At 50.4% G+C, this 57,671-nt stretch carries 41 protein-coding genes and 1 tRNA gene (2 of these 42 cut by a window edge); 31 read left to right on the forward strand and 11 right to left on the reverse strand.

Translation table 11 applies throughout. The features are described 5' to 3' along the window. The 5 genes from H8L32_RS21755 to H8L32_RS21775 form a co-directional block, all read left to right on the forward strand. Window positions 1–340 carry the 3' end of a Crp/Fnr family transcriptional regulator gene (locus H8L32_RS21755; protein ID WP_186949367.1) on the forward strand. It extends 380 nt beyond the left edge of the window, so 340 of the gene's 720 nt are visible here — the last part of the coding sequence; its start codon lies beyond the left edge, outside the window; it ends in the stop codon at window positions 338–340. Between the two features lie 224 nt (window positions 341–564). Next, complete coding sequence (locus H8L32_RS21760) at window positions 565–1,359, forward strand: Crp/Fnr family transcriptional regulator (RefSeq protein WP_186949368.1); 795 nt, start codon at window positions 565–567, stop codon at window positions 1,357–1,359. Between the two features lie 380 nt (window positions 1,360–1,739). After that, a complete protein-coding gene (locus tag H8L32_RS21765) occupies window positions 1,740–2,543 on the forward strand; it encodes a Crp/Fnr family transcriptional regulator (protein ID WP_186949369.1) in 804 nt (267 codons plus the stop codon). A gap of 128 nt (window positions 2,544–2,671) precedes the next feature. Further along, window positions 2,672–3,493 (forward strand): response regulator, encoded by an 822-nt coding sequence (locus tag H8L32_RS21770; RefSeq protein WP_186949370.1) that lies wholly within the window; start codon window positions 2,672–2,674, stop codon window positions 3,491–3,493. A 121-nt stretch (window positions 3,494–3,614) separates the two neighbouring features. After that, window positions 3,615–4,901, forward strand: coding sequence for an NRAMP family divalent metal transporter (locus tag H8L32_RS21775; RefSeq protein WP_186949371.1), 1,287 nt, complete (start codon window positions 3,615–3,617; stop codon window positions 4,899–4,901). A gap of 57 nt (window positions 4,902–4,958) precedes the next feature. On the opposite strand, the gene H8L32_RS21780 is transcribed toward H8L32_RS21775, so the two are convergent. After that, window positions 4,959–5,723 carry a tetratricopeptide repeat protein gene (locus tag H8L32_RS21780; protein ID WP_186949372.1) on the reverse strand — a complete coding sequence of 255 codons (765 nt, stop codon included), beginning with the start codon at window positions 5,721–5,723 and terminating at the stop codon, window positions 4,959–4,961. A 112-nt stretch (window positions 5,724–5,835) separates the two neighbouring features. Beyond that, window positions 5,836–7,917 carry a bifunctional 2',3'-cyclic-nucleotide 2'-phosphodiesterase/3'-nucleotidase gene (locus H8L32_RS21785; RefSeq protein ID WP_186949373.1) on the reverse strand — a complete coding sequence of 694 codons (2,082 nt, stop codon included), beginning with the start codon at window positions 7,915–7,917 and terminating at the stop codon, window positions 5,836–5,838. A 405-nt stretch (window positions 7,918–8,322) separates the two neighbouring features. Here H8L32_RS21785 and H8L32_RS21790 point away from each other — a divergent pair, with 405 nt between their 5' ends. Next, a complete protein-coding gene (locus tag H8L32_RS21790; RefSeq protein WP_408058958.1) occupies window positions 8,323–9,306 on the forward strand; it encodes a patatin-like phospholipase family protein in 984 nt (327 codons plus the stop codon). Window positions 9,307–9,460: 154 nt separating this feature from the next. On the opposite strand, the gene H8L32_RS21795 is transcribed toward H8L32_RS21790, so the two are convergent. Next, window positions 9,461–9,958, reverse strand: a complete 498-nt coding sequence (locus tag H8L32_RS21795; protein WP_408058959.1) for a C40 family peptidase — start codon at window positions 9,956–9,958, stop codon at window positions 9,461–9,463. 280 nt (window positions 9,959–10,238) lie between these two features. Between H8L32_RS21795 and H8L32_RS21800 the strand changes: the two genes are divergently transcribed. From H8L32_RS21800 to greA, 4 genes are all read left to right on the forward strand, one after another. Further along, window positions 10,239–10,646, forward strand: coding sequence for a GlcG/HbpS family heme-binding protein (locus tag H8L32_RS21800; RefSeq protein ID WP_186949375.1), 408 nt, complete (start codon window positions 10,239–10,241; stop codon window positions 10,644–10,646). Between the two features lie 314 nt (window positions 10,647–10,960). After that, the gene (gene carA, locus H8L32_RS21805) at window positions 10,961–12,115 is read left to right on the forward strand and encodes a glutamine-hydrolyzing carbamoyl-phosphate synthase small subunit (protein ID WP_186949424.1); all 1,155 of its coding nucleotides are present in this window, start codon (window positions 10,961–10,963) and stop codon (window positions 12,113–12,115) included. Between the two features lie 4 nt (window positions 12,116–12,119). Then, window positions 12,120–15,338 (forward strand): carbamoyl-phosphate synthase large subunit, encoded by a 3,219-nt coding sequence (carB, locus tag H8L32_RS21810; RefSeq protein ID WP_186949376.1) that lies wholly within the window; start codon window positions 12,120–12,122, stop codon window positions 15,336–15,338. 127 nt (window positions 15,339–15,465) lie between these two features. Beyond that, complete coding sequence (gene greA / locus H8L32_RS21815; protein ID WP_186949377.1) at window positions 15,466–15,942, forward strand: transcription elongation factor GreA; 477 nt, start codon at window positions 15,466–15,468, stop codon at window positions 15,940–15,942. A 224-nt stretch (window positions 15,943–16,166) separates the two neighbouring features. Here the strand turns inward: greA and H8L32_RS21820 are convergent, their stop codons facing one another. Beyond that, on the reverse strand, window positions 16,167–16,643 hold the full coding sequence (locus tag H8L32_RS21820) for a YhbY family RNA-binding protein (RefSeq protein ID WP_186949378.1): 477 nt from the start codon (window positions 16,641–16,643) through the stop codon (window positions 16,167–16,169). 32 nt (window positions 16,644–16,675) lie between these two features. Here H8L32_RS21820 and H8L32_RS21825 point away from each other — a divergent pair, with 32 nt between their 5' ends. The 6 genes from H8L32_RS21825 (at window position 16,676) to H8L32_RS28050 (ending at window position 24,177) form a co-directional block, all read left to right on the forward strand. Continuing rightward, on the forward strand, window positions 16,676–17,320 hold the full coding sequence (locus tag H8L32_RS21825; protein ID WP_186949379.1) for an RlmE family RNA methyltransferase: 645 nt from the start codon (window positions 16,676–16,678) through the stop codon (window positions 17,318–17,320). Window positions 17,321–17,441: 121 nt separating this feature from the next. Further along, on the forward strand, window positions 17,442–19,331 hold the full coding sequence (ftsH, locus tag H8L32_RS21830) for an ATP-dependent zinc metalloprotease FtsH (RefSeq protein ID WP_186949380.1): 1,890 nt from the start codon (window positions 17,442–17,444) through the stop codon (window positions 19,329–19,331). Between the two features lie 135 nt (window positions 19,332–19,466). Continuing rightward, window positions 19,467–20,306: a dihydropteroate synthase gene (folP, locus tag H8L32_RS21835; RefSeq protein WP_186949381.1), complete on the forward strand. Its 840-nt coding sequence runs from the start codon at window positions 19,467–19,469 to the stop codon at window positions 20,304–20,306. 15 nt (window positions 20,307–20,321) lie between these two features. Beyond that, window positions 20,322–21,668, forward strand: coding sequence for a phosphoglucosamine mutase (gene glmM / locus H8L32_RS21840; protein WP_186949382.1), 1,347 nt, complete (start codon window positions 20,322–20,324; stop codon window positions 21,666–21,668). Window positions 21,669–21,861: 193 nt separating this feature from the next. Next, window positions 21,862–21,938, forward strand: a tRNA-Arg gene (locus H8L32_RS21845). 610 nt (window positions 21,939–22,548) lie between these two features. Next, window positions 22,549–24,177: a methyl-accepting chemotaxis protein gene (locus tag H8L32_RS28050; protein ID WP_186949383.1), complete on the forward strand. Its 1,629-nt coding sequence runs from the start codon at window positions 22,549–22,551 to the stop codon at window positions 24,175–24,177. A gap of 91 nt (window positions 24,178–24,268) precedes the next feature. Here H8L32_RS28050 and H8L32_RS21855 read toward each other — a convergent pair whose 3' ends face one another. The 3 genes from H8L32_RS21855 to wrbA are packed head-to-tail and all read right to left on the reverse strand — an operon-like array spanning window position 24,269 to window position 26,725. Next, entirely contained in the window at window positions 24,269–25,678 is a 1,410-nt protein-coding gene (locus H8L32_RS21855; protein ID WP_186949384.1) for an FAD-binding oxidoreductase, read from the reverse strand. Between the two features lie 49 nt (window positions 25,679–25,727). Beyond that, window positions 25,728–26,117, reverse strand: coding sequence for a DUF2069 domain-containing protein (locus tag H8L32_RS21860; protein ID WP_186949385.1), 390 nt, complete (start codon window positions 26,115–26,117; stop codon window positions 25,728–25,730). Then, window positions 26,114–26,725, reverse strand: coding sequence for an NAD(P)H:quinone oxidoreductase (gene wrbA / locus H8L32_RS21865; protein ID WP_186949386.1), 612 nt, complete (start codon window positions 26,723–26,725; stop codon window positions 26,114–26,116). The genes H8L32_RS21860 and wrbA overlap by 4 nt, the downstream gene beginning before the upstream one ends. Window positions 26,726–26,906: 181 nt before the next feature. Between wrbA and H8L32_RS21870 the strand changes: the two genes are divergently transcribed. Together H8L32_RS21870 and H8L32_RS21875 are read left to right on the forward strand one after the other, a co-directional pair. Continuing rightward, window positions 26,907–28,163 carry a YihY family inner membrane protein gene (locus tag H8L32_RS21870; RefSeq protein WP_186949387.1) on the forward strand — a complete coding sequence of 419 codons (1,257 nt, stop codon included), beginning with the start codon at window positions 26,907–26,909 and terminating at the stop codon, window positions 28,161–28,163. Further along, complete coding sequence (locus H8L32_RS21875; protein ID WP_186949388.1) at window positions 28,160–29,215, forward strand: GNAT family N-acetyltransferase; 1,056 nt, start codon at window positions 28,160–28,162, stop codon at window positions 29,213–29,215. Before H8L32_RS21870 ends, H8L32_RS21875 begins: the two co-directional genes overlap by 4 nt. Before the next feature lie 12 nt (window positions 29,216–29,227). On the opposite strand, the gene H8L32_RS21880 is transcribed toward H8L32_RS21875, so the two are convergent. Both H8L32_RS21880 and H8L32_RS21885 read right to left on the reverse strand, forming a co-directional pair. After that, the gene (locus H8L32_RS21880; RefSeq protein WP_222619451.1) at window positions 29,228–30,598 is read right to left on the reverse strand and encodes an undecaprenyl-phosphate glucose phosphotransferase; all 1,371 of its coding nucleotides are present in this window, start codon (window positions 30,596–30,598) and stop codon (window positions 29,228–29,230) included. 175 nt (window positions 30,599–30,773) lie between these two features. Continuing rightward, window positions 30,774–31,691, reverse strand: a complete 918-nt coding sequence (locus H8L32_RS21885) for a glycosyltransferase (RefSeq protein WP_186949390.1) — start codon at window positions 31,689–31,691, stop codon at window positions 30,774–30,776. Between the two features lie 318 nt (window positions 31,692–32,009). Between H8L32_RS21885 and H8L32_RS21890 the strand changes: the two genes are divergently transcribed. The 5 genes from H8L32_RS21890 to H8L32_RS21910 are packed head-to-tail and all read left to right on the forward strand — an operon-like array spanning window position 32,010 to window position 37,365. Next, entirely contained in the window at window positions 32,010–32,978 is a 969-nt protein-coding gene (locus tag H8L32_RS21890; protein ID WP_186949391.1) for a polysaccharide biosynthesis/export family protein, read from the forward strand. A gap of 8 nt (window positions 32,979–32,986) precedes the next feature. After that, a complete protein-coding gene (locus H8L32_RS21895; RefSeq protein ID WP_186949392.1) occupies window positions 32,987–34,426 on the forward strand; it encodes a Wzz/FepE/Etk N-terminal domain-containing protein in 1,440 nt (479 codons plus the stop codon). Continuing rightward, on the forward strand, window positions 34,419–35,357 hold the full coding sequence (locus H8L32_RS21900) for a polysaccharide biosynthesis tyrosine autokinase (RefSeq protein ID WP_186949393.1): 939 nt from the start codon (window positions 34,419–34,421) through the stop codon (window positions 35,355–35,357). The genes H8L32_RS21895 and H8L32_RS21900 overlap by 8 nt, the downstream gene beginning before the upstream one ends. A gap of 5 nt (window positions 35,358–35,362) precedes the next feature. Further along, complete coding sequence (locus tag H8L32_RS21905) at window positions 35,363–36,319, forward strand: glycosyltransferase family 2 protein (protein WP_186949394.1); 957 nt, start codon at window positions 35,363–35,365, stop codon at window positions 36,317–36,319. Next, window positions 36,316–37,365: an acyltransferase family protein gene (locus tag H8L32_RS21910; protein WP_186949395.1), complete on the forward strand. Its 1,050-nt coding sequence runs from the start codon at window positions 36,316–36,318 to the stop codon at window positions 37,363–37,365. Before H8L32_RS21905 ends, H8L32_RS21910 begins: the two co-directional genes overlap by 4 nt. Here H8L32_RS21910 and H8L32_RS21915 read toward each other — a convergent pair. After that, window positions 37,357–38,667: an O-antigen ligase family protein gene (locus H8L32_RS21915; RefSeq protein ID WP_186949396.1), complete on the reverse strand. Its 1,311-nt coding sequence runs from the start codon at window positions 38,665–38,667 to the stop codon at window positions 37,357–37,359. The genes H8L32_RS21910 and H8L32_RS21915 overlap by 9 nt on opposite strands. Window positions 38,668–38,839: 172 nt before the next feature. On the opposite strand from H8L32_RS21915, the gene H8L32_RS21920 reads away from it, so the two are divergent. The 3 genes from H8L32_RS21920 (at window position 38,840) to H8L32_RS21930 (ending at window position 43,710) form a co-directional block, all read left to right on the forward strand. After that, window positions 38,840–41,284, forward strand: coding sequence for a hypothetical protein (locus H8L32_RS21920; protein ID WP_186949397.1), 2,445 nt, complete (start codon window positions 38,840–38,842; stop codon window positions 41,282–41,284). Between the two features lie 337 nt (window positions 41,285–41,621). Continuing rightward, window positions 41,622–42,920, forward strand: coding sequence for an isocitrate lyase (gene aceA / locus H8L32_RS21925; protein WP_186949398.1), 1,299 nt, complete (start codon window positions 41,622–41,624; stop codon window positions 42,918–42,920). 298 nt (window positions 42,921–43,218) lie between these two features. Then, window positions 43,219–43,710 (forward strand): DUF6232 family protein, encoded by a 492-nt coding sequence (locus tag H8L32_RS21930; RefSeq protein WP_186949399.1) that lies wholly within the window; start codon window positions 43,219–43,221, stop codon window positions 43,708–43,710. Window positions 43,711–43,764: 54 nt separating this feature from the next. Here H8L32_RS21930 and H8L32_RS21935 read toward each other — a convergent pair whose 3' ends face one another. Continuing rightward, the gene (locus tag H8L32_RS21935; RefSeq protein ID WP_186949400.1) at window positions 43,765–44,565 is read right to left on the reverse strand and encodes a WecB/TagA/CpsF family glycosyltransferase; all 801 of its coding nucleotides are present in this window, start codon (window positions 44,563–44,565) and stop codon (window positions 43,765–43,767) included. A gap of 506 nt (window positions 44,566–45,071) precedes the next feature. Here H8L32_RS21935 and H8L32_RS21940 point away from each other — a divergent pair. From H8L32_RS21940 to H8L32_RS21960, 5 genes are all read left to right on the forward strand, one after another. Continuing rightward, window positions 45,072–51,797 (forward strand): carboxypeptidase-like regulatory domain-containing protein, encoded by a 6,726-nt coding sequence (locus tag H8L32_RS21940; protein ID WP_186949401.1) that lies wholly within the window; start codon window positions 45,072–45,074, stop codon window positions 51,795–51,797. A 15-nt stretch (window positions 51,798–51,812) separates the two neighbouring features. Beyond that, window positions 51,813–52,757 (forward strand): choice-of-anchor A family protein, encoded by a 945-nt coding sequence (locus tag H8L32_RS21945; protein WP_186949402.1) that lies wholly within the window; start codon window positions 51,813–51,815, stop codon window positions 52,755–52,757. Window positions 52,758–52,803: 46 nt separating this feature from the next. Then, entirely contained in the window at window positions 52,804–56,100 is a 3,297-nt protein-coding gene (locus H8L32_RS21950; protein WP_186949403.1) for a transglutaminase-like domain-containing protein, read from the forward strand. Between the two features lie 508 nt (window positions 56,101–56,608). Beyond that, window positions 56,609–57,256 carry a hypothetical protein gene (locus H8L32_RS21955; RefSeq protein ID WP_186949404.1) on the forward strand — a complete coding sequence of 216 codons (648 nt, stop codon included), beginning with the start codon at window positions 56,609–56,611 and terminating at the stop codon, window positions 57,254–57,256. Window positions 57,257–57,361: 105 nt separating this feature from the next. Then, a protein-coding gene (locus H8L32_RS21960) for an RHS repeat protein (protein ID WP_186949405.1) crosses the window boundary here: on the forward strand, window positions 57,362–57,671 show its start. 5,783 nt of this gene lie beyond the right edge of the window; only the first 310 of its 6,093 coding nucleotides appear in the window; the start codon lies at window positions 57,362–57,364; its stop codon lies beyond the right edge, outside the window.

A 57,671-nucleotide genomic window follows, 5' to 3' on the forward strand; every position in this document is an offset into this window, starting at 1 on the left:
TTATACCCAGGCACTGATTACACAAATGACGCAGACTGCCATCTGTAACCTGCACCATACGGTGGAGCAACAGTTGTGTCGCTGGCTTTTGTTAAGTCTCGACCATTTGTCATCTGACAGCGTTCTTATTACCCAGCAACGCATCGCCAATTCCCTCGGGGTGAGGCGTGAAAGGGTGGCAGAAGCTGCCGGGCGCCTGCAACGCGCAGGTTTGATCAGCTACAGTCGCGGTGCGATCGTGGTGCTGAACCGGCCTGCGCTGGAAGAAGTAGCCTGTGAATGTTATCTGGTGATCAGAAAAGAGTTTGATCGTCTTCTTTCGGATGTTCCCTTCCGGTAATTTTTGCTGACCGCGGTGTTTTGCGCTGGCCTGGCAATGTCGATGCGATGGCAAGCCTTGCATATAAGATGCAGTTTGTGAGCGATGGCGCACATACACAGGCGCTAATCCTGCTACTCTGTTAGAACGCATTTCACCTCTATTGATGAAATGAGTTCCAGAACTTATTCCATCCGTCTAATCCATGTCGTTCCTCACCGGGATGGCAGTTACAAGCCCATTCCATGACCATCCCGCATAACCCTTTGCAAAATCATTTGCTGGCAGCTTTGCCGCTGGCAGAATTCGAACGTATCGCAGTTCATCTTGAATTGGTGGCCTTGCCATTGGGAGAGGCCCTGTATGAAGCCGGTGCCACGCTGAGTTATGTGTATTTCCCGACGACTTCCATCGTTTCACTCTTATATGTGCTTGAAAACGGTGCCTCGGCAGAAATTGCGATTGTCGGCAACGAGGGCATACTCGGTATTTCGCTGTTCATGGGCGGTGAGACTACACCCAGTCGTGCAGTGGTACAGGCTGGCGGCTACGGTTATCGTTTGAAGTCCCAACATCTCAAAGAGGAATTTAATCGTGCCGGGCCCTTCCTGCGTTTGCTGTTGCGCTATACCCAGGCCCTGATTGCGCAGATGACCCAGACTGCCGTCTGCAACCGCCATCACTCTATAGAGCAGCAACTGTGTCGCTGGTTATTGTTGAGTCTGGACCGTTTACCGACAGATTCAGTGTCAATGACGCAAGAACTGATCGCCAATATGCTGGGTGTCAGACGCGAAGGTGTTACTGCTGCTGCCGGTAACATACAAAGAATGGGGCTGATCAACTATAGTCGCGGCAAGATAGATGTGATTGACCGCCCGGGCCTGGAGAAAGTGGTTTGCGAATGTTATGCCGTCGTCAAACATGAGTTTGACCGTTTGCTGTCGGACATTCCGCCGGGTGATCCTTTACGGGTGCTCGGATCATCAGATACAGCTGCTGCGACCCACTCGTCAGCCAATGGCCATGCAGATATTTAATCATGCTGGTAACTGAGTAAGATCAATTTTAGGTGGGTTTAAGGTTGCTTGAAGGTCGATTTAAGGTCGGATTCAAGCGGCTTTGACATTAAATCGGCTTGGTCTGTGCGCTAGCACACAAAGAAATTCTTTCAAAGCTGCGATAGTCTGTTTCTAAGCGAATTAATGACGGCATTGTAACAATGCTGCCAATCCTGTATCGGTCTTTGCATTGCGCTGTTGGCGCAGGGCAGAGTTTTTGTGTTTATTTTTCTATATGTGTGATATCGAACAGACAGCGAAATTGTAATTGTTTTACAGTTAATCAAGCGGAATATTGTGCGCAGAGTGAAAGTGTGCGTGTTCCTCCTCTTATTCATCATGAAAAGCAGGAGCTTGATATGGTCGTCCCCAATGATCCAAACCAGAATTACCTGTTGGCAGCCTTGCTGGATGCTGAATTTAACCGCTTGTCACCTTACCTTGAGCTGATCCCCATGCCCCTGGGGGATGTCTTGTATGAGTCGGGTGGCAAGTTGCAGTATGTGTATTTCCCGACGACGTCCATTGTTTCCCTGCATTATTTGCTGGAAAACGGTGGTTCGTCTGAAATTGCCGGTGTCGGTAATGAAGGATTGGTAGGTATTTCGCTTTTTATGGGCGGGGACTCCACGCCCAGCCGGGCTGTGGTGCAGACCGGGGGATATGGGTATCGCCTCAAGTCGCAGATATTGATGGAAGAATTTAATCGTGCCGGGCCCGTATTGCGCTTGTTGCTGCGCTATACGCAGGCATTGATTACCCAGATGTCGCAGACGGCGGTATGCAATCGCCATCATTCAGTGGAACAGCAATTGTGTCGCTGGCTGTTGCTGACCCTGGACCGGGTGCCCACCAATGAACTGACAATCACGCAGGAATTGATTGCCAATATGCTTGGTGTACGGCGCGAGGGAGTGACTGAAGCTGCCGGCAAGTTGCAGACCTATGGCTATATCCGCTACCGTCGAGGCCATATTACGGTCGTGGACCGGGGTGGGCTGGAAGAAAGTGTTTGTGAATGTTATGACGTGGTGAAGAAAGAATTTGCCCGCCTTTTATGCGATGTCAGGCAGCGCCAGGGCGAGCCATCCGCGCTGAATACGGCAGTGTCTTTGCCGCAGGTACGCAAGTTGGGTGTATTGGTGAGCCGTGTAGGTTTATGAGATGGTGTTTTGATTTTTACCGGAATCAATAATAGCGACGTTGCTGTTTTCTTTCAGAAGAATCATGGGGCGCATCTCATGGCTATGAGTGAGTCAAGTCCTATAAATGAAATTTTTCGAAAGAATGTATGCTGGATGCGGTTGAAATACTGAGTGCAAAGATCCTGATTGTAGATGACCAGGAAGCTAACGTGGTGCTACTGGAGCAGATGCTGCTCAAGGCTGGATATACCGACGTCAGTTCGACCCTGGACCCGCAGGGGGTCGCTGTTTTGCATGCGGCACACCGGTATGATCTGATTTTACTGAATCTGCAAATGCCATCCATGGATGGTTTTGAAGTCATTGATTTGCTAAGAGAGCTAAAACAGGAACCCTATTTGCCGGTATTGGTGGTCACTGCTGACACCAGCCAGCAAATGCAGGCCTTGCTCGCCGGTGTCAGGGATTTTGTCAGCGTGCCTTTTGATTTGATTGTGGTGCAGACGCGCATACGCAATATGCTGGAAGTCAGGCTGTTATATCAAAAACTGGAAGCCAATAATCTGCGTCTGGAAGAACTGGTTCTGGAGCGCACGGCAGAATTGCGTGCCAGCGAAGCCAGGTTCAAAAGTTTTACCCAGTTGTCTACCGACTGTTATTGGGAGCAGGATGCCCAGGGCAATTTCACCAGTGTGTCTGGCCCGGTCTTTGAGATGCTGGGCATTGTAGACGACCAGATGCAGGGTATCTCGCCCGCCGGCTTGCCAGGCTGGAATGTGGAAGAGCATGCCCAACTGGATGCCAACATCAAAAACCGCCGCCCTTTTCTGGATTTCATTTATAGTCGCAAAAGGGAAGATGACAGCATGCAATATCTGCAGGTCAGTGGTGAACCCATATTCGATGCTGCCAGCCGTTTTACCGGCTATCGCGGAATCGGTGTTGATATTACATTGAAACAGCGTTGATATAGATCAGCTTACCCGGTTTGGCATATTGCACTATCAACTGATATGTCAGACCATACTGGGAAACTGCCCGGTCAGCGCTTTGTCGTCGTCATTTCTTGTCGTTATCTTACTTCTGTTCATGACTGATTCAACTTCTATCAAGGCGACACAGGCAGCAGAATCGTCCTGGCTGAAAAAACTGGGACCGGGCCTGATTACCGGTGCTGCAGATGATGACCCAAGCGGTATCGCCACATATTCTCAGGCGGGAGCGCAGTTTGGCTTCAATATGCTGTGGACTGTGCTGTTCACCTATCCATTGATGGTGGGCATACAGGTAGTCAGTGCCCGTATTGGCCGGGTCAGCGGCCATGGGCTGGCAACCAATATCCGTCGTCATTATCCTGCCTGGCTGTTATATGCCATTGTCAGTCTGCTGCTGATTGCCAATACCATCAATATCGCAGCGGATGTTTCTGCCATGGGCGAAGCGCTGAAACTCTTGATCGGTGGCCAGGCGCACTGGTATGCGGTGGGTTTTGGCGTCATCTCTTTGCTGCTACAGGTGTTTGTGCCTTACCGGCGCTATGTGAGATTGTTGAAATGGTTGACCCTGGCTTTGCTGGCCTATGTGGCCACGGTGTTTGTGGTGCAGATACATTGGTCCCAGGTCATACAGAAAGCACTGTTGCCACAACTGTCGTGGAAACCGGAATATGTAACCACCGTGGTGGCCCTGTTTGGTACCACCATCAGTCCCTATCTGTTTTTCTGGCAAGCCTCGCAGGAAGTGGAAGAGATGGAAGGCGATCCCGCTGCGCGGCCATTGCTGGAAGCACCGGAGCAGGCAGCCGCGAATATGAAGCGCATCAAAATCGATACGTATATCGGCATGGCGTTTTCGAATCTGGTGGCTTTCTTTATTATTCTGACGACGGCCGTGACACTGAACATGCACGGCATCAGCGACATACAGACATCTGCCCAGGCCGCCATGGCCCTGCGCCCCATTGCCGGCGAATTTGCCTTCATGCTGTTCAGTGCGGGCATCATAGGTACCGGCTTGCTGGCCATACCGGTGCTGGCAGGGTCATCGGCATATGCCATGGCAGGGGCGTTCAAATGGAAGAATAGTCTCGAACGTTCGCCCATGAATGCGAAGCAGTTTTACGCCATTATCGCGTTATCGACCGTGATTGGCATTGCACTGGGCTTTACCGCCATCGACCCCATCAAAGCCTTGTACTGGAGCGCTGTCATCAATGGCGTCATTTCTGTCCCCATCATGATAGTGATGATGCTGATGGCGGCAAGATCCGACATCATGGGACAGTTCGTCATTACCCACAGATTGAAGATATTGGGCTGGCTGGCCACGTTGATGATGGCGATTGCAGTGATCGCCATGTTTGCCACCATGTTATAAAGCCGGGCATCTATCGTGAATCAATCGTGCACCAATCGTGATAGCGCGAAGGGGCATTCATTGATATCTGTTCCAGCGCATCAGGCGTTCGTCGGATGCTTCCTTGATCAGGTGTCTGGCTTTCAGACTGTCTTTTTCTACATGCTGACTACCGGTTTCCAGTTCCATGGCCAGTGCCTGGATGGCGACCGGGTATTCCAGTTCGGCAGATTCTTCCAGCCATTTTCTGGCCTGCAGCATATCCTGCTGTACGCCTTCACCGGCAGCATAGGCGTTCGACAGTAAAAACATGGCCTGGGCATTGCCTTGCTGGCTGGCGATGGTTAACCACTGGACCGAACCTGCCACATCTTGCCTTACACCTTGCCCGTATTTGGCCATGCGTGCCAGCATGAAGCTGGCTTTGCCATTTTTGTTTTTTGCTGCGGCTTCATACCATTTCCAGGCTTGCGCATAATTCTGTTTCAAACCCAGGCGTTCTTTGTAGTGGGCTTCTGCCAGTTGGAACTGTGCATGGTCATCGCCACCTTGCGCCGCTTTTTCCAGCCACAGCAGGGCGTCGGCGTAATGTGCTGGTGCGATGGAATAGGCCAGGCCCAGTTCACGCTGGGCGACCGGGTTGCCAGCTTGTGCCCATTGCGTCAGGGCTTGCAGCGCCGATGGTGATTGGGCATGCAGGGCCTGTATGCCAGCGGATTCGATTTCTGCATTGGCTGGGATGGTGGCAGTTGGCGTGCAGGCGTTCAAAAGAATCAGAACTGAGGCGGTCAGTGCATATCTTGCGTATCCGGTTTTACTCAGCTTGTACATGGTGGATTGCATTATCGATTGCAAAAAGGTAGTGCCTGATGAAAACAGTACCTCCCGTGAGGGAGGTACACAGAGCTAAATCAGCGTAAAAAATAAAAGTAAAAACTAAAAATAAAAAACTATTTTATTTACTTAAATCTATCGCGTATTTGGCAAAGCCGCTGGCATCCAGACCACCTTCTGCCTTGACACGACTCAGACCCAGGTTTTGAGCAACTGCCAGTTTGCCAGGCGCAGAACGCAAGATCACTGGACCTTTGGTATCGACTTTGACAAAGCTCCAGCTTTGGCCCAGGCCATTACCGGTGCTGGTGACTTTACCCTGTTTTTTCAGGAAATCGCTGACCACAGCCTGATTGGCATCTGGTGATTTGATGATGGTTTTACTGCCATCAATACCAGGGAAATTACCGCCGCCGCCAGCACGATAATCATTCGTCGCGACGATGAAATCGTCAGTATCAGCGACCACCTTGCCTGCATACGTCAGGTTGACGATACGCTTGCCACCTGCTTGCGTCACATCGATCTGATACTTCAATGCATTGTTGTCAGCATAGAAGACATCGTAGTTGAAGATGGTTGAATACGATGGCACCAGGTCTTGCTCGGCTGTCAGTGCGGGGTCGATCTGGGCAAATTGTTTCGCTGCTGTTTCCAGCCAGTTTTTCAAATCCAGGCCCTTGATTTTGACTGCCTGCAAGTTGTTGTTGCCGTACAGGTAAAGGTCACCCGGATTGCGTACTTGCAGGCCAAATGGCGCTGCCGGCGTGGCATTGGGGGCGACATCCGTAAAGTCAGTAGGACCGTTGCGGCCCGCCTTGAACGGCGCGCTACAAGAAATGACCGGGATGGATTTGTAGCTGGCTATCGTGGCATCGGTCGAATTGGCGATAAAGTTTTTCACATAATCGATTTGTGCCTGGTTGACGATCTGGATAGCTGTCACATCACCAACCAGAGAGAAATAGGCAGACATCTGGAAGTCGGTCGTTGTGCCCAGCGGCTGGGTGGCATAGTTGATGGTGGCTTTGTGTTCAGTATCCACCAGTGGTGCAATCGACGCGTCTGCATCAACGATGTTGGTGCCATCCTTGTACTTGAAACCGCGTGCTTCGACATTGGTCAGGTCTTTTTGCACGACCCATTTGCCGCCCTGGTATTTGAGTACCAGTTGTATGATGCCCAGGCGACGGCCCCAGCTTTGTGCCATGACTGCTGGCACGCCGTTGACCAGACCCTTGACGGAATCAACCTGTGCGGTTGGCAATGCAGCCAGCGAAGCGTCAATGGCAGGTGCGCCGACTTCTTTACCTTTGGGGAAAATCAAATGAGAGTGACCCAGCATCAAGGCATCGATGCCTGTGGATGTCAGGTACAGGCTGCCGTTTTCCATTTTTGGGCTGTATGGCGACGCATCCAGGCCGCCATGTGACAGTGCTACGACCAGGTCAGCCCCTTTGCTGCGCATTTCAGGTATGTATTTGTTGGCGGATTCCTGCAAGCCATTCACCATGACCTTGCCTGCCAGGTATTTCTGATCCCAATCCATGATTTGTGGTGGGGCAAAGCCGATGATGCCGACATTGAGCTTGACGCTCATGCTGCTGCCGTCCGGTTTGGTGGCAGTGAATTGCTTGCCGACGATAGAGTAGGGATTGAAGATGGGTTTTTGGTTGACGGCACCGACTACATTGGACAATACCAATGGAAAGCTGGGTGAGCCGCAGGTGCCGGCTTTGCTGACATCGGGCAGGCCGAAATCCGTATTGGTAATCTGGCTCAGGAAATTCAAACCATAGTTAAATTCATGATTGCCCATGCTGGCACCATCATATTTCAATGCATTCATGACCTTGTACACGGCCAGCGTACCGCTACAGGTTACTGGCGCTGCCAATGCCTGGTAGTCGCCCAGCAAGGTACCCTGAATGACATCGCCATCATCCAGCAGCACGTTATTCGGGTTTTCGGCACGTGCGCCATTGATCAGTGTTGCGGTTCTTTCCAGGCCAAGACTAGTATCTGCCTTCAGGCCATAGTAGTCATAGCTGAGTATGTTCTGGTGGATATCGGTGGTTTCCAGCAGGGCGACCTTGAGTATGGTTCCTTCCGGGACGGCATTCGGGTCAACCACAGGATTACTGCTGCTGCAACCGGCCAGCGCTATCGCTGCAACGGGTGGCAGCCAGGCAAATTTTTTCATACATTCTCTCTGAATAAACATCGCATTGAATGAGCAATTAGGGGCGTCGTTGAAGCTGCTGGCTTAATTTGGTAAAAGCAAGGCAGGCAAGCCATACACGACAAGTGCGCGATTATCATGACAAATTATGTCTATGGCATGACATACTATTAACGTAATACTGGGTATCATGAAATAATGATATTCATGGGGGTTAATTCGTTTTTCTTTTGTCTATATGCGCTGAAAGTAAGTAGGAAAATGTATCTGTTCAATAGAGGAATTGGAAGGAAGGTGATTGCTGAATTATTTCCTTACCAATTTCTGTCGAACTTGCATGTGGGCATACGCCTTTTCCAAATATAATCTGGCACCTGTTATGCATTTTCAATTCCGTGTTTCCGGATTTCATTACCAAGCAAACTCATGTCGCTTTCATTTCTGTTTTCTCCCCGTACTTTGATACCTGCTTCCACGGCTGCAAAACCTGCAAGCAAGCCGGTATGGAGACGTTTGTTTTTGTCTGCGCTGCTGATGGCAGGTATTAGTGCCTGTAACACTGCGCCACAACAGCCTGCTCCTGTGGTCGCACCGGCAATTCCAGTCGCCAAGACCCTCAAGCCCATACGCATAGGTCTGGCGCTGGGTGGTGGTGCTGCGCGTGGTTTTGCCCATATCGGCGTGATCAAGGCGCTGGAATCACAGGGCATCTTTGCTGATGTGATCGTCGGCACCAGTGCCGGCAGTGTGGTTGGTGCCATGTATGCGGCAGGCAATAACGGTTTTACCATGCAAAAAATGGCACTGGATATGGATGAGGCGACGATCTCTGACTGGTCTTTGCCACTGTTTTCCAAATCCAGCGGTGTCTTGAAGGGCGATGCCTTGCAGACCTATGTCAATCGTCTGGTTGTACAGGCACCGATAGAAAAACTGCGCAAGCCTTTTGGTGCGGTGGCAACCGATCTGGCGACCGGGCATGCGGTACTTTTCCAGCGCGGTAATACCGGTGCTGCAGTGCGTGCGTCGTCAGCTGTGCCTGGCGTCTTTCAGCCGGTAAAAATCAATGATCGCCTGTACGTGGATGGTGGTCTGGTATCGCCGGTGCCGGTGCGTTTTGCTCGCGAAATGGGGGCCGATATTGTGATTGCCGTGAATATTTCTGCGCAACCAGAAGCGCTGGTATCCAACGGCACGCTGGATGTGCTGCTGCAAACCGTAGCCATTATGGGCCAAAGCATCAATCAGTTTGAATTGAAGCAGGCAGAAATCGTTATCCGGCCAGAGTTACCAGGCATGAAGGGAAATGATTTTGCCGGCAGGAACCTGGCGATACTGGCGGGTGAAAAAGCTGCCATGGCGATGATGCCAGAAATCAAACAGAAAATTAAGGCGATGCAGGAACGTTGATTGCAGGTTGGGGCTTGCGATTTGCTTGATTTTTGTTGATAGGGCGGAGCAATTGCTCTGCCCTTATTGTTTGTGCGCGGGTTTTTTGAGAGGTTTGGCTGCGCCTGATCTGGCGCGACAGATATAACCGGGAATTGTGGGTGATTGCGGTGAGTTACTTCGTTTCGTTTTCGTTGATACGGCGTGCACCATTGAAACGTTTTTTCCAGTAAGCGATGTCCATGCTTTCTACACGAACCTGGCCACCGGCTGAAGGGGAGTGGATGAACTTGTTGTCACCCAGATAAATGCCTACATGTGAAAAGCCGCGTTTGAGTGTGTTATAAAAAACCAGATCGCCCGGCTGTAAATCTTTTTGCTCTATCTGTTCACCAACACGGCTGATTTCTGCTGAGGTGCGGGGTAGATTGGCACCCAGTACATCCTTGAATACATAGCGTACAAAACCACTGCAATCCAGACCATTTTCCGGGGTGTTGCCACCGCGTTTGTAACGTATGCCCATCAAATCCATCGCTTTGACAGTCAGGTCAGAAGCACGTTGCTTGATTTCTTGCAGTTTCAGATAAGCGGTTGAAGATTCAGGGAAGGGATTGTCGGCGCTCCAGGCAGGGGGGACCGCTGCTGTGAGCAGCAATGTCGAGATAAGCACTAATTTGGCTTTCCTTTTTTGACTGGAAACGTTTATTAGCATCTTTGCACCTGGTTGGAAAAACCGGTCAACTGTAAGCGAACTTTAAAAAAATGTAAACCATTCGCGGAAATTTCTGGTCTGCAATTATTACCAAATGTAATTGCTGCTGATTTGCTGTTAATTTATTTGTTGCTTGGTTTGTTTGTTGATTTGATATCTGGAAATTGGTTAAAACTGTTTGTATACCTAAGCGCAATTGCTTGGCGTACAATCCGCTGACTTTATTTGAGAGGCAATTATGCAAACAAAACCTGTGTTGACATTGGATGATGTTAAAAAGATCGCGGCCGCAGCAGAAGCAGAGGCCAAGGCGAATAACTGGGCAGTGGTCATTGCGATTGTGGATGATGGTGGCCACTTGATGTGGTTGCAACGTCTGGATGGCGTGGCACCTATCTCTTCACACATTGCACCAGCGAAGGCGACTACAGCCGCCCTGGGCAAGCGTGAATCTAAAATTTATGAAGATATTATCAATAATGGACGTTTTTCCTTCATGCGCGCGCCAAATCTGGATGGCATGCTGGAAGGCGGCGTGCCGATTTTTGCTGATGGACATTGCATAGGTGCAGTCGGTGTTTCTGGTGTGAAATCGGCGGAAGATGCGCAAATTGCCAAAGCTGGTATTGCTGCACTGGGCCTGTAATTTATATCAACTGACACATTCTTTTTGCGGAATGGCGGCAGGGACGGTTTCAAGAAATTAATTAGCGAACGCTCGTACACTATTGAGTTTGCAGATAATTTAACGGCCCATCAGGCATATCGCATTTGCCTGATGGGCCGTTTCGCGCTATAATTCGAGGGTTTAACTAATCCGAAATCTCGCCGTAGCGCCTACCCAAATTCACATCGCTCCATCATCTTTCCAGGCCGCACGGTAATTCTTGCGCGGTCAGGGAAACGACAGCTTGGTGCGTCGCAGCGGCGGTAACAATACAGGAGTTGCCCTTGCTGCCCATTCCGCAGTCCCTTCTTCGTTCCGGCCAGGACACCGCTATACTTGCTCTCGCCGATGGAAGCATTTTCACTGGATATTCGATTGGCGCTGCCGGTCAGACCATAGGTGAAGTCGTTTTCAATACCTCAATGACCGGTTATCAGGAAATTTTGACTGACCCCAGTTATAGTTCCCAGATCGTTACCCTGACGTATCCGCATATTGGTAATACCGGCGTTAATGCCGAAGACGTAGAGTCTGACAAAATCCATGCAGCCGGTTTGATCATCAAAGACCTGCCTTTGCTGGTATCGAATTTCCGCTCTGAACAAACCCTCTCTGATTACCTCAAATCCCAAAACATCGTTGCTATTGCCGGTATTGATACCCGCAAGCTGACACGTATCTTGCGTGAAAAAGGTGCGCAGGGTGGTGCCATCCTGGTGGGTGCTGATGCTGAAAAAGCCATCGCACTGGCCAAGTCTTTCCCTGGCCTGTCGGGCATGGATCTGGCCAAGGTTGTGTCTGTGAAACAGGCTTATGACTGGACAGAAGCTGAGTGGGTACTGGGCCAGGGTTATGGCCAGTTGCAAAATCCAAAATTCCATGTCGTTGCTTTTGACTTTGGCGTCAAGCGCAATATCCTGCGCATGCTGGCAGAGCGTGGCTGCAAGGTGACGGTATTGCCTGCGCAATCCAGCGCGGCTGATGTACTAGCGCTGAACCCGGATGGCGTGTTTTTGTCGAATGGTCCTGGCGACCCTGAGCCTTGCGATTACGCCATTGCTGCCGCGAAGGAATTGATAGAGAAGGGCGTTCCTACCTTTGGTATCTGCCTCGGCCATCAAATCATGGCGCTGGCATCTGGTGCCAAAACCCTCAAGATGAAATTCGGTCACCACGGTGCCAACCATCCGGTGCAGGATCTGGATACCAAGCAAGTATTGATCACATCCCAAAACCACGGTTTCGCAGTGGATGCGGCAACTTTGCCAGCCAACTGCCGTGTCACCCACGTGTCTTTGTTTGATGGCTCGCTGCAAGGCTTTGCCCGTACTGATAAACCAGCTTTCTGCTTCCAGGGTCACCCTGAAGCCTCACCAGGTCCGCATGATATTGCCTACCTGTTTGATCGCTTCACTGCGATGATGGCCAAGGCAAAGACAGGAGAATAAGAGAATGCCAAAACGTAACGACATAAAAAGTATTTTGATTATCGGCGCTGGCCCCATCATCATCGGCCAGGCTTGCGAATTCGATTATTCCGGCGCACAGGCTTGCAAGGCCTTGCGTGAAGAAGGTTACCGCGTGATTCTGGTCAACAGCAACCCTGCGACCATCATGACTGACCCGGAAATGGCCGATGTGACTTACATCGAGCCTATCACCTGGCAAGTTGTTGAGCGCATCATCGATAAGGAAAAACCGGATGCGATTTTGCCGACCATGGGTGGCCAGACTGCATTGAACTGCGCACTCGATCTGCACCGTCATGGCGTGCTGACCAAATACAATTGCGAACTGATCGGTGCTTCTCCTGAAGCCATCGACAAGGCAGAGGACCGCCTGAAATTCAAGAACGCCATGACCAAGATCGGCCTGGGTTCTGCACGTTCCGGCGTTGCACATTCCATGGATGAAGCCTGGGTAGTGCAAAAGGATGTCGGCTTCCCGGTTATCATCCGTCCATCGTTCACCATGGGTGGTACAGGTGGTGGTATTGCCTACAATCCGGAAGAATTCGAGACGATTTGCAAACGCGGTCTGGAAGCATCGCCTACCAATGAATTGCTGATCGAAGAATCGCTGATAGGCTGGAAAGAATATGAGATGGAAGTCGTGCGCGATAAAGCCGACAACTGCATCATCGTCTGCTCCATCGAAAACCTGGACCCTATGGGTGTGCATACCGGTGACTCCATTACCGTGGCACCGGCACAGACACTGACGGATAAAGAATACCAGATCATGCGTAATGCCTCTTTGGCAGTGCTGCGTGAAATTGGTGTAGATACAGGTGGCTCCAACGTACAGTTTTCCATCAACCCTGCTGATGGCCGCATGATCGTCATCGAGATGAATCCGCGTGTATCACGTTCATCTGCGCTGGCATCCAAGGCAACTGGTTTCCCTATCGCGAAAATCGCTGCCAAGCTGGCGGTTGGTTTTACGCTGGATGAATTGCGTAATGAAATTACAGGTGGTGCTACACCTGCTTCTTTCGAGCCTTCGATTGATTACGTCGTTACCAAGATACCGCGTTTCGCATTCGAAAAATTCCCGCAGGCAGATAATCGCCTGACGACGCAGATGAAATCTGTTGGTGAAGTGATGGCGATAGGCCGTACCTTCCAGGAATCATTCCAGAAAGCCTTGCGTGGCCTTGAAGTTGGCGTCGATGGCATGAATGAAAAAACCCAGGATCGTGAGACCCTGGAAAAAGAACTCGGCGAGCCAGGCCCAGACCGTATCTGGTATGTCGGCGATGCTTTCGCCCAAGGCTTTACGCTGGAAGAAGTGCATCAACTGACACATATCGACCCATGGTTCCTGGTGCAGATCAAGGACATCGTGGATATCGAATTGTGGCTGGATGAACAGTCACTCGACAGCGTTGACAAAGCCCTCATGCTGCAACTGAAGCAAAAAGGTTTCTCTGATCGCCGCCTGGCAAAACTGTTGAAGACTACCGACACAGCCATCCGTGAAAAGCGCAGGGCTCTGAACGTGCGTCCAGTCTATAAACGCGTGGATACTTGCGCCGGTGAATTCGCCACGAATACAGCTTACATGTATTCAACGTACGAAGAAGAATGCGAATCGAACCCGACCGACAAGAAAAAAATCATGGTATTGGGCGGTGGCCCTAACCGTATTGGCCAGGGTATTGAGTTCGATTATTGCTGCGTACACGCGGCATTTGCGATGCGCGAAGATGGCTATGAAACCATCATGGTCAACTGTAATCCTGAAACCGTTTCTACCGACTACGATACATCCGACCGTCTGTATTTTGAGCCGCTGACGCTGGAAGATGTGCTGGAAATCGTCGACAAAGAAAAACCAGTTGGCGTGATCGTGCAATACGGTGGTCAGACGCCTTTGAAGCTGGCGCTGGATCTGGAAGCCAATGGCGTGCCTATCGTCGGTACTTCGCCAGACATGATTGATGCTGCGGAAGATCGCGAACGTTTCCAGAAAATGCTGCAAGACCTGGGTCTGCGTCAGCCGCCTAACCGCACTGCACGTACTGAAACTGACGCGCTGGCACTGGCGCAAGAGATTGGTTACCCACTGGTGGTACGTCCATCTTATGTTCTGGGTGGCCGCGCAATGGAAATCGTGCATGAGCAACGTGATCTTGAGCGTTACATGCGTGAAGCCGTCAAGGTGTCGCATGATTCGCCAGTCTTGCTGGACCGCTTCCTGAATGACGCGATTGAAGTTGACGTCGATTGCCTGTCTGATGGCGAGCGTACCTTCATCGGTGGCGTCATGGAGCATATCGAACAGGCTGGCGTGCACTCGGGTGACTCTGCATGTTCCTTGCCGCCATATTCTCTGTCGCAAGAAACCATTGCTGAACTCAAGCGCCAGACTGCGCTGATGGCAAAAGGTTTGAATGTCGTTGGCCTGATGAACGTACAGTTTGCGATTCAGCAACAAGATGGCAAGGACGTGGTATTCGTACTGGAAGTGAATCCGCGTGCATCGCGTACCGTACCTTATGTATCCAAGGCCACTGGCTTGCAACTGGCGAAAATTGCTGCCCGTTGCATGGTCGGTCAATCCCTGGATTCACAAGGCATAGGCGCAGAAGTCGTGCCACCTTATTTCAGCGTCAAGGAAGCCGTATTCCCATTCGTGAAGTTCCCTGGTGTTGATACTATCCTCGGCCCTGAGATGAAATCGACCGGCGAAGTCATGGGTGTAGGTAAAACATTTGGTGAAGCTTTCGTGAAATCGCAACTGGGCGCAGGCGTGAAATTGCCAACGTCCGGCAAGGTATTCCTGAGTATCAAGAACAGCGATAAACCACGTGGCGTGAAAGTGGCCCGTGATCTGGTGAAAATGGGCTTTTCCATCGTTGCTACCCGTGGTACGGCAACGGCGATTGCGGCTGAAGGCATTCCAGTGTCGATCGTGAACAAGGTTGTTGAAGGTCGCCCCCACGTTGTGGACATGATCAAAAACAATGAAATCGCGCTGGTGATCAATACCGTGGAAGAAAAGCGCAATGCCATTACGGATTCGCGTGCGATTCGTACCTCGGCATTGATTGCTCGTGCAACAACATTCACGACTATTGCTGGTGCAGAAGCTGCGGTTGAGGGTATGCGTCACCTCAATGAATTGCATGTTTATGATTTACAAGGTCTGCATAAAACCTTAAACTGATAGAAACTACAGTGTCCTTGGCCTTGTGCCAGGGATGCTTGAACTTCGATACAGAGGTCACAAATGGCATCGGCAATGCTGGTGTCTGATGTGGCCTCTGTATTTTACTTTTATGAGTGTGAATGCCATGAGTACAGTACCTATCACCAAGTTCGGCGCAGAGTTGCTGAAGAAAGAATTGCATAATCTGAAAACCAAAGAACGTCCGGAAGTGATCAATGCGATTGCTGAAGCACGTGCCCAGGGCGATTTGTCTGAAAATGCTGAATACGACGCTGCCAAAGAGCGCCAGGCTTTCATCGAAGGACGTATTGCAGAACTCGAAGGCAAATTGGGTTCAGCGCAGGTCATCGACCCCAGCACACTGGATGCAGAAGGCCGCGTCGTGTTTGGCTCTACCGTGCATCTGGAAGACCTGGAAACCTCGCAAAAGGTCAGTTACCAGATCGTTGGTGAAGATGAAGCCGATCTTAAATTGAGCAAAGTATCCATCACTTCACCGATAGCGCGCGCGCTGATCGGCAAATATGCTGGCGATGTCGTCGGCGTGCAGGCACCCGCTGGTGTGCGTGAATATGAAGTGCTGGATGTAATGTACGTATAATACAAGTCAGAATGGCTGTGCCGGAAAAGCTGGCGCCGCTGTTTTGATATGGTTTTTGAAGTGGATTGTGGTGCAGACTGTCGATGCAGCTTATTAGTGGTATCGATGGTGCTAATGGTACCAATGGTACTGATGGTGCTGCGCACATCACCCGGCCTGACTGCTGACAGGGCCGGGTTGAAAACCTCTACATGGCTGTGATGTATATGACAGTCAGTGGAAATTTAGCTGTTTTCAAGAGATGCTTTTTTGGCACTGGATTGACGTGGTTTTGCACGTTTGACATTGCCGCCCTGGGTGACGCGTTCGTTACCCTTGACCATCACTTTTGATACGGTAGGCTTTTTCGTACCGCTGGGGCTAGGTTTGACGATAGTGACCTCGCGCATGCCTTTGCCTTTTTTGACTAATTTGGTTTCTTTCGTACCTTCCAGTTTTGGACGGTAAATCACCAAAAGTTTTCCGATATGCTGTACTGGAGCGGCTTTCAGCTCGGTGCAGATGGTATCGTACATACCTATACGTGCTTCTCGATCATCGCCAAACACGCGTACCTTGATCAAGCCATGAGAATTCAGGCTGGAATCGATTTCTTTGATGACTGCAGGGGTCAGTCCGGCTTCACCTATGATAACGATAGGTTTCAGTGCGTGTGCTTCAGACCGGAGTTCGCTTCTTTCGGCGGGCGTAAGTTTTAACATAGTAATTCCTTTAAAAGCAGTATTTTACGCGAATGGCAAAGAATAAATTCAATCAAAATTGGGTTCACGACCATATTAACGATCCTTATGTGAAACTTGCACAGAAGGAAGGCTACCGCGCACGCGCAGTTTATAAGCTAAAAGAAATAGATGAATCAGAAAAATTGATACGCCCAGGCCAGATTATTGTCGATCTGGGCGCGACGCCAGGCAGCTGGTCACAGTATGCACGTAATAAACTGGCCGGCAAAGAGGGTGGGGGCATCGTCGGTGAAATTTTTGCCCTGGACCTGCTTCCCATGGACCCTATCGCCGACGTGCAATTCATGCAAGGCGATTTTCGTGAAGATGAAGTGTTGAATTTGCTGGAATCAAAGCTGATCGGTCGTAAAGTGGACTTGGTATTGTCAGATATGGCCCCAAATCTGTCTGGTAACTCGACCGTGGATTCTGCGCGTGTCGAATATATTATCGAATTGGCAGTCACTTTTGCTAAGGCCCACTTGAAGCCGGGTGGGGCTTTGCTGGTGAAATGCTTCCATGGACCCAGCTATAACAACATCGTCACACTGTTTAAAGATGAGTTTAAAACTGTCGTTAACAAGAAACCAAAAGCCAGTAAAGACAAATCTTCCGAGATATTTTTGCTCGGACGGGGTCTGAAGAACCCGGATTAATGAATTTACCTCTTGATAATCCTCAATACCGTCAACATATGTTGGCTAGCAAGCTCTATCCATTGCGGGTAGAATGACTGTTTACAGTGTCAAATAGCGCACCTGCGTTCAAGGAGTTCTCGTGAATAATATGTTTTCAAAAGCTGCTATATGGGTTGTGGTTGCCCTGGTGCTTTTCACGCTTTTCAAGCAGTTTGATGGAAAAAGTATGGGTGCTGGTGTGACCTCGATACCGTATTCTGAGTTCTTGGACGAAGTTAAATCCAAGCACATTAAGGAAGCGACGATTGATGATGCCAACCGTACCGTGGTGGCAACCACCAATGACGGTAAGAAAATCAAGTCACAACTGACCTTGTTTGATCGGGGTCTGGTTGGTGATCTGATTAATAATGGTATTAAATTTGACATTAAACCGCCGGAAGAGCAATCCTTCCTGCAGCAGATTTTCATTTCCTGGTTCCCGATGCTGTTGTTGATCGGTATCTGGATCTTCTTCATGCGTCAGATGCAGGGCGGTGGTAAGGGCGGCGCTTTTTCCTTTGGCAAGTCCAAGGCAAGAATGCTGGACGACACCAACAACAATGTCACGTTTAGTGATGTTGCCGGTTGCGATGAAGCCAAGGAAGAAGTCTCAGAAATCGTTGATTTCCTGCGCGATCCTACCAAGTTCCAGAAACTGGGTGGCCGTATCCCGCGTGGCGTATTGATGGTTGGTCCTCCAGGTACTGGTAAAACCTTGCTGGCACGTGCGATTGCCGGTGAAGCCAAAGTACCGTTTTTCACTATTTCAGGTTCTGATTTCGTTGAAATGTTTGTCGGTGTGGGTGCTTCCCGCGTTCGCGACATGTTTGAAAACGCCAAAAAACATTCACCTTGCATTATCTTCATTGATGAGATCGACGCTGTTGGTCGTCATCGCGGTGCCGGTATGGGTGGTGGTAATGATGAACGTGAACAGACACTGAACCAGATGCTGGTTGAGATGGACGGTTTTGAAGCCAATTCCGGCGTTATCGTCATCGCTGCGACTAACCGTGCTGACGTGCTGGATAAAGCGCTGTTGCGTCCAGGCCGTTTTGACCGTCAGGTATCTGTCGGCTTGCCGGATATCCGTGGCCGCGAACAGATCTTGAACGTGCATATGCGCAAAGTGCCTATTTCTGCTGACGTCAAGGCAGATATCCTGGCGCGCGGTACGCCTGGCTTCTCTGGTGCCGATCTGGCCAATCTGGTCAATGAGTCAGCTTTGTTTGCCGCAAGACGTAACAAGCGTCTGGTCGAAATGATCGATTTTGAAGATGCCAAAGACAAAATCTACATGGGTCCGGAACGCAAATCCATGGTCATGCGTGAAGAAGAGCGCAGGAATACGGCCTATCATGAATCCGGTCATGCGGTAGTGGCCAAGTTGTTGCCCAAGGCTGACCCTGTGCATAAAGTCACCATCATGCCGCGTGGCTTTGCCCTGGGTCTGACCTGGCAGTTGCCGGAACATGATAATATCAGTGGCTATAAAGACAAGATGTTGGAAGAAATTTCCATCCTGTTCGGTGGCCGTATTGCGGAAGAAATCTTTGTGGGCCAAATGTCTACTGGTGCATCGAATGACTTTTCCCGTGCGACCAAACTGGCACGGTCCATGGTGACACGTTTCGGTATGTCTGACAGCATGGGCGTGATGGTGTATGAAGACAGTCAGAGCGAAGGTTATTTTGGCGGTCCATCCAAAACCATTTCTGAAGTAACACAGCAAAAAGTGGATGCTGAAATCCGTAATATCCTGGATACGCAATATGCGCTGGCACGCAAGATGCTGGAAGAAAATCGCGACAAAGTCGAAGCCATGACCAAGGCCTTGCTGGATTGGGAAACCATCGATGCAGACCAGGTCAATGACATCATGAACGGTGTTGATCCACGCCCTCCAAAACAGGGACAGACGAATGTACGTTCATCGTCCGATAACTCGTCTGGTGGCATTTCACCAAATGCGACAGCGCCTGCCTGATAATGCCGGGCTGGCGTAAGTCAGCCTTGCGCAATCATCAGCTTGCGTGCACCAGGTTTTGAATCAATAGATCAGGTCTTGAATCAATAAATTAAGTAAGGGTGGGGTAAATCCTCACCCTTAGTTTTTTAAAAAATGAAATATTTCCAATGCGGGCGTTACCGCTTCCCTTTAGCAGGTGCGCAATCCAGAACTCTGGTGATGGGCATCCTCAATATCACGCCAGATTCATTTTCTGACGGTGGTAAATACATGAATCTGGAAAGCGCGATCATTCGTGCCGAACAGATGATACAAGATGGTGTAGATATCATTGATATCGGCGGAGAATCCAGCCGTCCCGGCTCGGTGCCATTATCACTGGATGAAGAACTAAGTCGTGTCATGCCCGTCATCTATGCCCTGCGTGATTGTGGCAAGCCGCTGTCCATCGACACCTATAAACCGGAAGTCATGCGCGAAGCCCTGCTGGCAGGTGCTGACATGATCAACGACATACAGGGATTTCGCAGCGCAGAAGCGGTCGCTGCCGTGGCTGAAAGTGATGCCGGTTTATGTGTGATGCATATGCAGAATCAGCCGACTGATATGCAGTTGAAGCCGGACTATGAGGATGTCAATCAGGATGTCCTGCATTTTCTGACTGCCAGGGTAGAAGCACTGCAGCAGGCGCAAGTTGAGCGGCAGCGCATTTGTCTTGATCCAGGTTTTGGTTTTGGTAAAACTTTGGACCATAATGTATCCATGTTCACGCATATCCAGGCCTTGCAGACAGCCATGGATTTACCTTTGCTGGTTGGTGTGTCACGCAAATCCATGCTTGGTGCACTGACCGGACGAGAAGCGCCCAACAGGCTGGCGGGTAGCCTGGCCGCAGCCCTGGCTGCGAAGCAGCGTGGTGCTTGTATAGTAAGGGTGCATGACGTGGCAGAAACCGTTGATGCGTTCAAAGTCTGGGACGCTTTGTCCAATTAAAAAAGAAAAAATACAATGAGCAGAAAATATTTTGGTACCGATGGCATACGCGGCAAAGTAGGGCAGGCACCGATTACGCCAGACTTCGTCATGCGTTTGGGTTTTGCTGCCGGCAAGGTACTGGCCCAGGCAGATGCCAGCGGTGATACCCGTCCCACCGTGCTGATAGGTAAGGACACGCGCATTTCCGGTTATTTGCTGGAAGCCTCGCTGGAGGCGGGTTTTGCTGCTGCCGGGGTGGATGTCATGCTGTCCGGTCCGGCACCGACGCCGGCTGTCGCTTACCTGACGCGTGCCTTGCGCTTGTCTGCTGGTGTAGTCATTTCAGCCTCGCACAATCCGTATGATGACAATGGCATCAAGTTTTTTTCAGGCACGGGTAACAAGTTGCCGGATGAAGTGGAATTGGCGATAGAACAGGAGCTCGAACGTCCCATGCAATGTGTCAGTTCCGAGCGTCTGGGCAAAGCGCGCCGCCTGAGCGATGCAAATGGCCGGTATATCGAATTTTGCAAGAGCACCTTCCCGAATGAGCTGGATTTGCGCGGCCTTAAAATCGTCGTCGATTGCGCCCATGGTGCGGCCTATGACATCGCACCGCATGTGTTTCATGAGCTGGGTGCTGAAGTGATAGCTATCGGCAATCAACCCAATGGTTTGAATATCAATGACGGTGTTGGCGCCACGGCACCAGATGCGCTGGCACTGGCCGTACGTGCCAACCATGCAGACCTGGGCATTGCGCTGGATGGCGATGCGGATCGCCTGTTGATGGTGGACCGCCATGGCAAGATCTACAACGGTGATCAGTTACTGTACCTGATGGTACTTGACCGTATGGCGATAGGTAGCGTGCAGGGTGTGGTAGGCACGCTGATGACCAATATGGCAGTAGAAGTCGCCTTCCAGAAAATGGGGGTGGGATTTGTACGTGCCAAAGTTGGTGACCGTTATGTGCTGGAACAAATGCAGGAACGTGGCTGGCTGTTGGGTGGCGAAGGTTCTGGCCATCTCCTGTGTCTGGACAAGCATACCACCGGCGACGGTATTGTTTCGGCTTTGCAAGTTCTGTCTGCATTAAGACGCAATGGCCAAAGCCTGGACCAATGTTTCGACCAGTTGACCCTGTTCCCGCAGACCTTACTGAACATCAAGGTGCCCGCAGGTTTTGACTGGCAAAAGAATGACAGACTGATGGCCGAAAAACAGAAAGTCGAAGCCGAACTGGGTAACACTGGTCGCGTGCTGATACGTGCATCCGGTACTGAGCCATTAGTGCGCGTCATGGTCGAGGCTGCTGATGGTGATGTGGCCGCAAGCACCGCCCGCCGCCTGGCTGATTGCATTTCGGCAGCTATCTGAGTAATTCAGTACAAAATGCAGAGAAATACAGGTCATGACAGGTATTCATTCTTGAATCTGACTGCGATACCATGTACTATTCAGCCTTCAGTTTTTGACCATCTGGTTTCAACTGCAGACTGATGTAAAATCAGCATGGACGGCAGTAGTCATGCCGCTTATGTGCAGTAGCAGGTGCAGGTCAATTCACAGACTGTCCATAGCTCAGTTGGATAGAGCACGAGCCTTCTAAGCTCGGGGTCGCAGGTTCGATTCCTGCTGGGCAGGCCAATAGATTCTTCAGAAAGCCCGGATTTGATCCGGGCTTTTTTGTTTTCAACATCCGAGTGATGATCCTTGTTTCTATCTTGTCGAAGACGAATGAAGCGGGATTCACCTGCAAATGCCTTATTCAGATCTGGATCCACATTAACTGCGGCGCGTTTGACGCGTTTGTATTCTTGATCAGCGCAACAAGTAAACGGTTATAAGATGTCTGATCTGCTTGTCGTGTTTTCATGTTTTTGATGAGGCGTGCTGCGGCGTTTCATCTTAGCTGTTGTTTATGTCCCTCATGTTGCAATTCGTCATGTTCTCTTCATTTGTGCCGGTAATGTTTCAGCTATACTTTACCAAGGTGCTTTCGTTTACTGCGCAGGGAATTACATAATAATTTCAGAAGATATGATTCATGTCTTCTCCCTTTGCTTGCCCTGTCAAAATGCTTTTACTCATGGCTTTTTGAAGATATTTTTTCTGTATATTTTGTTCTTATCGTTATCAAGGCAGGGCAGGAATTAGCGCATATGCAGACTCTGTCGGGGTCGGGTCAGTTGGAGTGGCCTGCACATGACGCATTGTTTCTGTCTTCCGTTTCAGTGTCGGATATTCAGGGAAATGTATGAATCAACTTTTACGTTTGAAGATTAGTGGCCGGCTGGCCCTGGGTTTTGGTCTGGTCATTTTGTTTGCCTCCGGCCTGCTGGTACTGGGTTTGTTTCGCATGAGTCAACTGCAAGGCTCAACCAATTATATTTTTAATACCAAGGTCGCCAGTCTGGATGCCGCAACCGATATGCGTGAACAAGGCAGGGCGCTGGCGCTGGTGTTGCGTAAAATGACCTCGCCCAGTGATTTGGCAGAAGCCGAGCGCGAAACCAAAAAGCTGGTAAAAATCCTTGAAAGTTATGACGCTTCAGAAAACGCCGCCAAAAAACTGATAGACGATAACGAAGGCAAGAGCACACTGCAAAATTCGGTCGAGCAAAAACGCCAGGTGATGGCAATTGCCAACAAGATCAAAGCTTTGGTAGGAGAGGGTAATTACTTTGACGCAGCCTCAGTTTTGCAGACTGAATTTAATGCCCCGAATGAAAAATGGATGGCATCCCTGGGCGACCTTGCACAGCAACAGCACAAGGCCATGAAAACTGCCTATGATGAATCGGTCGATAATTATAAAAATGCCAGAACCGGCATGCTGGTGATTGGTATCCTGACGATAGTGATAGGCTCCATCGCCGCATGGCTGATTGCCAGAACCATTTCCGGACCTATCAAATTGTCTGCCGTGATTGCTGATCAGATTGCCCATGGCGATTTGACCAAGACAGTGGTCGTAACGGGTACGGATGAAATCGGTGATTTGTTGCAGTCTTTGAGCAAAATGCAGGAAAACCTGTTGGCGACCATATCCAAAATCAAGGTAGGCACAGAAACCATCACTGTCGCCTCGCAAGAAATTGCGTCTGGCAATGCAGACCTGTCCAGCCGTACCGAATCGCAAGCTAGCTCGCTGGAAGAAACTGCCAGTTCCATGGAAGAGCTGACCAGCACCGTCCGGCAAAATGCCGACAATGCGCGTCAGGCCAATCAACTGGTGGTGTCGGCATCGGGTGTGGCGGTCAAAGGTGGTGCCGTCGTGGGCCAGGTGGTCAGCACCATGGGCTCGATCAAGGAAAGTTCACGCAAGATTGTAGATATTATCGGCGTGATTGACGGGATTGCCTTCCAGACCAATATCCTGGCTCTGAATGCAGCGGTGGAAGCCGCCAGGGCAGGTGAGCAGGGCCGTGGTTTTGCTGTGGTGGCAGCCGAAGTGCGCAATCTGGCGCAACGTAGTGCGAGTGCAGCCAAAGAAATCAAGTCGCTCATCAGCGATTCGGTGGACAAGGTTGATCAGGGTAGCAAACTGGTGGATGAGGCCGGCAAGACCATGGATGAAATCGTCACCAGTGTTCAGCATGTGGCGGACATCATGAGTGAAATCACAGCGGCCAGCCAGGAACAAAGTTCAGGCATAGAACAGGTGAACCTGGCGATTACGCAGATGGATGAAATGACGCAACAGAATGCGGCCCTGGTAGAACAGGCAGCGGCTGCGGCAGAAAGCATGGAAGAGCAGGCCGAAGAATTGGCAAAGGCAGTCAGCGTCTTTCAATTGCCACGGGAACTAAAAATAGAGAGTGCCACACCCTTGCAGGGTAACGCTCTGCGTCCGCAAAACGTGCGACGACTAGGGCATCAGTAAGTGTGGTGTCTTGGTGTCATGAAGTAATGACTGATAAGGTAACGGGGCATTGGCCCCGTTATTTTTATTGGCAGCATTTGGTTGAATGATGCTAAATCAGCTTGCCCGGATTCATTATATTGTCCGGGTCCAGTGCTGCTTTGATACTGCGCATCAAAGACAATTCCAGCGCTGATTTATAAAGCGTGATTTCTTCCCTTTTAAGCATGCCCAGGCCATGTTCGGCTGAAATGGAACCGTTCAGGCCATGCACTCTGTCATGCACAATGCGGTTGACGGCTTGCTGCTGTTGAATGAAGTCCGTATCGCGCATGGTCACTGGTGCTGATACGTTGTAATGCAGATTGCCATCACCCAGATGGCCAAAGCAAACTATCTGACATCCGGGAAAAGCGGCATGCAAAGCAGCATCGGCCATGTCGATAAAGGTGGGTATGTCTGAAATAGGCAGCGAAATATCATGCTTGATATTCTTGCCTTCCATTGCCTGTGCAGCAGAAATATTTTCACGCAATTGCCATAAGGTTTTTGACTGACTGATGGAGGTGGCACAGACAGCATCTGTTGCATAGCCATGCTCCAGTGCTTTTGCCAATACGCTTTCCATCAGTCCATTTGCATGTTCTTCCGACTCATGGTCAGAGATTTCAAGCAGGGTGTAATACGGGCAATTACTGTCCAGCGGTTTTTTCAGCAACGGAAAATGTTTCAGCACGAGCTGCAGACTGAAATCGGAAATTAATTCGAAACCTGTCAGTATTGGCCCCAGGTCACTGCGTGCCACATTCAGCAATTGCAATGCAGCGTCTGCTGAGGGTACTGCAGCCAGCGCAGTCAGGCTGGCGCGTGGTTGTGGAAACAGTTTTAATACTGCGGCGGTGATGATGCCCAGCGTACCTTCGGCACCAATATATAAATCCCGCAAGTCATAACCGGTATTATCTTTGCGCAGGCCGCGCAAGCCGTTCCAGATTTCACCTTTTGGTGTGACGACTTCCAGCCCCAGACATAATTCCCTGCTATTACCGTAGCGTAGCACTGCCGTGCCACCGGCATTGGTTGCCAGGTTGCCGCCTATGGTGCAACTGCCTTCGGATGCGAGTGATAAGGGAAATAAGCGTTGATGCACTTCTGCCGCTGCCTGCACATTGGCCAGCAGGCAGCCGGCCTGTACGGTCATTGTATTGTTGCTGACATCCACTGCCAGCACACGGTCCATACGCTTGAGGGAGAGGACGACCGCCTGACCAGTCTGATCCGGCACACTGCCCAGTACCAGGCCGGTATTGCCCCCCTGAGGGACGCAGGGAATCCGGTGTTGCGCGCATAAGGCGACCAGTGCCGCCACTTCTTCTGTGGATGTGGGCAGCAATACTGCCATCGCCTTGCCGGTATAACGCTGGCGCCAGTCTGTCAGATAGGCTTGCTGATCAGATTCGCTGGTGAGCACATGATCCTGACCGATGATCTGTGCGCAGGAGGCAAGAAATCCTGAGTTCATGGCCGCCCGTAGTTGCAGGTACTGGCTTGTTGATGTATTTTTGGCTGCATCATTGTTCGGCTGCCTTGGTTTTTGCCAGTGCTTTCGCCGCTTTTTTCAGAGGGCGCAAATAAAAAATCGTACTAAAGAAAAAAATCAGCGAAAGGACTACCTCGCCCCAGGCCAGCATGGCTGATAGAGGCAACTTGTCACTGGTGGCCCTGACGATGCCTTCAATAAAATAGAGCCAGATCAGCATGGATGACCATTGCATGGTGTAGTTGTCTTTTTTCAGGACACCGCGTAGCGGTATCAGCAGAAAAAATGCCTTGATCACCATCCACGAACCACCGGGGCGCAAGGGCGCAATCAGCCATTCCCACGACAGACAGAGCAGGAACAAGGCAATCAGGCTCGCAGATGCCGTCAGGTAGTAAGGTGTGGAACGTGTCGTGCTCATGTCGCAGCCTGCAATTTGCAGCTGGTTTCGGCCAGTCGTTTACCTAATGCAATGGCCAGCTTGCGGCTGTCTTCCGACAACGGTAATGTGCCATCCTTGCCGGACCAGTGAGTAGCGCCGTAAGGGCTGCCACCAGTGGAGGTGGTCATCAATTCTGGATGGCTGTAAGGCAGGCCAAGCAGCAGCATGCCATGGTGCATCAGTGGCAGCATCATGCTGAGCAGGGTGGATTCCTGACCACCATGCAGACTGCCGGTAGAAGTGAATACGCAGGCAGGTTTGCCGCTGAGTGTGCCGGACAGCCAGTCGGCGGCAGTGCCGTCAAGAAAGTATTTCATGGATGCCGCCATGTTGCCGAAGCGGGTGGGCGAGCCGAGTGCCAGTCCTGCACATTCCTTCAAGTCTGACAATTCGACATAGGGTGCGCCTTCTGCCGGCACATCGGGTGCCGTTGCTTCGGTCACTGTGGACACGGCAGGCACGGTGCGCAAGCGGGCGCTGCAGCCAGGTACGCTTTCTATGCCCTGGGCAATCAGCTCGGCCATTTTCCTGGTATTGCCATGCCGGGAATAAAATAAAACTAAAATCGTGAGTTCTTGTGTAGTCATGCTTGTATTATATTAGGACTTACGCAAAATTGTCCCAGCAAGGCGTAGCGACGAAGACAGTACTTTAGTACGGCTAGTCGCTGCAACGCAGCTGGGGCGGTTTTGCGTAAGTCCTATATGAGCCTTTATTCTTTGACCCTCAATAAAATAGAGGGCACTTTTATTTCAAGCAGCAAAAATTATGCGTGGTCTGTCGTGGAAACAAATACTCAACCTGTTCAAATTCGCTCTGCAACGTCTGCAAGAAGGGCGTTTGCCGCAAGTTGCCGGTAGTCTGACCTTTACTACCGTGCTGGCACTGGTACCGATACTGACTGTTGCATTTGCCATTTTTACTGCTTTTCCCTTGTTTAATACTTTCCGTACTTCGCTGGAAGCGTATTTTATTCAAAGTCTGATGCCCAAGGGGATTTCCAACACCATTCTTGGTTACCTGACGCAATTTGCCACCAAGGCAACCCGTGTTTCTGCCATTAGTGGCGTTGCCCTGATGGTGACTGCACTTACCACCATGGCAATGATAGATAAGTCCTTTAACCAGATCTGGCAGGTCAAGCGTTCACGGCCATTTTTGCAGAGATTGCTGGTGTATTGGGCCATTGTAACGCTGGGGCCTTTGCTGGTTGGTGTTTCGCTGACATCCACGTCTTACATTTTTACGGCCACTACCGGGGTAGTAGGGTCTGTGCCTTTCATCGGCGGGGTCTTGTACACCATTGCATCGATTTCATTTACGACGGGTGCGTTTACGCTGTTGTACCTGATCGTGCCGAACCGTTCGGTAGAATGGCGTGATGCGGTCTGGGGTGGTTTGTTTGCCGGTATTGCCTTCGAGATTGCCAAGCGCATCTTTGCCAGTTTTGTGATTCAGTTTCCAACCTATACCGTGGTGTATGGGGCGTTGGCCGCAGTACCTATCTTTCTGGTCTGGATTTATGTGTCCTGGCTGATCATTTTGATTGGTGCAGTGATTGCCGCAGCCTTGCCCGTCGTGAAGTTTGAACGCTGGTGGCATGTACCTACGCCGGGTAGTGCATTTGAAGATGCGGTCTGCATCTTGAAAATGCTGGTTGATGCACGTACGGCGGATTCGGGGGCAGCCGTCAACGTGAATGCCATACGTACCGAAACCCGTCTGGGTATCGACGAAATTGAAGGTTTGCTGGAGCGCATGTCAGAAGCAGGCTGGGTGGCACGGGTGAATGCCAATACCACGACATCAAGAAGCCGTTTCTGGTTGCGCAAGAATGAAGCCGGTGCCGAATTGTGGATCTTGCTGCTCAATCCTGCCAGTCTGCATCTGTCTGATGTGTACCGCCTGTTTGTATTTGATGCCGCACGGCGCAGCAGCTTGTCGAGCCTGGTGGACCAGAGCATAGAAAACGGTTTGCGTACGACTCTGCACGATTACTTTGTGTTGGAGGAGCCTGTGCAATGAAATTCAGCCTGATTCAGACCAGCGAACTGGATCCGGAAGTGCTGCGGCAATGGATGGCGCTGCGCCATGGCAATGTGATGTATGACAGCCCGTATTACCATCCTGCATTCACCACCATAGCGGGTAACGCACGTGCAGATGCCAGGGTCTTGCTGTGCGAAGAAAATAATCACCTGATGGGCGTCTGGCCTTTTCATGCAGAGACTGCGTTTCGCGCAGTATCCATAGGTGGTTTTTTATCTGATTATCAGGGGCCGGTGCGCCTGCCTTCGCAACACTGGAAAATGACGGATGTATTGAAAACCATGCAATGCCGGCACTTTGGTTTCAACCATATGCCATCCGAATTTGCTGATTTTAAACACCATGCCTGGATAGAAAGCCAGTCTCACACCCTGGATTTGACAGGGGGCTATGAGACCTACGTGCAGCGCCTGTCAGAAAAAAGAGATGCGTCGCTGATGAAGAAGGTGGCGACCAATGAACGAAAACTGGCTAAGAAATATGGTGAATTGCGGTTTGAAATGCAAAGCAGCGATTTGGCTGATTACCAGGCTTTGCTGAAGGGTAAAAGCCAGCAGTTTGAGCGAACTGTCGGTGCGGCGCATGACATCTTCCGACTGGACTGGGTATGTCAGATGCTGGAAGAAATCCGGCTTGCCAATGAACCCGGGTTTGCCGGCATGTTGTCCACCCTGCATGCAGGCGATACGCTGATAGCCGCACATTTTGGCATGCGTTCAGAGAAGGTGCTGCATTACTGGTTTCCCTGGTATGACACGACGTATGCAGAATTTTCACCTGGCCTTGTGATTCTGGCGCAGTGTGCAAAACATGCAGCGCTACTTGGCCTGACGTCGATTGATTTGGGTAGGGGTGATCAGGCGTATAAATTGCGCTTCGCTACTGGTGCAAATGCCTTGTGTGAGGGAGCGATCAGTTCGCCAGCTCTGTTAGCCACGGCGCAAGCCGGCTTATATCACAGCAAGCAATTTTTGAAACAATCCAGCTTGGGACAGCAATTGCGCAAGTTGCGTCAGACCAAAGCCTGACGCAATTTGTTTTCAATACGCGTTTTTATCGCCAAGTACGACTTTCATCGTGCGCCAGATAATCACAATATCCAGCCAGATTGACCAGTGCTGTATGTAGTACAGGTCATAGTCGATGCGCTCTTCCATTTTTTCCAGTGTTTCTGTCTCACCACGCAAGCCGTTCACCTGCGCCCAGCCGGTGATGCCGGGTTTGATCTTATGGCGGAACATATAGCCACTGACCAGCTTGCGGTACAGTTCATTGTGTTCGATGGCATGTGGGCGCGGGCCGACCAGGCTCATTTCTCCGCGCAGCACATTAAATAATTGTGGCAGTTCATCCAGCGAAGAGCGGCGCAGGAAGCCGCCAAACGGGGTGACGCGCCGATCGCCGACTTTGGCCTGTATCACCGGTGCATCTGGCGCACTTTGGCGCATGCTGCGGAATTTATAGACATTAATGGGGCGTCCGGCAATGCCGTAGCGTTTTTGTTTGAACAGTACAGGGCCGGGCGATCCCAGTTTGACGCCTATGGCGATCATCAGCAATATCGGCGAAAGCAAAATCAGCCCAACCAGGGAACCAAACAAATCCAGTATCCGTTTCGGTAAGGCCGCCAGTCCGATGAAGGGCGTTTCGGTCGATGCCAGTACAGGGCGACCCGCGAGCTCGCGTAGTTGTATGCCAGGCATACCAAAAATCAGCGATTCGGGCACAAAGTAGGTAGACACAGTGCTGTCTTCCAGCACAGCAATAATCTCTGCCAGTTCCGGTGGTTCCCTGGTGTTCATGCCTATGAAAACAACATCGACATTCACGTGACCGGTTTCCGGGTCTACGATCCAGTCAGTAGCCTGGCTCAGATCACCCAGTCGGCTCAGATTGCTGGGCGGGCGGGATTCATTCCTGTTATCAAAAAAACCGACCACATCAATCGCTGCCAAAGGGGTTTTGCGCAGGGATTCGACCAGGTCTGCACAGGCAGAATTCGACCAGATCAGGACTGCCTTGCGACGCCTGGAGGGGTTGGAATAGTAAATTACTGCGACGCTGCGCATGAACAGGGCCGTGCAGGTGAGGCTGAAAGGAGTGACCAGCAACCAGGTCAGCATGACGGCGCGTGACAGTTGTTCCGAAGTCTTGTCAACATAGGCACTCAGCACGACGATCATGAATACCACGAACCAGCGCCCGGCGATGCTTGGGAAAACTGTCAGCAGACGTTTTTCCTGCAAGGTATTGAGCATCTGATGGCTGGAAAACACAATGACACTGGCCAGCGTGGCAATCAGCATGCGTACGCCAAAGATTTCCGGATCAGCATGTTCGGAATAAACGATGATGGCAAACAGTGTCAGGTAAATGGTTACGGCAAAGGCGATGCCGGTCAGTGCAGACAAAACCTGCGCTGGTTGTGAAGAATTTGAAGCTGATGACGCATTAACCATGGATGCCCGTGTTATCGCTAGTATTTAATCGAAGCTATGTAGCCGACGCCGTTGAAGCCGTAACATCAGGAGCAGGTAAAAAGTGCGGATGCTGCGGATGTTATGAATGTTACGGCCAGATATCGGATCAACTCTTGCGTTTGATAAACAGATTCCTGATCTGCCCAAGCTGCCAGCTATGCAGATGCTGTCGGAATTCCATGTTGTCGTAGCGCGGTGCACCCTTGATGGCAGCACCTATATAACCGGCGATGATCAGCAGGCCGCCGATCACAAAAGGTTTTTCGCGCATCCTGAACACCCCGGACGCCAATGCATAGAGCGGGTGGTAACCCATGAACCAGATGCCACGCCCCCAGCGCAGGCGGCCGCGATACACATTTTTGTCTGAAGAACCCATCAGGCGGTGGTGCATGAGTACGGCGTCGTTGTTGAAAAAACTCAGGGTTGTCCAACCCTTCATGCGTGCCGTGTGGACATCAATGCCATCCCACAGCACCTCTTCGACAAAACCACCGATTTCTTCAAACGCGACCCGACGGTAGAGTTTGAATTGCCCGGCTACATGTTCATCTATGATGTGTTCTTCGATTTTTTGCCCGTCTTCTTCACGGAAGACTTTGCCGGATACGGCGGCCAGTTTGTGGTCTTGTTCAAATTGCTGGAACATCAGTTCCAGGTAGTGTGGGCCAAATGACATATCGCCATCCAGTTTGGCGATATATTCATAGTCCTGATGCTGGATTTGCGTAATGCCAAATTTAAAGGCGGCTACGACACCACCGCCCACCTTGCGGAAACCGCGGTCAGGGCGTTGCACCAGCCGGATGAAACTGTATTTTTCTGCATATTCACGCACGATGTCTGCGGTGCCATCTTGCGAGCCGTCGTCGACAATGATCCATTCCACTGGTTTAACGGTTTGCGCTACCATGGAATCCAGCGTCAGTCTGATCAGATCTGCTTCATCGCGTACGGGCGCAATAATGACCAGCGGGACCACCCGGTCGACATTGCTTGATGATGTGGAGCTTGGCTTGTGCATAGTTTATCTTTCCAGCTTTCTTAGGGCTTGCGCAAAAACGCCCCAACTGCGCTCAGCTCCTGGTCGTACTAAAGTACTGTCGTCGTCGCTGACGTCTTGTTGGGACAATTTTGCGTAAGTCCAATTTTAAGTGAATGTTAACTTAGCTTTGAGTTGCTCACAATTCAATAAAGGTTAATTTTTGTTATTAAATGACAATATCTAATATAGCCTATATGTTGGCCCTGGCTTGAGTTTTGTTGTCCTGACAAAAATTTGCATCTATTCTTACTATTGCAATATAAAATGAAGTTCTTTATGTAAAAGCTTGAATGCATGATGCCAATTTGGTCCATTTCTTCTGATTTTCGTCAAATAACGGTCTGTCGGGTTGTCGCAGCAGTATTGGCCGTTGCCGTTGCGTTTGCCGAACCGGCGCTGGCAATTGCACAGGAAAGTGGGCCTGAGTCTGCAACAGGCCTGAAGCTGGAGAATCGCTTATTGCAGTTGCCACCGGCAGATAAAAATCCGTCAGTGATCATTTCTGCGGCAGATTTGCCGCCAGAAGCCGCCAGTGACGTCATTGGTGAGGGTGACCAGTTGTTGATCACCGTATTTGGCCAGCCCGACCTGACTGCGGATGTGACGGTAGGCGAAAGCGGTGTGATTACTTTACCCCTGGTGGGAACGGTTGAGGTGAAAGGGCGTACCGCAACGGAAATTGCAGCCGTGTTTTCCAAAAAGCTGGAACAGGGACAGTACATCAAGAATCCCAAGGTTTCCATCAAAGTAATACAGCAGCTTAGTAGAACTTTTTCTGTGCTGGGCGAAGTCTTGCGCCCCGGACGCTACCCTTTGCAGGGGCAAATCAGCATACTGGATGCATTGAGCCTGGCTGGTGGCGTGTCGCAAAAAGCCGAGAAAAACCTGCGCATATTGCGTCGTGAACCTGGCAAGCCAGCGTCGGAATTGCGTGAGTACTCATCCATCAAGCTGGAACTGGATGCGGTCAGGGTCGCCCCTGAGCTGGCACAAAAAATCCAGCCGAATGATGTGCTCTTTGTGCCGCAGATCAAGAATTTTTACGTGTATGGCGAAGTCCGCAAGCCTGGCATGTATCCGGTGGAAGACGATTTGAACGTCATGCGTGTCCTCTCTATCGGTGGTGGTGTGACCGACCGGGGGTCGGTACGGCGTATCATTATTTATCGCAAAATGCCAGGCGGTGAAGTGCGTGAGGTAGCAGCCGGTATTATGGACGGCGTGTTGCCGGGTGATGTTGTTTTTATCAACGAACGGATATTCTGAAGCGCATGATGAGAACATCCCCCAGTGAGTTGGTATTGTCCTTTGCCCAGATCGGGGCCATGCTGCGTGCGCGTCAGTTATTGATCGCATTTGTCATGGTGGTGGCGGTGGCTGGTGCGGCGGTTGCCAGCCTGTTACTACCCAAGACCTATGTGGCAAGCGCAGAAATCTTCATCGATTATCGTATGAATGACCCGATCAGTGGTCGCCAGTTTCATCCCATGCAGGATGAAAGTTATTTGCAGACCCAGTTCGATGTCATCAAAAGCGTGCAGGTTGCCGAAAGGGTGATACAGGTACTGGGTTTGCAGGCAACGCCCGAAGGCCGGAAATTTATCCTGCGTTATGGTGAGCAGCGCGGCTTGCGGGCACTGGCCGAATCCATCGTCAGGAATACCGATGTTGCTCCGCACAAGAACAGCCGTGTGATCGAGATCCAGTACTCATCCAGTGACCCCAGGCATGCCAAGGATGTTGCCAATGCGGTGGTCAAGGCTTATATCGATTTGTCGCTGGAAATGATGAACGCGCCCGCCAGGGCCAGACGTGACCAGTACAACGCACAGCTGGAATCCATGAGCCGGCAGATTGATGAATTGCAAACTAAACTCACGGCGTATCAGCAGCAATATCAGATCGTGGATGTCGACGAAAGAGCCGACCTTGAATCAAAACAGATGAATGCCCTCAGCGTGCGTCTGGTCGATGTGCAGTTGCAAAGAGTCGAGGCGCAAGCCAAGCGGCAATCACTGGAAAAACTGGTGAAGCAGGGTAATCCAGAGTCGGATATCCCTGAAATTGCCGGTATAGGGCATATTTCCGGCCTCAAGGCGGCACTGATTTCCCTTGATGCGCAAATGGCAAATGCCAAGATCACGCTTGGTGTGCGTCACCCGAAATATATTGCCATCCAGGATGAGCGTCAGGCGCTGATGGATAAACTGCAAAGAGAATCTGCCACTGCATTCGACATGCTGGGCGCCGCAGAAGGGCGTCTGTTACAGCAAGAAAAAGTCATCGAAACGGATATTGCCAGCTATCAGAAGAAAACGTTTGAAAACAAAAAACACAGGGATGTCATCAGTTCATATCAACGGCAACTTGATAGCGTACAAAAAATTTACAATGCCGCGATCCAAAAATTTGATGAATTGCTGATGACCAGTAATGTGGCGATTTCCAATGCGTCTGTCATGCAATGGGCAGAGCTGCCGGAAAAACATGCCAAGCCCTTGCTGCGTAACAACCTGGTGTTTGGTTTACTGGCAGGTATTGTATTTGGCTTTGGTTTGGCATTCTTGCTGGAATTGATGAACAGGCGCGTGCGCTGCCTGGAAGATCTGGAACGTGAATTTGATGAGCCGGTGATGGCAAAAATAGGATTTGACGAAAAATTGAGCGGTAACGATACCCAGCAGCAACAGCTTGAGCGAGGTATGCATGCGTGAAGCTGAAGCTCAAGTGCAGAATGTCTCCAAGATAGGGCGGCTGGGTGAACTGTTTTTGCAAAAAGGCTTGCTCACACCTGAGCAGATCGATCAGGTCGCACAACTGCAAAAAGAAAAAAAACTGCGCTTTGGCGACGCGGCCCTGGCACTTGGTTACCTGACTCAGGCGCAGTTGGATCAGGCTCTGGGTGAACAGTTTGGTTATTCGACCAAGAGTCTGATCAATGGCAGTGCCGCCCCTTCGCTGAAATTTTTTTACTTTCCCTTCAGCAAAGAAGCGGAAGAAATCCGGCGTCTGCGCAGTGAGCTGCTGTTGAAATTCAGCGCTCAGGAAAAAATCAAACTGGCCATGGTCAGTGCCGCCAGCGGTGACGGAAAAAGCTATATGGCAGCCAGTCTGGCCATTGCCTTGTCGCAAGTGGGTAAACGTACCTTGCTGATCGATGCTGATTTGCGTGGTGGCAGTCTGCATGAGTATTTTTCGCTGGGCAAACCTGATGGTTTGTCTTCTGTACTGGCTGGGCGTATCGGCCTGTCTGATGCGTTTATTCAACTCATGCCCAACCTGCATTTATTGCCAGCCGGGCCGCAACCACCGAATCCGCTGGAAATTTTACGCGCACCACGCATCCGTGAATTGCTGGAATCGTGCAGTGATCAGTTTGACGCCTTTGTAATTGATACCCATGCAGCATCAAAAGCATCTGATGCACAGATGGTGGCGCATCAGACTGGCAGTGTGTTGCTGTTGGCACGCACAGATCACACCTATATTGATGAATTGCGTCAGACCAAGGCCGATATGCTGGCTGCCGGTGTCGAGGTATTGGGCACAATCTACAATCAGCACGAGGATGACGGCGCATCTGGCCTGGCCCCGTTTTCATGGATGTTTCGCCTGGTATCCCGCATGTTCCGGCGTAAAAATTAAGTCTCATGACTGATCTGAGTATTTGTATCTGCACCTACAAGCGGCCAGTCCTGCTGCGTCGTTTGCTACAGGCTGTCTGGGATCAGGCGGCAGAGCACAGTGTCGAAGTCATCGTGGTTGATAATGACCCCGCACAATCTGCCTCTGCCGTGTTGGCAGAAATGGGTCAATTGTTTGCTGACAGCCTGACCGTAGTCAGTCTCGCCAATCCCAATATTTCCCTGGCACGCAATGCGGCCATTGCCGCAGCAAAAGGCGACTGGATCATCATGATCGATGATGATGAAGTACCGGTATCCACCTGGTTGCAGCAATTGTTGGCCGTACAGCTTGTGCACAATGCTGATGTGGTGTTTGCGCCGGTATTACCTGACTACGCAGACACTACGCCCGACTGGATACGTCGGGGTGGTTATTTTGACCGCCGGCGCTTGCCTACCGGCACCCGCATTGACCATCGTGATGCGCGTAGCGGCAATGTGTTGATAAGACATGTCTTGCTGCAACGATTGACAGCCAGCCAGCAGGGCGGTGTCGGCCCGTTTGACCCTGCCTTTGGTACCACCGGTGGTGAAGATACCATGCTGTTCCGACGGCTGGATGCAATGGGGGCAGTCATGGTGTGGTGTGATGAAGCACCGGCCAGTGAATATATTCCCCCAGATCGGGCAACCGCCAAATGGTTGTTGCAGCGTTCTTATCGTACCGGGCAATTATTTATCCGTACCGAACTGGCGATGCTGTCTGGCATGCAAAGACTGCGTTCGGCCATTATATTGAGTGGCCGCGCCTGCGTGCAGTTTGTACTTGCACTGTTATTCGCCTTGCTATGTCTGCCTGTCAAACCCCTCAAGACATTTGCCTGGTTGCGAATTGCAGCGTCCCAACTGGGTAAGCTCAGTTATTTTTGGGGCAAGGCTACGCATGCGTATGGCAGTCAGGCTGGGGCAGGCAAGTCATGAGTAGCCATTCCCAGCATCGCCTGCAAGCGCTCGATGGTTTGCGTGCTGTTTCCATTGCCATGGTGTTTTTCTCGCATGCTGGCTTTGGGCATATTGTGCCGGGTGGACTAGGCGTAACCATTTTCTTTTTTATCAGCGGTTTCATCATTACCAAACTCATGCTGTCGGAATGGGATACAAAAGGTGGCATTAATGTACGTCACTTTTATGTACGCAGATTGTTTCGTCTGACACCGGCCTTGTTGTTGTTTGTGGCGGTGTCGGTGACTTTGATGTCATTGGTTGGTGATGTCTGGACATGGACTGAACCGGCAGCGGTGTTTTTGTATTTTGCGAACTATTACGGTATTTATTCCACTTTCAGTGGGGAACTGATCAAGCAGCCTCTGGCCATCACTTGGTCATTGGCGGTGGAAGAACATTTTTATTTCGTATTTCCATTTCTTTTCATGATCTTTGCCGGCGCACCAAGACGTTTTTTGAGTGCCATCGTCATCATCTTGCTGATGATGCTGGCCTGGCGTAGCTATCTGGTGTATGGCATAGGTCTTGATCATCTACCGCATTACCGCATCTATACGGCGACAGATACACGTGCTGATTCGATTCTGTATGGCGTCTGCCTGTCATTGGTGATGGTTCGTTACCCGCAGCTGTTTGCTCGCCTGAATACCTGGCGTGGCTTTGCAACAGGAGCCGTTATCATGTTGATCAGCCTTGCCATCCGTGACGAAAATTTCCGGGAATCGTTGCGCTATTCGTTACAGGGCATGGCCCTGTTTTTGATGTTTGCGACATTGGTGTTTTCACGCAATTATTTCAACAGTTTCCTGGAGTGGCCACCGGTAGTGTACGTGGGCAGGATCAGCTATTCCCTGTATCTGTATCACTGGCTGGTGATAGGTGTCGTCGCCTGGTATATGCCTGAAGCTTCTACCCTGATCCGGTTGCTGGTGGTGGCGGTATTTTCCTGGTTGCTGTCGCACCTGTCTTACCGCTATATTGAGCAGCGCTTCCAGGCGATGGGGCGCAAGCTGTTAAGCTGATTGCGCTTTGGCCTGCTTTAATCTTCGGGTGGCCGAACTGACGGCAATCAGGCTGAAGATGAAAAATACGTTCTGGAATACAAAACCACGAAACAGGCTGCTTTCAGTAAAATTGGTAATCACCACGACGGTTAGCATGGCGGACCAGAATGCGGCCTGTTGACGATCAAGGCGAGCCAGGGTAACCAGAAAACCAGCCTGTGTCAGTAGCGTCAGAATGACCAGTATCAAACCAATCAGTCCTTGTTCATTCAATATATCCAGATAACCATTGTGAGATTGCAGGGGGATCCAGTGTAGCGCGTCAATCACAAATTGCGACAGGCTGTCAGGCCCCAGCCAGAATGCACCATACCCCAGACCCATGAGGTAGTGTTTGTTGATTTCCAGCCCGACCAGTTGCCAGATATCGGTACGACCAGTCAGGTCCGTGCCTTTGCCAAACAGGCCAGCAATGGGGGACGCTGCTTCTTGCCAGGTCGGCATGCGTGACTCTTGCATGAAGAAAACATAGACGGCGATGGTCAGCAGGCAAACGATGACCAGGGTAGCGCGCGTCAGCGAATACGAAGATGAAATATGGCGTTTGCGCAACAGGTGAAACATACCCGTCGTCAGCAAGGTAATAATCATGCTGGTGGAGCTTTTGCTCATGACAAGCATGAAAAAAGAAAATAACAGGCCCAAAGCCAGATTGCGTATTCCGACTTTTTCTATGCACGACTTGATTTGCCACAGCAAAATACTGAGGGCAGCGACCTGGCCCAGCTCATTCTTTTGCGACAGGGCACCGCGCCATGCGCCGCCCAGTTCGTAATCAATGCCTATGCTGGGAACGGCAATAGCCATGAAAAACGACAGTATCAGCAGGCCCGACAAGGTGTAGAGCACATAATTGACCATCAGTTGCAACGGGCGGGCGGCCAGTTGCACACTGAAACCTATCATCACCAGACCATATAGCTGTATGGCACGCTTGAAGGTGGTCGCTGATAGCGGTGACCACAGGCTGGAAGCCAGACACCAGATCAGAACCAGCGCCAGGAAAGGATTCATGGCCCGGATGTCTTTCAAGGCCTCTGGCAAGTGACGGTAAAGAATGAATGTTGCCAGAATGAACAGGCTACCCCATTGTAATTTGGTGGTGAGCGAGCCTTCCATGGTGACCGCAGATGAGCCGGTATAGTCCCATGACAGGCCATAGGGCAGCAGAGAAAAAATGACGAACAGAACGATCATCAGTTTGACGATATTTGTTTCCAGCTGGTTCAGGCTGGAGGGCAGTACAGGCAAATTTTGCATTTCTCAATACTGATGTCGTGTGTTTGTGCGATATTCTTGGAACTTATTTAAGACTCATGCAAAATCGCACCAGCTGTGTTGTGGCTCTAAAGTAAGGTCTTCATTGCCCTTGCCGGGATAATTTCCGTAAGTCCTAATTCTAATGGTTACCATGTCAGTTGCGACCCAAACTATGAAGTATTTTCAATTTCCTGTCCGCTCTCCTGCCCGTTCACCCACCCATTCACCTGTTAATGCCATACTGCTGCGTTTGCTGGTCTCTTTGCTGGCATGGTGTGTCGTTGCGGTTTCTGCCAGGGCAGGGGAATCGGCCTGGTATCCTTTTGAAGTGAATGAAGACGCTTTGTCTGGTGTCGTCGATTTTGGGGGCATGAACCATGCACTCGAAGCAGGAGACCGTCTGTACGTCAAGGGTAGTCATTTTTTTCGCCTTGGACACGACGTTAAACCAGGCACCCGTGATGATAGCCGCGTGCGCCTGTTTGGTATCAGTCTGGCCAATACAGCCAATTTCCCTGAAGAAAAGGATGCCGTCAAAATAGCCCAGCGTCTGCGCCGTCTTGGATTCAATGCGGTGCGCCTGCACCATCTGGACACCATACTCAGTGACAGTCAGGAGCAGCCGCGCGGCATTTTGACGACCGCAGCTTTCCCCAGTTTCAATGAGGCAGCCTTGCTGCGCCTGCGTGTCTTCATCAACGCCCTCAAGGCGGAAGGCCTGTATGTGAACCTGAACTTGCATGTGGGTTACCAGTTCCGGCCTGCGGTGGATCAGGTAACACCCATGACACCGGGCGAACAGATGCCCTTTGCCAGCCATCCCCTGCATTTGTTTGAGCCTCGCATGATCAGCCTGCAGGCAGAATATGTGCAGCAATTGCTGCGGCGGCTGGAATTGAAGGACGACCCAGCCCTGGCAATGATAGAGATCAACAATGAATCATCACTGTTGGGCGCGTGGCAGCGTACTCAACTCGATGGCCTGACCGGTGAATATGAACGCCAGTTGCAGCAGAACTGGCAAAAATGGGTATTGCGCCAATATGGCAGCGCCGAACAGGCATGCGCGGTCTGGGATAGCTGTTCCCTGCCCAGAAAAGGCATTATCAACGTCAAATCATCCGAAGCCAGTGTACTGGAATATGGCGAGGGCTGGTTCGCCCGCCTGCAGCGCCTGGCTAGCAGGGTAATGACCAGACTGGGGTATGCCACGCCTTCAGCATTGCAACAGCAATACCGGCCACATAAAAAGGGAAATGGACGCCGGGTGCTGGATTACGTCCGGTATCTGTCGGACATGGATATGCAATACCTGACGGTGATGCGCAAGACCATACGGCAGGAACTGGGAGACCTGGTGCCGCTGACGGGCACGCAAATGTATTTTGGCGGCGTTGCCATGGCAGATGCGCAGCAGCATATGGATTATGTCGATGAGCATTTCTACGTTGACCACTATGATTTTCCTGGCAAGCCCTGGGACAGGAACGACTGGCGTATCCGTGATGAATCAATATTGCGTGATGGCTGGCAGGCGCTGTTGCAGCGTGCCTACGTACGTGACTTGCGCAAACCTTTTGTTGTCAGCGAATTTAACCAGGCATACCCGAACCGTCAGTCGGCAGAAATTTTGCCGGTGATGAGTGCATTTGCAGCTGCGCAGGACTGGGATGGACTATTTCTCTTTCACTATATAGATGGCGACCATTGGTCGTCGGTACCTGACAGTTTCGGCCTGAGCGGGCATTCCGGGCAACTGGTAACGACAGGAATAGCCTCTGCATTATTCCGTCAATATCAGATACGCCCGCTGCCGGAGCAGGTAGCCATTAATCTGCCGCTGGAGGCGCGGCAATTGTTGGGGGCCATGCGTGACGGTGTCAGTGGTACTGGCTTCCCTGGTTATTTGCAGTCGCAATATGGGCTGGAATACAAGCATGCATTTTTCGCGCGCCTGGGCATGCGGCATGACATGCAGGCAAAATCGACGGAGCTGTCCACACCTGGTGCGCATTATGCAAAAGCCTGGATGGAAGAAGACACGCTATGGACAGCTCCGGGTGGGCAGTTGCGCTATAACCAGTCCGGCCCCTGGCTGTTTGCTGACACAACTTATGCACGCATGTTTGCCGGTACCCGGTCCAGTTTATCGGTGAACCTGGATGTCGATAAGACCTTGCCCATGTTTTCTGAAAAGGGCCGGCAGTATGGCGTCATGTTATTGACCAGTCGTGACGCACTGCCGTTGAAAAATTCTCGCCGCCTGTTACTGGTGTTGTCTGGTGCCACAGCTGCAAGCCAGCCAGGCGTCATACCGCAACGCCCCAAACAACTGGTCAATTATGATGGCCAAAAAGCCTGGTGGACGCTGGAACCGGATGCCACGACCTCAAATAAACCTTCCGGCGCACTGGATGGCAATGCACCAGTGTGGCTGGAGCGTATTCCCGTCAAACTGTTCCATGCTACCAGCAGCAAAAAAATCACAGTGTTTCCATTGGATGGAAGTGGTGCCCGCATGAAAGCACTACCGCACACCGCAATCCGGCAAAAAAATGGTGGATTCGAACTGGATTTCGATTATCCGTCGCCCTGGTATGAAATCGTACTGGAATGAAACCAGGTCAATGCATCTTAATTTGAGTCGAAAATTTGCAGTGAGAAAGTGCAATTTGAAACTTAATTTTCTTTATGTGTGGAGTTGAATTTCCGAATTTTATAATGTGAATTGCGCATTTCGTATTGTGAAATGAAACTATGTGCTTGCACAAAATATTTTTCTCATTCTAAGGAATGTTATTTCACATCGCAAAAATCATATTTTAAGTATTTGATTTTAAACGATTAAAAATTTGTTATATGTCTTATATAAGACCTTGTTGCTACGCAAAAAATACCCTATTATTTCTCTCAACGGATTCACTTTTTATTTGATTTGCCCACAGGAGAGAAACATGACAACTCGCGCACAACAAGTAGCAGAATTGCAAAAAGACTGGGATACCAATCCACGCTGGAACGGTATCAAGCGTAACTACACGGCAGAAGACGTGGTTCGTCTGCGTGGCTCCATCAGTGTTGAACATACCATCGCCAAAAACGGCGCGATCAAACTGTGGGATCTGGTTAATAACGAGCCTTTCATCAATGCCCTTGGCGCTTTGACTGGCAACCAGGCCATGCAACAGGTTAAAGCCGGCTTGAAAGCCATCTACCTGTCCGGCTGGCAAGTTGCAGGCGACGCCAACGTTGCTGGTGAAATGTATCCTGACCAATCCCTGTACCCAGCCAATTCTGTGCCACTGGTTGTCAAGCGTATCAACAACACGCTGACACGTGCTGACCAGATTCAATGGTCCGAAGGTAAAGACGACATCGACTTCTTCGCCCCTATCGTGGCAGATGCTGAAGCTGGTTTCGGCGGTGTATTGAATGCTTTTGAATTGATGAAAGCCATGATCGAAGCGGGCGCATCTGGCGTTCACTTTGAAGATCAACTGGCTTCCGTCAAAAAATGCGGCCACATGGGCGGCAAGGTATTGGTACCAACCCGTGAAGCGATTGAAAAACTGAATGCCGCACGTCTGGCTGCCGACATCATGGGCACATCCACCGTGATACTGGCCCGTACTGATGCTGAAGCAGCTGATTTGCTGACTTCTGATGTGGACCCCAACGACCAGCCTTTCTGCACAGGCGAACGTACGGTTGAAGGCTTCTACAAAACCAAACCAGGTCTGGAGCAAGCGATTTCCCGTGGCCTGGCGTATGCAGAATATGCTGACCTGATCTGGTGTGAAACCGGCAAACCTGACCTGGAATTCGCCAAGGCATTTGCTGATGCCATCCATGCCAAGTTCCCAGGCAAATTGCTGTCCTATAATTGCTCGCCATCTTTCAACTGGAAGAAAAACCTGGACGATGCCACCATCGCCAAATTCCAGAAAGAACTGGGCGCAATGGGCTACAAATTCCAGTTCATCACACTGGCTGGTTTCCATGCATTGAACTACGGCATGTTCAACCTGGCACATGGCTACGCACGTCGCCAGATGTCTGCCTTCGTTGAATTGCAGGAAGCTGAATTTGCAGCGGCAGAAAAAGGCTTTACTGCGGTTAAACATCAGCGTGAAGTTGGTACTGGTTACTTTGATGCAGTCACACAAACAATCCAGCAAGGCAAGTCTTCCACGACAGCTTTGCATGGTTCGACAGAAGACGAACAATTCTTCGATGCAAAAAAAGTGGCATAAATATCAGCATTAAAATCAGCAGTAGAGTTAGTAGCAAGTAAGCTCCCAATAAAAAAACCGCACAGATTTTTATCTGTGCGGTTTTTTTGCACTATAGGCATATCAAAAATAGAAAATTCCTGATTGAAACAGGTATAGTTGTAGAAATGAAAAGCGTAAGATATTGTAGTGAAAAAAATTCTATGAATGCCAGCTTGCCTGATCACTTGCCATTTAGTTTAAATAAGGAATAATTGATTTTTATTGTTCTTCGTCATTCAACCTCTTTCCAAAGAGGTTTAACAATTGTTGGGGTGGTATGTTTTGTTCGAAATGTGGCTCTGAAGCACAGGTAAATGCAAAGTTTTGCGACAACTGTGGAAACTCATTATCTGGTGATGTGGCTCCTGCCGCACGTACTGATGACGTGGCTGTTGAGAAAATATTTATGGACCAGCACGGTGTTTATGTGAGCGACGCAATGTTCAAGCTTGCATCGGGGAAAAGTTATCCAATTCGGAATTTGACTTCTGTAGTCGTCAGTCGTAAATCAGGTAGCATATTGCTGTTCATCATCTCATTGTTCATTACCTTGCTGGGCTTGATGTTGCTTGTTAGTTCGCCGGTAGTTGGGTTGGTAACGCTACTGTTTAGTGGCATGTCCTGGACGTTTTTCATGCAGCGCGACTGGCAGCTCAAAATTGGCGCTGGCGGCATAATTCAGGTTGCGATTGAAGATAAGAATAAGAATTATCTTGATAGTGTTGCGACAGCGATTAATGAATCCCTGGTTTATTTACAAAGAAAGTAAGCTGCTTCATTGCATTGGAATGGGCATGCAAACGAGTTCGTCGTGTCCTTTTTCTTAATTTGAATGACGCAACTCTTTTTGTATTTTTCGTTCCCGCAACAGCAAGCCGATAAAGCGCCATGCCTGCGTTGTGTAGCGTTGCCATAACCGGCGTGGCTCGCTGGCCAGGCGCCAGAACCATTCCATGCCTATCTTTTGCATCCACAGCGGTGCGCGTTTCTTTTGCCCTAGCGCAAATTCCATGGCGGCACCCACACACAATATCAGCGGTACGTTGTCGCTGGTAAATTGCTCGCGATAACGAAATGCCAGTCGCTCTTGCTTGGGCATACCCAGGCAAATGAAGAGGATATTCGGTTTTGCAGCCTGTATGCGTTGCAATGCCAGATCACTTTCCGCACCATCAGCAGTAAATTGCATCGACGGGCAAAAAATATCGACTTTCAGTCCAGGATAAGTTTTGGCAAAGGACTCCAGAAGCAGTTTTTCTTGCCCTGGCATGCCACCCAGTACAAAAATCGATAAATCTTTCTCTATGCAGCCACGGCAAAGCGAGACGAACAGATCAGCCCCGGTCACCCGTTCGGGCAAGGGCAGGGCACACATTCTGCTGGCCCAGATAATGGGCATGCCATCGGCAAAAATATAATCAGACGTTGCATACAGGGTCTTGAATGCAGGTTCATATTCCAGCTTCGTCATATGATCCACATTCGGTGTCACCACCACACGGCTAGCATGGTCACGACGACCAGCAACACCCAGCAAATGCTGGTTCGCTTCTGCAAAATGCATATTGCAGATGTTCAAGCCAAACAGCCTGGTTGTTGCAGGTTTTGTCTCAGGTGAATTCATAGCCAGACCGTAGTAAAGGGTTTGCGTGAATTATCGCATGCTTACGATGTCTGGCTGTGGTTGGTGTAATCGTGTAAGCACCTTAAGTGCTCCCAAAGGGAGACTGTATTTCCATTTGGTTTTGTTGTTTGGTCGTTATGGATAAACGCATTTTGTGTTTGGAGTTAAATAAGTAGGACTTACGCAAAACCGCCCCAGCTGCGTTGCAGCGCCTCTCCTAGGAGCCGCGTACTATTCGTACTGTCTTCGTCGCTACGGTGTAGTCGGGGTTTCAGACAGCATGCTGTCTGCCGACGTAACGAACCTCCCCTGCAAGGGAGGTTTCCTAAAAGTGATAGCCTTGCTGGGACAATTTTGCGTAAGTCCTAATAAGTAATTTTATTGCAATATTTTTTTACAATTGGTAACATAAAGACCTTTTTGATAATTGAACGTGTTGCTACATGTTGCGTTCAATCGGTTGATGTGCATGCATTGACTAAATCCGTTTATTTCAGGAGTGGTTTGTGCATCAATTCTTACGTGCATTGTCACGCAGTCTGCTTGTTGTCGCCTTAATTTTTATCACGCTTATTGGTCATGATGTGCAAAGCCAAACGGCGCCATCTGTTGCTAATGGCGTCAGGTGGTTAAATGCTCAGGTGCAGCCCAATGGCAGTCTTTCTGGTGAGACGCTCTCCATTGCGACACCAATGCAGGTACGTGGTGAAGTAGCACAGACACTGCAATTGTTGTCTACCACTCCAGTTACGTTAAGTGCACTGATTGCCTCTGAGCAAGACGCCAATACTGAATATCTCGCTCGTAAAATCATCAGTCAGGCACTGATCCAGGCCGACTCTTCTACACTTGTGGCGCAGCTTATTACGCGCGTCAATCCCGATGGTGGATTTGGCGGAGCACGTGGTTATGCCAGTACGCCATTGGATACAGCATTGTCACTGCTTGCACTCAAACTTGCTGGACGTACCGAAACGGTGGCCGCAGCGATTACCTATTTGCAATCATCTCAAAAAGCGGACGGATCCTTTCAGATCAATGGCCGTATCGATCTCTATTCCAGTATCTACGCATTGGCTGCTTTTCGTGCTCATGCGAGTGCATTTAGCTTAAATGCTGCCATTCAGTCCACAGCCACATTCTTGCTGGCGCAACAGTCTGCTCCAGGCTCCTGGAATAGCTCAATTTTCCTGAGTTCATTGGCCTACGAAGCATTGCACGATTTCATACCGGCGGTGCCTACGGCTGCGGCTGTCCAAACGTATCTGCTGGGTGCACAAAGATCCGATGGTAGTTGGGGTGGTGACCCCTATACGACTGCACTAGCTTTGCGGGCATTGGTGTTGACAGGCAATGTCCCTCTTGATCCGGGTTTGTCCGTGTTGCGCGGCAAAGTGATTGATTCGCAAACGGGTTTACCTCTTGCTGGCGTCAACGTTGCAATTAGTGGTGCGGCAACCGTCAACATGACTACGGCAGAAGACGGCATATTTTTATTCAACAACCAACCGCCAGGTAACTATAAACTCACTGCTAGTATCATCAATTACGGCATGCTGAGCACCGACACATCCGTTAAAGCCGGGCAGATTCAGGATTTTGGTAATCTGCTTATGAGTAAAAAATCATCGGCCATCACCGGCACGATCCGTGGTGTTGTTACTGACGCAGCCACTGGCCAACCCTTGTCAGGCGTTAGTGTCATTGCTGGTGCGTTACTGGTTAAAACAGACAGCTTAGGGGTCTACCAGCTGACCAACGTGCCGGCTGGGGCGGTCAGTATTGCTGCAAGCAAAAGCGGCTATCAGTCGCGCACTGGCAGCAACACCATTAATGCGGGTGACGTTTGGATATTTTCACCTGCAATGTCAACAGTAGGGGGCGGTGCATCACCGGTTTCAGCAGACGTATCTGGTGTGGTCGTTGATGCAGGTACTAATTTGCCACTCTCAGGCGTCAGTATTGCTGCAGTGGATGGTACTGATTCTCATGCAGCCATAGCGACCGATGCCAGTGGCAAATTCATCTTCAACGGTGCCAATGCTTTGCGTAAAGATGTCAATGGTAACGCCTCGCTGACATTCAACATTGCAGGTTATACCGCGTATCAAACTGTTGTCTGGATCGATGGGTTCGAGAAAGTCGACATGGGGCAGATACGTCTGCGTAAAACCAGTGTCAGCAATGTGTTGCCTGATTTGTCTGTCGCTAAAATTGACAGATCTGCGGCCATCACAGATGCACAATCTTTGAAGCTGACCGGACAGGTATTGGTAACACTGCAAAATCTGGGTGGCGCGGATATTCCTCAAGGTACTAAAATTCTTGCCTTCCACGACAGTAACAAAAATCGTAAATTTGACAGCGGATCCGATCAAGTGTTGGGAACCATCAGCTTGTCCAGCACATTGTCTGCCGGACAGGCGGTTGTTGTTCCTATTCCAGTCCAGGGTACGCTACCTTTCCGGGATGCGCCCATTACGGTATTTGGTGACAGCGACCAGTCTGTGCTAGAACTGACCAAAACCAATAATATTAAATCGAGCGCTGATTTTGTGGAAATCAGACCCGACCCAACTCTGTTTAAACCTAAGTTGAAATGGGAGTGGAAGGGCGGCGATGTCATCGCCACGCCTGTGGTTGGGCCATTGACGGATACTAACGGCGACGGCAAATTTGACGAAAAAGATATACCTACGGTTATTGCTATAGTTGCCTTGGGTATCGATCACGCGCCTGGTGTGCTAACAGCTTTAAGCGGTAAAGATGGACATGGTTTATGGCAAGTGAATGTCCCGGATTTATACACATGGTCTGAGACCCATCCAGCTATTGGTGTTTTGGGAGACGATGGAAAACCAAATGTGGTAATGGAGCTTTGGAATGGCGGTATCGCCATTTTCAATCACGATGGCAGTCTTAAATGCAGAAGCAGTGAAACACGACCAGGCAATCAAAATAGTACGTATTACAATTATGGAGGAGTCACCATTGCTGATTTGTATGGTGACGGTAAGCCAGTAGTTTTGCTGGGATCGTATATATTCAATGGCGACTGTACTACACGTGCGATTTGGGACAAAGCTTTTGTGTCGGGACTGGTAACTACTGTCGCAGATATTGATGGTGATGGTGTACCCGAAGTCTTGTTCCATGACGTGCATAAAAACAATGGGACATTACTTTGGAGCCCTCAATATGGCCGCTTCCCAGCGGTCGCGCGCCTGGATCCGAATGACCCGCTGCCACAAGTGGTTTATGCCGGTGCAATAGTCGATCATACTGACACAATTGGTGGCTCGGCAAGAGCATTTCTTAGTGCCTATCGTCATGATGGTACACCCTTGTTCGAACACGTTTTCATTGCTTCAGATACCGATAATGTAGGGTATCCAACAATTGCCGATCTTGACGGCGATGGCATTCCAGAAATCGGCATTGCCTCTTCTGGCTATTATTCTGTCTACAATGCCGACGGCAGCCTGAAGTGGCGGGTAAGAACGAATGACGGTTCTGGTTTGACAGGTTCGACCTCCTTTGATTTTGATGGAAGTGGCAATGCCAAGATCGTATATTTCGACGAAAAAACGCTACGCGTTTTTGACGGTAAAACAGGCACTACACTTTTTTCAGCACCAAATGATAGTGCGACTGCGTCGGAATACCCCATTGTGGTTGACGTCGATGGTGACGGGCATGCTGATATCGTGATTCCGTCAAACAGTGGTGGAACCAGAGGTATTCGCGTGTTCCAGGACGAGAACAATGCCTGGGTCAGAACACGCAAGATCTGGAATGAATACGACTATCACATCAACAACGTTAATGATGATGGTTCGATACCGCGCAAAGAAGTTAATAGCTGGGCTACTCATAATACGTGGCGCTTGAACGCGCTGATCGGTGAATCCAGTACCGCCGTTGCCGACGTGACAGCTTCTTACGTCCGCGTGAATGATCGGGGCGGCAAGGCAGCATCTGTATTAACTGTTCGTATAGGTAATGCCGGCGGTTTGGTGGTTCCTGCGGGCACTAAAGTCGCGTTTTACAGCGGTCAGGCTGGGGCTGGCGGTAGTTTGCTGGGGACTGCTGTAACCGGTATGGACCTCAACAGCAATGATTATCAAGACATCAGCCTGAATTATGCTGGTGCTCTTTCCAGCGTGAGCACTCTTGTCATCGTTGCAGATGATGACGGCACAGGTGTGCATGCCTTGAGCGATTTTGATGTCAAGAACAATACCGTCTCACTGTCCATGGCAGATTTGCCGGGTGCCTTTGCGATTGCTGTGGCCACTGATTTGACCAGCTACGGGGCCAACAGTAACGTCCAGATCAGCAGTACCATCACGAATCAGGGTAGCTTTGATAATAATGCACAAGTACAATTCACTGTGCAGACGCTCGATGGAGTTCCGGTTACCAGCCTTGGTAAACAAACCATCAAAGTACTTACCAGTGCGCCGGGTAAAGTCTATGCCATCTGGAATACTGCCGCCACTCTTGCAGGCAAATATCAGATAGTGGCCCAAATTATTGATGCCAACGGTTTGCCTTATGTACAGGCAAGCAGCCCTTTAACCATCGTCAGTGGTACTGTGGCCCTGACTGCCAAAGTCAGCACCGACAAGACTAGCTACACGGTGACCGATACGGTGCAGTTGCGTGACACCATCAGCAACATTACCCAAAATCTGCCGGTGGACAACCTGCAAATCGTCACAACGGTCAGCAACCCCGATGGCACAGTCCGTTTCAGCAAGACCGAAACCCTGGTTCAACTGGCGGCTGCTAATGCTAAAGACTACACCTACAGCCTGCCACTCAGCGGTGCGGTAGCTGGCACCTATGCCGTCAAAGTCGTCGCCTCCAGCGGCAGCGCCGTCCTGGTCCAGGCCAGTGGCAGCTTTGTTGTAACATCGTCCGCCACCAATGGCAGCGGTCTGACCGGCACACTTGCCGTCACCCCTGCACAAGTGCAGGCTGGCGGCGTACTGACCCTCAACTTCAGCGTCAATAACCAGGGCAACAGCGCACTCACCAACCAGGCACTGAGCGTCAACATCATTGATCCCGCCTCACAAAAAATCATCGCCCAGTTCCCGTACACCACCAACCTGGCAATCGGCTCCCTGTATAACGGCAACACCACCTGGACCGCTACTGGCAGCAATGGTGCCACCTATGTCGCCACCCTCAGCGCTACCTTTGGTGCCAACATCATCAACCTTGCCCAGGCTAACATCACTATTACCGCGCCAGTGATAAACGTCACTACTGCGATAGATACCGACAAAGCCGCCTATGCGCCGACCGATACAGTACAACTCCATGACCGTATCACCAATGTTGCTACCAGCCAGGCCGCCAGCAACCTGCAACTCGTCGTCACCGTTAAAAATCCTGACGGCACGACCCGTTTCACCAAAACTGAAACCCTGGTCAGCCTCGCTGCCAGTGCCATCAAGGACTACAGCTACAGCCTCAACCTTAGTGCGGCACCGGCAGGGCAGTACAGTGCTACCGTCGTAGTCAGCAGTGGCAGTACCGTCGTCTCTCAGGCCAGCGCCGCTTTCACGGTTGCCTCTACGGCCGCAACTGGCAGTGGCCTCAAAGGCAGCATCAGCGCCTCTACTGCCCAGGTACCGGTCGGCAATATCGTCAGCTTCTCGTTCAACGTCAACAACCTCGGCAATGCCGATTTGACCGACTTGCCAATGACCGTCAGCATTACCGAAGCTGGCACCCAAAAAGTTATTGCCAGCTTCCCTTACAAAGCCAGCCTGGCTATGGCCGCGTTGTTTAGTGCCACCACCGACTGGACCAGTGCTGGCACTGCAGGCACCCAGTACAATGCGGTCCTCAGCGCCAAAGTCGGCACTACCACACTCACGCTTGGCCAGGCTCCCTTCAGCCTGATTGCCCCCGTCGTCAGCCTGACGGTCAAACAAGTGTCCGCGCCGTGGCAAAACGTCCTCGTCTACAGCACTTGTAAACGCGCTGCTGACGAACTGCTGGGCAAATGTGCTGCCACCAGCTTCCCGACAGAAAACGCCACCACCCTGGCCCAGTGCGATACTACTCGCGCCACCCGTCTTGACAATGCCCTCACCAACCTGGGCATCAGCCACACAGTCAGCACCAATGTCGCCAGCTTCCTGAGCAATTTGCGCAGTGGCCAGTACAACACCTACTGGATCAGCAATGGGGCAGGGGCCTTGCAAGAACCGGCAGCCACCGAATTGCTGGCTGCCATCAAACGCGGCCAGGGCTTCATGCTTGACAGCCTCGTCACCGCTACCAGCAGCCAGTTGACCCAATGTTCCGGTGTCAGCAACAACGGCGCCTATGCCACTGCTCTGCAACAACTCAGCCTCAGTGGCGGCATCTTCAACCGTGCCGACCTCAGCGGGCCTGCTACCCAGGTCAAAATGGCCACCACCACCGGTGTGGTTGAAGCCACCCTCAACACCGGCGGTAACAGTGCCAGCCCGGGTATCGTCAGTGCCAGCTTTGGCGCTGGTAAAACCCTCGCCTTTGGTTTCGACTGGAACGACACCCTGCTGGCCCAGCCCACAGACGCACGCTGGCCCGCCCTCATCAAACAAGGCCTGACCTACCTGACACCTGCCGCCGCTGACCTCACTACCTTGTTGCCCGGTGATATCAGCACCCTGACCAGCACCATCACCAATGCCGGTGCCAGCCAGACCCTGCGTATCGTCCAGACTCTGCCAGCCGGTGCCGTCGTCCAGTCCAGCACACCGGCGGCCACCCTCAGCAACAGCGGTGGCAATGTCGTCGCAACCTGGGATATCACCGCCGCATCTGCCACAGACACCAGCGTCTCCCTGCGCTGGAAAGCCCCGACCGAGGCTGGCAGCTATACCGCCAACCTGGCCGTCAGCCTTGTCAATGGCAGCACCGTGACTGCGTATAAAACGCAAGACCAGAGCATCAAAGTACAAAGCGCCAGCCAACTCAATAGCCAGTTGATCAGCGTTGTACAAGGGCTCAACCTGTCGACGGCGCTGCAACTGGCACAACGTACTGCCGTCCTGGCGTCACTCGCTGATGTCACGACTGCATTGAACAGCAACAGCATGGACAAAGCCTTGCGCACCCTGCTGACTGTGCAGGCCAGAGTTAAAAACATAGAAACTGGTGTTGGCCCCGTTTCCAAATCGCTGGCAAGCCTGATTGCCGTGGTTGGACGACAAAACACCCATTGACCGGAATACTGCATCATGACTTACACCATGCTTCACACCGCCAACAACGGCTCCATCAAGCTGCAACAGCGCTGGCACCAATTGCGCCAGCTAAGTCAATTACGTCAATTATTGACAGGCATCACCGTCAGCCTTGGAATCAGCCTGAGCCTTGGTCTGGCCCAGACTGCCAGCGCCCAACAGGTCGATCTTGGCGTAGCAGGGCAGTTTGCCGGCTTCTTTTTTGGCGATGCCACTGCCTCCGCCATGGACGTCGAAGGGCGTCTGGCCGTTGGCGGCAACCTGTCGATTGCTGCTGCCAGCGTGGGCGGCAGAGTCAACCCCAATGACACCCGTGCCGCCCTCATCGTGGCGGGCAATGTCGCCTCCTTCAATGGCGGCGGCATGGGTTCCAGCACCAACAACAGCTATGGCATCTATTCCGGCACCCTGGGGCCTGCTTCCAAAGTGCCTGCCTACCTCGATCTGCGCAAGGCTGCCGTGGGGCCGATCGACTTTGAAGCAGAACGTACCTACCTGAGCGTGTTGTCACAACAATTGCGGACAGCACCAGCCACCGGCACCGTCAGCCGCCTGTATTCTGATGTGACACTGACAGGCAGCAATCAAGACGTCGAGATTTTTAACCTGACGGCAGATCAGGTTAAAAGTGGGTATAGCTTTATATTGGTCAATGTCAAGCCGACGTCTTACCTGATCCTCAATCTCGCTTCCGATGCACAACGCACCATCAAGTTTGGCATCACCATGACCGCGATGTCGGGCCGGCATGACAAGGTCCTGGTCAACATGTATGACGCCGAACTGGTCAACTTTATCACAGTGGGTGTGTTTGGCAGCATCCTGGCACCGTATGGTTGCGTCAAGAATTCCAGTGGTCATCTGGAAGGTACGCTGATTGCCGCCAGTTGGAATGCCACGATGGAAATTGGCAATACCCTGTTTGTGCCTAGCAATTGAACTTAGCAGGCTGATTGTCTGCGTCGCAGCAAAAAAATAAAAATAGATGGCCATGCGCCATGTGAACTTAATTACCAAGAGTAAAAGCCCAATGTTCCGTCATCAAATTTTTCAGCGCAGTGTATCCAGTGTCGTATTGGTTGCTTTTACTAGCCTGACCTTTTATCCCATGGCTGTATCAGCACAAGCGCGCGCAGCCGCAGATATGGCAAACAACATTAGGCAGGCAAAGAGTGACGTAACATTAGGCGCAATATCGAGCAAATTCCCTGTGCTTGCGACCACTGTCAATACCACAGCGGTCACAAAAACCAGCAGCGCAGAAGATAGGCTAAGCCAGTTGCTCAAGCAAATCCAGGATGAAGTCAAAGCAGTTGCGCCAACAACCAGCATAGCTTCCAACACCACAACCAGCACCCCAGCCAAAACTAGCTTACTCGCCCTGACCGCTACGACCAGCAACAAAACCGACTTGATCAATCAGCACGTCAGCACCATCCGTAGTGCAAATAGCCAGATCAAAGCACTCTACAGTGATATTGACCAAAGCTTTAAAGATACAGAGCAGCACCTTAAAGATGCCAAGCTCTCGTCTGAAATATTGGCGCGTCATAGCAAGGCAGTTGCACTATATCAAAGCCGCCAGGCAGAGTTTGACAAAATTATGGAAAGAGTCGCCGACGCTGATGACAAACGCCAGACCAGTGATCGTCAGACCGCATTGACAGACCTGAGCAGTTTCATGGACAAGTATCCCAATGCCAAGCCGCATCAATATACTGACCCTAATAAACTACCCTTTGGCAGTTCCAGCAACAAAGTCAGAAAACCCAACGAAACCAAGGCCCAATATCAAGCCAGTCTGTTTCCGCCGAAATACGATAAAGTTATGCTAGCTGGGCAAATACCAGATGGTTTGAAACTGGCGCAAGCGACACTTCCCGATATACCAGTAGCACAAGACACGGCAGCGACAGAAGACATCCAGTTGACACCCGCCATCAAGGCACAAGCGGCGGCGCTGAACAACAATCCCGTACAGATTTACAACTGGGTCAGAAACAACATCAGCTTCATTCCCAGTTACGGCAGCATACAAGGCAGTGAACTGACCTTGCAAAACAAACGTGGCAATGCCTTTGATACAGCCAGCCTGCTCATCGCTCTGTATAGATCAGCAGGCATTCCAGCAAGATACGTTTACGGCACAATTGACGTACCTGCCGATAAAGTCATGAACTGGGTTGGTGGTGTCACAAGGGCCGAGGCAGCACAAAGCCTGTTAGGGCAAGGCGGCATCCCCAACATCGGCCTTTCCAGCGGCGGTAAGATTAGCACCATCCGTATGGAACACGTGTGGGTAGAAGCCTTTGTTGATTACGCACCAAGCAGAGGCGCCATCAACAAAAAACCGAACACCTGGGTGCCGATGGATGCCAGTTTTAAGCAGTATACGTTTACGCAAGGGATGGACCTCAAAAACAAGGTTCAACTTAACAGCCAGGACCTTTTGGCACAGGTACAGCAAGGGGCGACTGTCAATGAGGCAGGTGGTTACGTACAAAACCTGAATCAGGCTAATTTGCAGATGCAAATTAGCAATTACCAAACGCAAGTGCAAAATTATGTGACCAACCAAAAAATGAACGCTGCATTAGGAGATATTTTTGGTGAGAAAAAAATTATTACGGAAAATTACGCAATCCTTTTAGGGAGTCTGCCATACCAAACTATCGCGATAGGAAATACTTTTCAAAGATTACCCGATAATTTGCATGTAAGGATTTCATTCAATCTTTATACATCCGCAGTGGATAAAGCTAATCGGCAACCCGCATTGACAAAAACTTTGAATCTAAGTGATATCGCTGGTAAAAGAATAGCAGTAGCATATACTCCTGCGACAGAAGCAGATCGACAAATTATTAGTCAATATGTGAATGATCAATCGTCCGCACTACCAAGTTACTTAATTCAGCAAAAAGCCCAATTGCGTTTGGACGAGACTGTACTGGCCGAATACCCAGCCCAGGAAATGGGTATGCCGCAGTATTGGTCATATACTCTTTTTACTCCTGATGGTAATCAAATTGAAGAAGATTTCAAGGCTGAATCAGCTGTGGGAGACGAAATCGTATTTGGAGTAAATGGTAATGGCATTTCGCCTGCTCAAGTAGAGTCACGTTACACAAATGTTGATCCAAATACTTCACTCGAAAATCTTAATCAGATTGCGCTTGGTTATTGGGCGCGAGCAGATATCTCTGACGAATGGATGGCTAAACAAAGCCAATACGTAACTTATCGACAGCCATCAATTGGCATGTTTGCTCAGCCACTTGCTGTGCGTTATTATTTTGGAATTCCGCGATTTGCCTCATATAAAAGCTATCTTATTGATATTCGGCGTTTAATCCAGTCTGCTGAAGGCGGAGACGGAAACATAAAGCTTCCAGATTACATATTTCGCAGTGGAATGAAAAATTCATATCTGGAGGGGGCTGTCTTAGAAGAGGTATTGGATCTTGGTAAAGGTCAAGGAATGTCCGCAGTCGAAGTACTTAAAGAGGCAAATGAAATTGGCATACCTATTTGGATGTTAAATAATAGCAATCTTGCCTCATTTCTGAACGTAACAAACTTATCTCTTGCAACACAACAAGCTATCATTGATTCCGTTGCGTCTGGATTGATTGTATACGCACCAGAGCGCGAGGTAAATTTGAGTTACTGGTCTGGAAGCGCATATATAGCTATCGATAAAACTACAGGTGCTGGTGCATATATCCTTGAAAGCGGCACGAATGGAGGAGCTTATGAAGCATGTGAGGAGGAAAAACAGCCAATAACAGTGTCTATCTCACAGAGTGTGCTGACCTTTGCTGCTATTGCATTAGCTGCAGTGTTGATTGTCGTCATGCTTCCAGAAGAACTGGTTGGTGGAGTAATAGTCATCGCAATGCGCTTGCTTGGTTTAACAGCATTAACATTCTCTGTGAATTCTGCGGCTGCTGGAAAATGTAAAAACAATGATAAATGTCATAGAGGAAGATTTCAGGCGCAGGGTGGTGGATTGGAGGCATCCCAGCCTTGGGCGCAAGTGGCTCCTTTGACTCTTGGTCAAGCAACAGCATTGCTTACGACTCTTCAAGCAAGTCTTTCTCCAAAGGACCAAGCATTACGAGCAGGACCTTTTGCACAAGCGTTTAGATTTATTGAAGGTGCTGCAGTGTCTGGTGGTGTATGTGCTACGGTCATGAAGTCATTTTATCCAGACCCCCCGCTTCCGAATGGGATAAGGGTTGACATTGAAGTGCGTGCCGGGCAAGCCTTCGTACCTTAGTTAACGTCAACTTTATTGGCTTGCAACCAAAAAGTTATTGATGAAGATGGATGATAATAAGGCGTGTCGTAAATTGAGTCTGAGATTTTCTCATCGTGCAATAAAAGAATCTAATTTTAATAGGTATTAACGATGCGCACATATACAAGCTGGGGTCCCAAAAATGCTCAATGTCCGAATACCCTAGTAGAGGGAGAAAATCCTCCTCAATTTAACGATGGAACACGACAGCCAGATTGTGAGCAATTGTTTTGGCACATAGAGGCAGCTACTTGGGAAGAAGCAATGGCAATTTATCACCTACGTCAAGGTTGGGAGCCGTATAGGCCAGAGGGGAAGGCGTTGCCATGTCCCGAATGCGGATCATTGTTTTATCCAGAATCGAGTGGGCAATGTTGGAAGTGCGTTAAACAAATTTGTTAACGAATTTCCTCACTTATTACGCTGAATTTGTTTGCGTCAACTTCACTGAACGTGGGATTGAGTTCTACAAACAAAATATTGATTAATGGAAAAATTCCACGTTGAACGTCTGATTTGCGAAACTCAATATATAAAAAATAAATGGGGCAACATGATTTTTAATAAACCGCTTCGTATAAATAGCTATTTTGAGGAAGCTGTTTATAGCGTTTTCCCAATGGAACCCATTCCGACCATTCCTGAAAATAAAAAAACAGATTTTAGCCGTGAAGCAAGAAGCTTGTTGAACGGCAGGCTGTGGAGCGAGGTTATTGGGCGGCGACTAAATTTTGGTAGCATGGACGTCCACTTCACGACCTGGATGAGTTCTTTGCCCTTGGATGTCGTCAAATATTACCTACCGAGTCACTTAATTCTCGCTTCGATAATGCTGTCCTACGGCGCTGTCTCCAACTATCCGTTTGATTTAATGGAGGCATTAATTTTGCCTCCATCCAAAGATTTGAATTTGCTCGCTGATATCGAATTTGAGCTATCGCTTGAATCTTTGTTGACACAAGATTCGGAAAACCCACTTGAGTTTTATAAGATTATGAATCCTGATCAACGTTCCTGTATTGCTTATTTTCTTTCCATTTATGGAGAATACAAGAAATCAGAATTCACACCTCGTGGGCTTGAGTTCTACACAAAAAATATCGAGTACTGGAAAAATTCAAGCTTGATTATTTAAATCCAGAAAGAGACGGTTATAGCGCAACTCATTTCCCCAAATAGAGAAAAAGGGTCGCTCGATTCTGGGTCATGAGTCAGCCGCGATGACCTCACCGGCGACCTGTTGCACCAGACCGTCCTGGCCTACTTCGCCACCACCGATGCCAACAGCGCCATCTTCCAGCGCGCCGCCGGTGTCATCGAACAACGCCTGCCGTCGCATGGACGTGCCGTGGCCCAGGTCAGCCCCGACTTCCTGCTCGGCATGGTCAACAACGTCAGCTTCCCTGGCGTCATTCTCGACATTGACCGCCTTAAAAGCGCCGTCGCCAGCCAAAGCACCGGTCTGAGCGCCCCCGTCTACAGCCGTCAGAGCAACCAGCGCAATGCCGCCTATGCCCATCTCGTGCTGGACAAACACTATGGCAGTGCGG

Origin of the sequence: Undibacterium hunanense (assembly GCF_014284335.1) — a bacterium.
In the GTDB taxonomy this organism is placed as follows: Bacteria; Pseudomonadota; Gammaproteobacteria; order Burkholderiales; family Burkholderiaceae_D; genus Undibacterium; species Undibacterium hunanense.

Excerpts from the sequence above, each read along its gene's own strand:
- wrbA (WP_186949386.1), bottom strand. The coding sequence starts at position 26,725 with ATGACTACACAAGAACTCACGATTTTAGTTTTATTTTATTCCCGGCAT.
- H8L32_RS21885 (WP_186949390.1), bottom strand. The coding sequence starts at position 31,691 with ATGCACAAGCCAAGCTCCACATCATCAAGCAATGTCGACCGGGTGGTC.
- H8L32_RS21870 (WP_186949387.1), top strand. The coding sequence starts at position 26,907 with ATGCGTGGTCTGTCGTGGAAACAAATACTCAACCTGTTCAAATTCGCT.
- H8L32_RS21820 (WP_186949378.1), bottom strand. The coding sequence starts at position 16,643 with ATGTTAAAACTTACGCCCGCCGAAAGAAGCGAACTCCGGTCTGAAGCA.
- carB (WP_186949376.1), top strand. The coding sequence starts at position 12,120 with ATGCCAAAACGTAACGACATAAAAAGTATTTTGATTATCGGCGCTGGC.
- H8L32_RS21935 (WP_186949400.1), bottom strand. The coding sequence starts at position 44,565 with ATGAATTCACCTGAGACAAAACCTGCAACAACCAGGCTGTTTGGCTTG.
- aceA (WP_186949398.1), top strand. The coding sequence starts at position 41,622 with ATGACAACTCGCGCACAACAAGTAGCAGAATTGCAAAAAGACTGGGAT.
- H8L32_RS21825 (WP_186949379.1), top strand. The coding sequence starts at position 16,676 with ATGGCAAAGAATAAATTCAATCAAAATTGGGTTCACGACCATATTAAC.
- H8L32_RS21775 (WP_186949371.1), top strand. The coding sequence starts at position 3,615 with ATGACTGATTCAACTTCTATCAAGGCGACACAGGCAGCAGAATCGTCC.
- H8L32_RS21770 (WP_186949370.1), top strand. The coding sequence starts at position 2,672 with ATGCTGGATGCGGTTGAAATACTGAGTGCAAAGATCCTGATTGTAGAT.
- H8L32_RS21800 (WP_186949375.1), top strand. The coding sequence starts at position 10,239 with ATGCAAACAAAACCTGTGTTGACATTGGATGATGTTAAAAAGATCGCG.
- H8L32_RS21765 (WP_186949369.1), top strand. The coding sequence starts at position 1,740 with ATGGTCGTCCCCAATGATCCAAACCAGAATTACCTGTTGGCAGCCTTG.
- H8L32_RS21875 (WP_186949388.1), top strand. The coding sequence starts at position 28,160 with ATGAAATTCAGCCTGATTCAGACCAGCGAACTGGATCCGGAAGTGCTG.
- H8L32_RS21945 (WP_186949402.1), top strand. The coding sequence starts at position 51,813 with ATGACTTACACCATGCTTCACACCGCCAACAACGGCTCCATCAAGCTG.
- H8L32_RS21910 (WP_186949395.1), top strand. The coding sequence starts at position 36,316 with ATGAGTAGCCATTCCCAGCATCGCCTGCAAGCGCTCGATGGTTTGCGT.
- H8L32_RS21860 (WP_186949385.1), bottom strand. The coding sequence starts at position 26,117 with ATGAGCACGACACGTTCCACACCTTACTACCTGACGGCATCTGCGAGC.
- H8L32_RS28050 (WP_186949383.1), top strand. The coding sequence starts at position 22,549 with ATGAATCAACTTTTACGTTTGAAGATTAGTGGCCGGCTGGCCCTGGGT.
- H8L32_RS21760 (WP_186949368.1), top strand. The coding sequence starts at position 565 with ATGACCATCCCGCATAACCCTTTGCAAAATCATTTGCTGGCAGCTTTG.
- H8L32_RS21920 (WP_186949397.1), top strand. The coding sequence starts at position 38,840 with ATGAAGTATTTTCAATTTCCTGTCCGCTCTCCTGCCCGTTCACCCACC.
- H8L32_RS21905 (WP_186949394.1), top strand. The coding sequence starts at position 35,363 with ATGACTGATCTGAGTATTTGTATCTGCACCTACAAGCGGCCAGTCCTG.
- glmM (WP_186949382.1), top strand. The coding sequence starts at position 20,322 with ATGAGCAGAAAATATTTTGGTACCGATGGCATACGCGGCAAAGTAGGG.
- folP (WP_186949381.1), top strand. The coding sequence starts at position 19,467 with ATGAAATATTTCCAATGCGGGCGTTACCGCTTCCCTTTAGCAGGTGCG.
- H8L32_RS21855 (WP_186949384.1), bottom strand. The coding sequence starts at position 25,678 with ATGAACTCAGGATTTCTTGCCTCCTGCGCACAGATCATCGGTCAGGAT.
- H8L32_RS21915 (WP_186949396.1), bottom strand. The coding sequence starts at position 38,667 with ATGCAAAATTTGCCTGTACTGCCCTCCAGCCTGAACCAGCTGGAAACA.
- H8L32_RS21895 (WP_186949392.1), top strand. The coding sequence starts at position 32,987 with ATGAGAACATCCCCCAGTGAGTTGGTATTGTCCTTTGCCCAGATCGGG.
- H8L32_RS21785 (WP_186949373.1), bottom strand. The coding sequence starts at position 7,917 with ATGAAAAAATTTGCCTGGCTGCCACCCGTTGCAGCGATAGCGCTGGCC.
- H8L32_RS21890 (WP_186949391.1), top strand. The coding sequence starts at position 32,010 with ATGCCAATTTGGTCCATTTCTTCTGATTTTCGTCAAATAACGGTCTGT.
- greA (WP_186949377.1), top strand. The coding sequence starts at position 15,466 with ATGAGTACAGTACCTATCACCAAGTTCGGCGCAGAGTTGCTGAAGAAA.
- H8L32_RS21950 (WP_186949403.1), top strand. The coding sequence starts at position 52,804 with ATGGCCATGCGCCATGTGAACTTAATTACCAAGAGTAAAAGCCCAATG.
- H8L32_RS21780 (WP_186949372.1), bottom strand. The coding sequence starts at position 5,723 with ATGCAATCCACCATGTACAAGCTGAGTAAAACCGGATACGCAAGATAT.
- H8L32_RS21790 (WP_408058958.1), top strand. The coding sequence starts at position 8,323 with ATGTCGCTTTCATTTCTGTTTTCTCCCCGTACTTTGATACCTGCTTCC.
- H8L32_RS21955 (WP_186949404.1), top strand. The coding sequence starts at position 56,609 with ATGGAAAAATTCCACGTTGAACGTCTGATTTGCGAAACTCAATATATA.
- H8L32_RS21900 (WP_186949393.1), top strand. The coding sequence starts at position 34,419 with ATGCGTGAAGCTGAAGCTCAAGTGCAGAATGTCTCCAAGATAGGGCGG.
- H8L32_RS21930 (WP_186949399.1), top strand. The coding sequence starts at position 43,219 with ATGTTTTGTTCGAAATGTGGCTCTGAAGCACAGGTAAATGCAAAGTTT.